52 protein-coding genes and 1 other RNA gene (1 of these 53 only partly in view) are annotated in these 57,671 nt (G+C 39.3%); 1 reads left to right on the top strand and 52 read right to left on the bottom strand.

Going from position 1 to position 57,671, the window contains the following annotated elements:
* The 44 genes from dnaG to E7A03_RS00300 form a co-directional block, all read right to left on the bottom strand.
* Positions 1-1,221 carry the 5' portion of a DNA primase gene (gene dnaG, locus E7A03_RS00515; RefSeq protein ID WP_316073555.1) on the bottom strand. The gene continues 552 nt to the left of window position 1, outside the view, so 1,221 of the gene's 1,773 nt are visible here — the first part of the coding sequence; it begins with the start codon at positions 1,219-1,221; its stop codon lies off the left edge, out of view.
* A gap of 255 nt (positions 1,222-1,476) precedes the next feature.
* Complete coding sequence (rny, locus tag E7A03_RS00510; RefSeq protein WP_004696400.1) at positions 1,477-3,078, bottom strand: ribonuclease Y; 1,602 nt, start codon at positions 3,076-3,078, stop codon at positions 1,477-1,479.
* A 118-nt stretch (positions 3,079-3,196) separates the two neighbouring features.
* Entirely contained in the window at positions 3,197-3,640 is a 444-nt protein-coding gene (locus E7A03_RS00505; RefSeq protein WP_287552294.1) for a regulatory protein RecX, read from the bottom strand.
* A gap of 2 nt (positions 3,641-3,642) precedes the next feature.
* Complete coding sequence (recA, locus tag E7A03_RS00500; RefSeq protein ID WP_004696404.1) at positions 3,643-4,683, bottom strand: recombinase RecA; 1,041 nt, start codon at positions 4,681-4,683, stop codon at positions 3,643-3,645.
* 4 nt (positions 4,684-4,687) lie between these two features.
* Positions 4,688-5,935: a competence/damage-inducible protein A gene (locus E7A03_RS00495; RefSeq protein ID WP_287552292.1), complete on the bottom strand. Its 1,248-nt coding sequence runs from the start codon at positions 5,933-5,935 to the stop codon at positions 4,688-4,690.
* A gap of 37 nt (positions 5,936-5,972) precedes the next feature.
* Entirely contained in the window at positions 5,973-7,319 is a 1,347-nt protein-coding gene (gene rimO / locus E7A03_RS00490; RefSeq protein WP_287552291.1) for a 30S ribosomal protein S12 methylthiotransferase RimO, read from the bottom strand.
* A 58-nt stretch (positions 7,320-7,377) separates the two neighbouring features.
* A complete protein-coding gene (locus tag E7A03_RS00485) occupies positions 7,378-8,415 on the bottom strand; it encodes an ABC transporter substrate-binding protein (RefSeq protein WP_101928404.1) in 1,038 nt (345 codons plus the stop codon).
* Between the two features lie 56 nt (positions 8,416-8,471).
* Positions 8,472-10,418: a YgiQ family radical SAM protein gene (locus E7A03_RS00480; protein ID WP_287552287.1), complete on the bottom strand. Its 1,947-nt coding sequence runs from the start codon at positions 10,416-10,418 to the stop codon at positions 8,472-8,474.
* 39 nt (positions 10,419-10,457) lie between these two features.
* Positions 10,458-10,910, bottom strand: a complete 453-nt coding sequence (locus E7A03_RS00475) for a helix-turn-helix domain-containing protein (RefSeq protein ID WP_004698676.1) — start codon at positions 10,908-10,910, stop codon at positions 10,458-10,460.
* Positions 10,911-10,958: 48 nt separating this feature from the next.
* Positions 10,959-13,703, bottom strand: a complete 2,745-nt coding sequence (locus E7A03_RS00470) for an FtsK/SpoIIIE family DNA translocase (protein ID WP_316073551.1) — start codon at positions 13,701-13,703, stop codon at positions 10,959-10,961.
* Between the two features lie 82 nt (positions 13,704-13,785).
* Positions 13,786-15,087 (bottom strand): replication-associated recombination protein A, encoded by a 1,302-nt coding sequence (locus tag E7A03_RS00465; protein ID WP_024061969.1) that lies wholly within the window; start codon positions 15,085-15,087, stop codon positions 13,786-13,788.
* A gap of 244 nt (positions 15,088-15,331) precedes the next feature.
* Positions 15,332-15,503, bottom strand: a non-coding RNA gene (gene ssrS, locus E7A03_RS00460) — 6S RNA.
* A gap of 80 nt (positions 15,504-15,583) precedes the next feature.
* On the bottom strand, positions 15,584-17,389 hold the full coding sequence (gene aspS / locus E7A03_RS00455; RefSeq protein ID WP_287509091.1) for an aspartate--tRNA ligase: 1,806 nt from the start codon (positions 17,387-17,389) through the stop codon (positions 15,584-15,586).
* Positions 17,390-17,397: 8 nt separating this feature from the next.
* Complete coding sequence (gene hisS / locus E7A03_RS00450) at positions 17,398-18,669, bottom strand: histidine--tRNA ligase (RefSeq protein WP_101928408.1); 1,272 nt, start codon at positions 18,667-18,669, stop codon at positions 17,398-17,400.
* Positions 18,669-20,096 carry a coproporphyrinogen dehydrogenase HemZ gene (gene hemZ / locus E7A03_RS00445; RefSeq protein WP_287509089.1) on the bottom strand — a complete coding sequence of 476 codons (1,428 nt, stop codon included), beginning with the start codon at positions 20,094-20,096 and terminating at the stop codon, positions 18,669-18,671. The genes hisS and hemZ overlap by 1 nt, the downstream gene beginning before the upstream one ends.
* Positions 20,089-20,577: a Fur family transcriptional regulator gene (locus tag E7A03_RS00440; protein ID WP_004696420.1), complete on the bottom strand. Its 489-nt coding sequence runs from the start codon at positions 20,575-20,577 to the stop codon at positions 20,089-20,091. The genes hemZ and E7A03_RS00440 overlap by 8 nt, the downstream gene beginning before the upstream one ends.
* Positions 20,578-20,618: 41 nt before the next feature.
* Positions 20,619-21,254 (bottom strand): MBL fold metallo-hydrolase, encoded by a 636-nt coding sequence (locus tag E7A03_RS00435; protein ID WP_287509087.1) that lies wholly within the window; start codon positions 21,252-21,254, stop codon positions 20,619-20,621.
* Complete coding sequence (locus E7A03_RS00430) at positions 21,254-23,494, bottom strand: RelA/SpoT family protein (protein ID WP_205112504.1); 2,241 nt, start codon at positions 23,492-23,494, stop codon at positions 21,254-21,256. Before E7A03_RS00430 ends, E7A03_RS00435 begins: the two co-directional genes overlap by 1 nt.
* An 11-nt stretch (positions 23,495-23,505) precedes the next feature.
* Positions 23,506-25,488 (bottom strand): single-stranded-DNA-specific exonuclease RecJ, encoded by a 1,983-nt coding sequence (gene recJ, locus E7A03_RS00425; protein ID WP_077708569.1) that lies wholly within the window; start codon positions 25,486-25,488, stop codon positions 23,506-23,508.
* A gap of 194 nt (positions 25,489-25,682) precedes the next feature.
* Entirely contained in the window at positions 25,683-27,101 is a 1,419-nt protein-coding gene (hydG, locus tag E7A03_RS00420; RefSeq protein WP_077708570.1) for a [FeFe] hydrogenase H-cluster radical SAM maturase HydG, read from the bottom strand.
* 310 nt (positions 27,102-27,411) lie between these two features.
* A complete protein-coding gene (locus E7A03_RS00415; RefSeq protein ID WP_024061977.1) occupies positions 27,412-28,500 on the bottom strand; it encodes an ABC transporter substrate-binding protein in 1,089 nt (362 codons plus the stop codon).
* A 1-nt stretch (position 28,501) separates the two neighbouring features.
* Positions 28,502-29,311, bottom strand: coding sequence for an ABC transporter ATP-binding protein (locus tag E7A03_RS00410; RefSeq protein ID WP_120055415.1), 810 nt, complete (start codon positions 29,309-29,311; stop codon positions 28,502-28,504).
* Between the two features lie 14 nt (positions 29,312-29,325).
* Complete coding sequence (locus tag E7A03_RS00405) at positions 29,326-30,324, bottom strand: FecCD family ABC transporter permease (RefSeq protein WP_120055417.1); 999 nt, start codon at positions 30,322-30,324, stop codon at positions 29,326-29,328.
* 1 nt (position 30,325) lies between these two features.
* Complete coding sequence (locus E7A03_RS00400) at positions 30,326-31,348, bottom strand: FecCD family ABC transporter permease (RefSeq protein WP_287509084.1); 1,023 nt, start codon at positions 31,346-31,348, stop codon at positions 30,326-30,328.
* 293 nt (positions 31,349-31,641) lie between these two features.
* Positions 31,642-32,406: an ABC transporter permease gene (locus E7A03_RS00395; protein ID WP_004698663.1), complete on the bottom strand. Its 765-nt coding sequence runs from the start codon at positions 32,404-32,406 to the stop codon at positions 31,642-31,644.
* Positions 32,403-33,059 carry an ABC transporter ATP-binding protein gene (locus E7A03_RS00390; RefSeq protein ID WP_119563216.1) on the bottom strand — a complete coding sequence of 219 codons (657 nt, stop codon included), beginning with the start codon at positions 33,057-33,059 and terminating at the stop codon, positions 32,403-32,405. Before E7A03_RS00390 ends, E7A03_RS00395 begins: the two co-directional genes overlap by 4 nt.
* A gap of 144 nt (positions 33,060-33,203) precedes the next feature.
* Positions 33,204-33,488, bottom strand: coding sequence for a 50S ribosomal protein L27 (rpmA, locus tag E7A03_RS00385; protein WP_004696430.1), 285 nt, complete (start codon positions 33,486-33,488; stop codon positions 33,204-33,206).
* A 12-nt stretch (positions 33,489-33,500) separates the two neighbouring features.
* Positions 33,501-33,815 carry a ribosomal-processing cysteine protease Prp gene (locus E7A03_RS00380; RefSeq protein ID WP_004698521.1) on the bottom strand — a complete coding sequence of 105 codons (315 nt, stop codon included), beginning with the start codon at positions 33,813-33,815 and terminating at the stop codon, positions 33,501-33,503.
* Positions 33,816-33,817: 2 nt separating this feature from the next.
* Complete coding sequence (gene rplU / locus E7A03_RS00375; RefSeq protein WP_105086659.1) at positions 33,818-34,129, bottom strand: 50S ribosomal protein L21; 312 nt, start codon at positions 34,127-34,129, stop codon at positions 33,818-33,820.
* Between the two features lie 200 nt (positions 34,130-34,329).
* Entirely contained in the window at positions 34,330-34,905 is a 576-nt protein-coding gene (locus E7A03_RS00370; RefSeq protein WP_287509082.1) for a manganese efflux pump MntP, read from the bottom strand.
* A gap of 28 nt (positions 34,906-34,933) precedes the next feature.
* The gene (locus tag E7A03_RS00365) at positions 34,934-36,361 is read right to left on the bottom strand and encodes an Rne/Rng family ribonuclease (protein ID WP_105086661.1); all 1,428 of its coding nucleotides are present in this window, start codon (positions 36,359-36,361) and stop codon (positions 34,934-34,936) included.
* A gap of 34 nt (positions 36,362-36,395) precedes the next feature.
* Positions 36,396-37,091 (bottom strand): TIGR03936 family radical SAM-associated protein, encoded by a 696-nt coding sequence (locus tag E7A03_RS00360; protein WP_120055423.1) that lies wholly within the window; start codon positions 37,089-37,091, stop codon positions 36,396-36,398.
* A complete protein-coding gene (locus E7A03_RS00355; RefSeq protein ID WP_287509080.1) occupies positions 37,063-38,946 on the bottom strand; it encodes a TIGR03960 family B12-binding radical SAM protein in 1,884 nt (627 codons plus the stop codon). Before E7A03_RS00355 ends, E7A03_RS00360 begins: the two co-directional genes overlap by 29 nt.
* A 55-nt stretch (positions 38,947-39,001) precedes the next feature.
* A complete protein-coding gene (rodA, locus tag E7A03_RS00350) occupies positions 39,002-40,105 on the bottom strand; it encodes a rod shape-determining protein RodA (RefSeq protein ID WP_083791376.1) in 1,104 nt (367 codons plus the stop codon).
* Between the two features lie 8 nt (positions 40,106-40,113).
* Entirely contained in the window at positions 40,114-41,037 is a 924-nt protein-coding gene (locus E7A03_RS00345) for an AAA family ATPase (RefSeq protein ID WP_278621991.1), read from the bottom strand.
* Position 41,038: 1 nt separating this feature from the next.
* Entirely contained in the window at positions 41,039-42,961 is a 1,923-nt protein-coding gene (gene mrdA, locus E7A03_RS00340; protein WP_278621990.1) for a penicillin-binding protein 2, read from the bottom strand.
* 19 nt (positions 42,962-42,980) lie between these two features.
* Positions 42,981-43,475 (bottom strand): rod shape-determining protein MreD, encoded by a 495-nt coding sequence (gene mreD / locus E7A03_RS00335; protein ID WP_156697636.1) that lies wholly within the window; start codon positions 43,473-43,475, stop codon positions 42,981-42,983.
* Positions 43,472-44,389 (bottom strand): rod shape-determining protein MreC, encoded by a 918-nt coding sequence (gene mreC / locus E7A03_RS00330; RefSeq protein WP_012864591.1) that lies wholly within the window; start codon positions 44,387-44,389, stop codon positions 43,472-43,474. Before mreC ends, mreD begins: the two co-directional genes overlap by 4 nt.
* 1 nt (position 44,390) lies before the next feature.
* Positions 44,391-45,428 (bottom strand): rod shape-determining protein, encoded by a 1,038-nt coding sequence (mreB, locus tag E7A03_RS00325; RefSeq protein ID WP_008601416.1) that lies wholly within the window; start codon positions 45,426-45,428, stop codon positions 44,391-44,393.
* Between the two features lie 279 nt (positions 45,429-45,707).
* Positions 45,708-46,406, bottom strand: a complete 699-nt coding sequence (gene radC / locus E7A03_RS00320; RefSeq protein ID WP_008714282.1) for a RadC family protein — start codon at positions 46,404-46,406, stop codon at positions 45,708-45,710.
* Positions 46,407-46,598: 192 nt separating this feature from the next.
* The gene (locus tag E7A03_RS00315; protein ID WP_004698546.1) at positions 46,599-47,165 is read right to left on the bottom strand and encodes a Maf family protein; all 567 of its coding nucleotides are present in this window, start codon (positions 47,163-47,165) and stop codon (positions 46,599-46,601) included.
* An 86-nt stretch (positions 47,166-47,251) separates the two neighbouring features.
* The gene (locus E7A03_RS00310; RefSeq protein ID WP_155086080.1) at positions 47,252-47,872 is read right to left on the bottom strand and encodes a hypothetical protein; all 621 of its coding nucleotides are present in this window, start codon (positions 47,870-47,872) and stop codon (positions 47,252-47,254) included.
* A gap of 152 nt (positions 47,873-48,024) precedes the next feature.
* A complete protein-coding gene (locus E7A03_RS00305; RefSeq protein WP_021148357.1) occupies positions 48,025-49,230 on the bottom strand; it encodes an acetate/propionate family kinase in 1,206 nt (401 codons plus the stop codon).
* A gap of 3 nt (positions 49,231-49,233) precedes the next feature.
* On the bottom strand, positions 49,234-49,797 hold the full coding sequence (locus E7A03_RS00300) for a hypothetical protein (protein WP_156697637.1): 564 nt from the start codon (positions 49,795-49,797) through the stop codon (positions 49,234-49,236).
* 186 nt (positions 49,798-49,983) lie between these two features.
* On the opposite strand from E7A03_RS00300, the gene E7A03_RS00295 reads away from it, so the two are divergent.
* Positions 49,984-51,291 carry a tRNA(Met) cytidine acetate ligase gene (locus E7A03_RS00295; RefSeq protein WP_278621989.1) on the top strand — a complete coding sequence of 436 codons (1,308 nt, stop codon included), beginning with the start codon at positions 49,984-49,986 and terminating at the stop codon, positions 51,289-51,291.
* Positions 51,292-51,415: 124 nt separating this feature from the next.
* On the opposite strand, the gene pyrR is transcribed toward E7A03_RS00295, so the two are convergent.
* From pyrR to mmdB, 8 genes are all read right to left on the bottom strand, one after another.
* Positions 51,416-51,937, bottom strand: a complete 522-nt coding sequence (pyrR, locus tag E7A03_RS00290; protein ID WP_004696466.1) for a bifunctional pyr operon transcriptional regulator/uracil phosphoribosyltransferase PyrR — start codon at positions 51,935-51,937, stop codon at positions 51,416-51,418.
* A gap of 93 nt (positions 51,938-52,030) precedes the next feature.
* Positions 52,031-52,954: an RluA family pseudouridine synthase gene (locus tag E7A03_RS00285; RefSeq protein ID WP_101928846.1), complete on the bottom strand. Its 924-nt coding sequence runs from the start codon at positions 52,952-52,954 to the stop codon at positions 52,031-52,033.
* Between the two features lie 86 nt (positions 52,955-53,040).
* Positions 53,041-53,481 carry a signal peptidase II gene (lspA, locus tag E7A03_RS00280; protein WP_004696470.1) on the bottom strand — a complete coding sequence of 147 codons (441 nt, stop codon included), beginning with the start codon at positions 53,479-53,481 and terminating at the stop codon, positions 53,041-53,043.
* A 108-nt stretch (positions 53,482-53,589) separates the two neighbouring features.
* Positions 53,590-53,754, bottom strand: a complete 165-nt coding sequence (locus E7A03_RS00275; protein WP_004696472.1) for a DUF362 domain-containing protein — start codon at positions 53,752-53,754, stop codon at positions 53,590-53,592.
* Positions 53,755-54,245: 491 nt separating this feature from the next.
* On the bottom strand, positions 54,246-54,509 hold the full coding sequence (locus E7A03_RS00270; RefSeq protein ID WP_004696474.1) for a SemiSWEET family transporter: 264 nt from the start codon (positions 54,507-54,509) through the stop codon (positions 54,246-54,248).
* A gap of 240 nt (positions 54,510-54,749) precedes the next feature.
* Positions 54,750-56,051 carry an SLC13 family permease gene (locus tag E7A03_RS00265; RefSeq protein ID WP_004696476.1) on the bottom strand — a complete coding sequence of 434 codons (1,302 nt, stop codon included), beginning with the start codon at positions 56,049-56,051 and terminating at the stop codon, positions 54,750-54,752.
* A gap of 38 nt (positions 56,052-56,089) precedes the next feature.
* Positions 56,090-56,347: a hypothetical protein gene (locus E7A03_RS00260; protein WP_004696478.1), complete on the bottom strand. Its 258-nt coding sequence runs from the start codon at positions 56,345-56,347 to the stop codon at positions 56,090-56,092.
* 193 nt (positions 56,348-56,540) lie between these two features.
* Positions 56,541-57,662, bottom strand: coding sequence for a methylmalonyl-CoA decarboxylase subunit beta (gene mmdB / locus E7A03_RS00255; RefSeq protein ID WP_008601435.1), 1,122 nt, complete (start codon positions 57,660-57,662; stop codon positions 56,541-56,543).
* Positions 57,663-57,671 lie beyond the last annotated feature (9 nt).

The following is a 57,671-nucleotide window of genomic DNA, read 5'->3' as shown; positions in this document are numbered from 1 at the left end:
ATCTCTCTGTGTTTGACTATCTATATTTGCAATATATGGGAAAACATCTGCCATAACAGCCTGCTTCCCTTCTGTATCATTTGTATCGTGTTTAATCAAAGACTCACTTAATAGATAATCAAGAGGTTTAACAGCTTTAGCAACTAACTCCTTAAATGCCTGTCCCCCATGATTACGCACATAATCATCTGGATCTTTGCCGTCTGGCATGGCAAGGACACGCACCTTAAAATCCGTATTTTGCAATAATTCAATAGCCCTAGCAGCCGCTTGACGACCAGCACCATCCATATCATAAGCTAACACGATTTCTTCAGCCTGCCTCATCAAGATATGCCCATGATCTCTTGTATAAGCAGTCCCCAATGATGCGACTACATTAGTAACACCATGATTATGAGCGGATATAACGTCCATATAGCCTTCTACAAGAATAGCTTGTTTTTCCTCACGAATAGATTTATAAGCCTTATCAAAGGCAAATAAGAGTTTACCTTTTTCAAAGATTGATGACTCTGGAGAGTTTAAATATTTTGGTGTACTATCATCCATAACGCGTCCACCAAAAGCAACTACTCGCCCTTTACCATCCATAATAGGGAACATAATTCTATTTCTGAAGAAGTCATAAAATTGACCCTTTTGGTTCTTTCGGACAAGATTCAACTCTAAAAGAATGGAATCATCAATGCCACGCTCATGAAAGGCACGATATAACTTATCCCAACCATCAGGAGCAAAACCAAGCTTAAATGTTTCTATGGTCTCTTGTGTGAGCCCTCGCTTTTTTAAATAATCTAATCCCACTTTACCAATAGACGTTTGAGTGAGACAGTTATGGAAAAAAGTAGCCGCTAAATCAGAAGCTTCATATAGTTTTTTGCGTCTTTCATCTCTAGCTCTTTGCTCAGGTGAAAGTTTCGCCTCTGGCAATGGAATATTAGCTCGATTAGCTAGCCGCTCTAGAGCTTCTACAAAGGTTAAATGCTCTAATTCCATAAGAAATTTAATAGCATTTCCTGATGCATGGCACCCAAAGCAATAATAAAAACCCTTTTCAGGGGCTACACTAAAGGATGGCGTTTTTTCATTATGAAATGGACAACAACCCCAATAGTTCTTGCCGCGTTTCTTTAAGGCTACATGCTCGGATACAACTGACACGATATCATTAGCATCTTTGATTTGTTCAATCAACTCATTTTCAAAATATCGGCTCATAGCCAACGCCTCCTTCCCCATATATATATTAATTCTATATACAAATAAAAAATCCTCTATTTGTAAAACATTTTAATCAATTAAATTATAAAAAAAATATAAATAACTTGATACGAATCATAGGAATCATCATCTACAATGTAATGTACATGATGATTCCTACACGCCGTATATAGCAATATGTAATTACCGAAACTTTGATAACAATAGGCTGCAATGATACCATTGCAGCCTATACTTATCGCTTATAGCATATTATTTTGCGTAATCCACAACGCGAGTTTCACGAATAATTACGACCTTAATTTGGCCTGGATATTCAAGTTCTGACTCGATGCGTTTTACGATATTCCGAACAAGTAATGTAGACTCAGCTTCATCAATCTTATCCGGTTTTACTACAACGCGAATCTCACGACCGGCTTGAATAGCAAAACATTTTTCAACGCCTTCGAAGGATTCAGCGATTTCTTCCAATTTAGATAAACGTTTTAAGTAGTTTTCTAATGTTTCTCGACGTGCTCCTGGACGGGCAGCAGAGATAGCATCAGCGGCAGCTACTAATACAGCTTCTACGGTTTGGAACTCTTCATCACCATGATGAGCACCAATACAGTTAATTACTGCTGCACTTTCACGATATTTACGAGCCACATCAACACCGATTTGAACATGAGAACCTTCAAGTTCACGGTCTAATGCTTTACCAATATCATGAATCAAACCACCTCGTTTAGCCAAAGTTACATCACAGCCTAGTTCAGCTGCCATTAAACCTGCTAAATGAGATACTTCAATGGAATGTTTCAATACGTTTTGACCATAACTAGTACGATATTTCAAACGGCCTAAAATCTTAACAATTTCAGGATGTAAGCCATGAACATCAGCTTCAAATGTCGCTTGTTCACCAGCCTCTTTAATGGTTTGGTCCACCTCTTTACGAGCTTTACCAACCATTTCTTCAATACGAGCTGGATGGATACGACCATCTACAATCAATTTTTCCAGCGCAATACGAGCCACTTCACGACGAATTGGATCGAAGCCAGAAAGAATAACTGCTTCTGGTGTGTCATCGATAATCAAATCAATACCTGTTAATGTTTCGAGTGCACGAATGTTACGGCCCTCACGACCGATAATGCGCCCCTTCATTTCATCATTAGGCAATGCCACTACGGATACGGTAGTTTCCGCTACATGGTCAGCTGCACAACGTTGGATAGCAGAGGAGATAATTTCTTTCGCTTTTTTCTCCGCTTCATCCTTAGCTTGCTGCTCCATTTCCTTAACCATAATCGCCGTTTCATGACGGATTTCTTGTTCCACATTCGTTAACAAGATATTTTTTGCTTCTTCGAACGTCATGCCAGAAATACGTTCCAATTCTGCCATTTGTTTTTCATACAAAGCTTCTACCTTTTCACGGCTTTGGGCTAAGTCAGCTTCTTTGCGATGTAAAGCTTCCTCTTTGTGCTCAATATTGTCTAATTTTTTATCCAAAGATTCTTCTTTTTGAAGAATACGACGTTCCATACGTTGAAGTTCAGAACGACGATCTTTATTTTCTCGTTCTACATCAGAACGGAGCTTATGAATTTCTTCTTTCGCTTCTAATAAAGCTTCTTTCTTTTTAGACTCAGCTGTGCGTTCACCATTTGCAATGATGCGAGCAGCCTCTTGTTCAGCTTGATTCAGTTTTCCTTCAGCAATATTTTTTCTTAAAAAATAGCCTACCCCTAGTCCAATCAGTACCATTACCACTGCAATTAGACTATACTCTAAAATTTCTTTCACCTCCTTTTTATTTCTCAAAATTGAGCTTTCATGCTCCTTTTTATGCCCTTTATGCATTAAATCATCAATTAGCCATATCATCATATAAATAAATAAGGCTATTATTAATTTTAGACTTCAAAGCCCTTTCTGTCAAGATTTTACAAGCCTACCCAGGCCTCTCAAAAAGCAGAATTTATTCATAAAAATCATTGCATACAACTTGAATTGTGCTTGTTGAGAACCCCCTGTATTTGAGAAAACTAAAAACTTTTACCCGAGGAGTCTTCTCTTCATTGAGAATAGATCCAAATTTTTTCTCTACCACCCGATAAGCAGCTTTTACCTCATCATAAGCAGAAATTTCTTGAGGAATCGCAAGTCCTCGAAGTTTCATTTTTTGCTTAATCATATAAACACCGTATTTCTGTTCTTTCATCAAATAGGCTAATACCTGCTCAGATAAACGTTCATCATTAATGTAATCATAATCTCTAAGGCGCTCAAGGACCCTCTCAATGATAGGGTCCTCGAATTGTTTACGTCTCATTTTCTGCGTCAGCTCATAAGAACTAAGGAAGCGCTGAGCTAGGAAGCGATACGCTTGATCCATAGCAGCTTGCATCGTTTCGTCACTCATGATTATACTTCTTCAGTTACTTCTTCACCGATTACATCGATTTCTTCAGTGCCAACAGCCAATGTATCACGAATAATGCGATCGATTTCATCAGCTATTTGTGGATTCTCTAACAAGTATTGTTTAGCCGCTTCCTTACCTTGCCCCATACGTTCCCCATTATAGGAGTACCAAGCACCAGATTTATTAATAATTTCCATATTTGTACCAATATCAATAAGTGTGCCAGTTTTAGAGATACCTTCGCCATACATCAAATCAAATTCAGCTGTCTTAAATGGAGGTGCCACCTTATTTTTGACAACTTTGACTTTTGTTCGAGCGCCAACATTTTCGTTGTTTGCTTTAATTAATTCCCCTTTACGAACATCAAGTCGTACGGAAGAATAGAATTTCAACGCACGACCACCAGTTGTTGTTTCAGGATTACCGAACATAACACCTACTTTTTCACGCAATTGGTTGATGAAGATAACAACTGTTTTAGATTTACTGATGATACCAGTCAATTTGCGCAAAGCTTTACTCATCAAACGTGCTTGTAAGCCTACGTGAGCATCGCCCATTTCGCCATCGATTTCCGCTTTAGGGACCAAAGCCGCTACGGAGTCAACTACAACGATATCTACTGCACCACTGCGAACAAGAGCTTCTGTAATTTCTAGAGCTTGTTCTCCATTATCTGGTTGAGAAATCAACAAATTATTGATGTCTACCCCCAAGTTGCGAGCATATACAGGATCCATCGCATGCTCCGCATCAATAAATGCCGCAATACCACCTTGTTTTTGAGCTTCTGCTACAGCGTGAAGAGCCACTGTTGTTTTACCAGAAGATTCTGGACCGTAGATTTCAATTACACGGCCACGAGGGAAACCACCTACACCAACAGCAATATCGATAGCAAGAGAACCAGAGGAAATCACCTCTACATTCATGCGATCTGCCGCTTCACCAAGACGCATAATAGCACCTTTACCAAAATCTTTTTCGATTTGTTTTAACGCGTTATCCAACGCTGCTTGTCTGCCATCTACAGCCATTATTTTATTTCTCCTTTTCTGTTATATAAGTATAAATATAGTATAGTGCTAGCTCTGCCGCACTTTGTCTAATATCTTCTCGATTGCCAATTAAATTAGCTTTATGGGCCACTGTGCCATGTGGACCAGTAACACCAAACCACACTAGTCCAACGGGCTTTTCTTGAGTTCCTCCACCAGGACCGGCTATCCCCGTTGTAGAAACAGCATATGTTGTTTGGCCAACAGTTCGTGCCCCCTCTGCCATAGCCTTAGCCACTTGTTCACTAACAGCGCCATATGTATCTAACATATCTTGTGGTACACCTAAAACACGATGTTTCACATCATTACTATACGAAATGACACCACCCATATAGTACTCACTACTGCCACTGACATTAGTCAGTAATTTACCAACCAATCCTGATGTACATGATTCAGCAGTACTAATAGTACTATGTTCCTCTAACAAGGTTCGACCTAATGTTTCCTCCATAGAAATCGTTAAGTTGCGACCTATGCGAGAGCCTAAGCGTTCTCGTATGATTGCATCCCAAGGATTAAGCAGGTCTTGGGCCGCTTCTAATGTTTCAGCCTTAGCAGTGATGCGAACCTCAATGTAGCCCTTTTTAATGAGCAAAGCTATGGTCGGATTAGATTGCTTCTTAATTAGATCCATCAAGGTGCTTTCTAAATCAATTTCACGAATATCATATACGCCATAACGATAGGATGTAACAACACCTTGAGAACCAAATCGGCCATTTAAATAAGGAACTACGCTCTCTTGGAACATGCCCTTCATTTCTCCAGGAGGACCTGGCAGAAGTATGTATGTAGTATCTCCATCTTCAACGACGACACCGGGAGCAACTCCAACAGGGTTATATAATACCTTCGCCCCTTCTGGTAATTGTGCTTCTCGCCGACTCGCATCAGGTATAGTACGGTTTACACTTTTAAAGAATCTTTCAAGCTCATTCATGGCCTCTTGATTAAGCACAATAGGTCTGCCAATTGAATCGGCAAGTACATTACGTGTAATGTCGCCCTGCGTAGGTCCTAGCCCACCAGTACTAATAACGATATCAGCCCTTGTACTAGCGAGCTGAAAAACTTCAGCCATCCGTTTCGGATTATCACCTACCACCGATTGATGGGCAATGGTATATCCTAATTTATTTAACTCTTGTGCTAGCCATGATACATTTGTATTTACTGTATCACCTAGCAATAATTCTGAACCTGTAGAAATAAGTTCTACAATCATCAGATCACCTCCACAATCGAATATATCGAACTGTGCATTATTCTACAACTGTAGCTACTACATCATAAGCAAAGCCTTGCTCTACTTGTACCTTAAGAATATCACCAGGTTGAATGTCTTCACCGCAATCTTCAATGTACATATTACCATCTACATCAGGTGCTTGAGATTTCAATCGACCTTTTGCAAGCAAGGTGTTATTCTCGCCTTCTTCGATTTCCTCTACCATCGCATAATCAATGGTACCTTCTAAATTGCGATTATTCTCTTCAGAGATAGCAGCTTGGATGGACATAAGAACGTGATAACGCTCTTCTTTGACCTCTTCTGGTATTTGGTCTTCACGAGCACCAGCTGGTGTACCATCTTCTTGAGAATACGTAAATACGCCCATATTATCGAATTTGATTTCTTTTACAAAGTCACAAAGTTCCTCAAATTGTTCATCTGTTTCACCAGGAAATCCAACGATGATAGAGGTGCGCAATGTAATATGAGTCGGTGCATTTCTAATCTTCTTAAGCAAGCGCTCAATATCATTGCGATCGTCTCGGCGATTCATTTGTTTCAAAATATCGTTATTAACATGTTGCAATGGAATATCTACATATTTACAAAGCTTTGGCTCATTAACGATAATATCTAACAATTCATCAGAGAAAAATGTCGGATATAGGTATAGCATGCGAATCCATTCTATGCCTTCTACAGTTGTTAATTCTTTTAACAATGTCGTCAATAATGGTTTACCAGCATTAAGGTCGATACCATAGCTCGTTGTATCTTGAGCGATAAGGACAACTTCCTTCACCCCGGTCGCAGCCAATCGTTCCACTTCAGCCTTAATAGACTCGATAGTACGACTACGGAATGCACCGCGTACCTTAGGAATAATACAGAATGTACACCCGTTATTACAGCCTTCTGCAATTTTTACATATGCACTATAACGAGGTGTTGTTTGAATACGAGGCATGCGCTCATCATAGATATTCGTAATATTTTCCATAATACAACTGCGATTGCCGTGCTCAATAGCATCAACGGCTACCATAACTTGATCCCATGCACCGGTACCGATTAATGCATCAATTTCAGGAATTTCTTGGAATAATTCATCCTGATATTGTTGGCTAAGACAACCTGCTACGATAAGGCCCTTACAAGCACCATCTTCCTTATATTGAGCAACCTCAAGGATGGTATTAATAGACTCAGCCTTAGCTTTTTCAATAAAAGTACAGGTATTTACAACGATAAGATCTGCTTCGCTTAAGTCTTCTGTAATCGAATAGCCATTATCTCGCAATAAGCCTAACATTACCTCTGTATCTACTAAATTTTTAGCACAACCTAGGCTAACATATCCTAATTTTTTCCCCATTCCATATCCTTTCGTCACTAGATTCTTTTTATTTATTTCTTGGATTTATACAACTGACTTAGTCCTTACGGAATCGTACCTGGCTAACCCAATGATTTAACAATAACTTTTTACCTTCTAGGGTATAACCACCATTCACAGGCCATAATACTAAATCATGTCCCATAGAATCTTTTGGCTCATCCATCTCAGGATTAGTAAATATATAGGTAAAATTCTTTTCTACCATATATTTCGCTGTTTTAGAAGATAGTAACCAATTAATAAACTCTACACTATCTGCCTTATGTTTTGAATTTTTTAAAACGGCAGCACCAGTCACATAATAAGACGTACCATCTTTAGGATAAATGACCTTAATTGGATACCCATGATGACTATATTGTGCCGCATCAGACAAGTTACCAATACCAATATTTGTCTCCCCTAGCGCAGTTAGTCGTATTGGAGTAGACAAAAATTTAGCATGTTGAACCACATGGGGCTTCAAACTATATAAGTATTCAAGAGCCTCTGGTTCCCCTTTATACTCTACCATATTATATAGCAAATTGGCCGCATTCTGAGATGCTACAAAATCGGTCATAACGATAGACCAATCACCTTGTTTTCCCAATGTATCCCATGTAGTAATATATTTACCAATGCCATTATGGAAGGTATCATTCTGAACAAATACGATGGGATCGTACCAAATACCAACCCAATAGCCATTTGGATCCTTTAGATTATCACGTACCTCGTCAATACGTTCATTGACGATGGGCATATATTTACCTGCATTGGCACCAATTACGAGATTATCTTCAGAAGTTAGCACCAAATCACCAGAAGTATCAGCCACTGTAGAAGCCGACCGTTGCGACATTTGTTCCTCTGTAAGAGGCATTACAGTGACTTTTACCTTTTGTTCCTCTTCATAACGCTCAGCAAGCATAGCTGTCAAAGTATTAGGTAAGTCCGTATAGACTATAATTTCACCACGAATAGGCTCTTTGGCCTGTTCTATTTGTTCTTGTTGGTAAAAGTTTATGCCATAGATCAACATTCCTACCACAAATAATGCTAAGATGCTCGGAGCAATCCATCGTTTCATATATGCCTCCCATAAGACATAAAGTATCTTAAAATGAGAGTAGCTAGAGCTACTCCCTACATGTAACGACCACCAAAACTTTTATTAGATGTACGAACTTTAGTCACATCTCTACTACGCCTTTTTCCAGTCTGGTATCGATTCCTAGATTCGCAACCTCGTTTGCCATTACGAGATTTACTAGATTGGCTAATACGCTTAGAATTTCCACCAATTGGTCGGGGTGGAATTAAACATTCTGGGCCAAAGCCAATTAAATCACGTCGATTGGCTTCTATGAGAGCCTCTTTAACAAGGTCATAGTTTTCAATATTTTTAAACTGCATCAATGCGCGCTGTTTTGCTTTATCTCGACCCTTTTTAGCAACATATACAGGTTTTCCATCTAGTGGATTAATGCCCGTATAATACATACAAGTAGAAAGGCTACCTGGCGTAGGAATAAAATCCTGTACTTGCTCTGGATACATATGGTGATCTCGTAAAAATTCCGCTAATTCAATAGCATCCTCTAGGGCACAACCGGGATGAGAGCTCATAAAGTACGGCACTAAGTATTGTTTTTTACCAAGCTTTTTATTTGCCTCTTCAAACCAAGACTTAAAGGTTAAGAATTCTTCTTTACCAGCTTTCCCCATCATATTGGTAACCCGTTTAGATACATGTTCTGGAGCTACCTTTAGCTGCCCACTTACGTGAAACTCGCAAAGTTCCCGTACAAAGTCTTTATTGTTATCGGCTAGTACATAGTCATAACGCAAACCAGAACGAACAAATACCTTTTTTACACCTTTTAGTTTACGTAATTTACGCAGTAAAGCAATATAGTCATCATGATTTGTATTCAAGTTTTCACAAGGCTCTGGAGCCGCACAGGTACGCCCTTTACAAGCACCATAAACAGCCTGTTTATCACAAGCTAGATGGCGGAAGTTCGCCGTAGGCCCACCTACATCGTGGATATATCCCTTGAAATTATCCATGTTGATCATCTTGTGTGCTTCGTCAATCAAAGATTCATGACTACGATTTTGGATAATACGACCTTGGTGATTCGTGATAGCACAGAAAGAACAACTGCCAAAGCAACCTCGTTGGCTCACAAGGCTAAATTGAACTTCACTTAATGCTGGCACACCACCCTTATCATCGTATTTAGGATGCCACTTTCGAGTATATGGCAAGTTATAGACACCATCCATTTCATCCTGCGTCAACGGCAATGCAGGCGTGTTTTGAATGAGATATCGATCACCATGTTTTTGGACTACAATACGACCATAGAACGGATCTTGTTCATCATATTGAATGCGAAATGCATCGGCAAAGTCCATCTTATCCGCCTTAATAGCTTCATAAGACGGGCACTCTACATAGTCAATGGTTGGAATCTCCTTTGCCATGTAGCAAATACCACGTATCGACGGCAAAGACTCTTTAAATCGGCCTTGATCTAAGGCATCGGCTAGTTCAATGATTTGAAGCTCTCCCATACCATAGACGAGTACATCGGCCTTAGAATCTACTAAGATGGATCGACGCACCGTATCTGACCAATAGTCATAATGACCAAAGCGGCGCAAGGACGCTTCTATACCGCCAATGATAAGAGGTACATCACTGTAAGCCTCCTTCATGCGGTTAGCATATACCAAGGTAGCACGATCTGGACGATGACCTGATTCACCACCTGGAGAATAATCATCTTGACGGCGAATTTTCTTTGCTGCCGTAAATTTATTGAGCATTGAATCTAGATTTCCTGCCGTAACAAGGGATGCTAGACGTGGTTTACCTAGTTTTTTGAAAGCCTCTACATCATTCCAATCTGGTTGATCTATAATGCCTACACGATAACCTTTGGATTCCAAGTATCTACCGATAACCGCAGGCGCAAAGGATGGATGGTCCACATAAGCGTCCCCACTGATGAGAACGAAATCTAATTCAGCCCAACCACGTTCCTTCATATCCGAAGGTTCTGTTACTAAAAATCTATCCATTGATTGTGTAAATGCCTTTCTATCATGCCTAATCAGATACTAGAACAGGAATAACCATAGTAAAAATAATGCCATACAAACTAAAATAATCCCTAAAATAATGCGTTCTTGTACAATAGAGCGTTGACGTTTTCGTTGACGCGTTTCTAAGGACATACGCTTTTTAGATGTTTGGTATTCAACAAACTCACTTTGTACCAAATTAGGAGTTGCTTGAGCCTTCCGTCTTGTAACAGAACGTAAAGAAAAGGTATCTATGTCCCCTACTTGGCCCTGATATACTTTTACCAAGCGATCTCCATCAAGATCTAAGTAGTTACCATAGTTTCGAATAAAACCTTTTACGTAGACTTGACCAGGAATGATATCATAGTTGCCATCTTCGATAGCCTCTAAATAGGTTGTTTTAATGTGCAGCACTTGCTCCACATCTTTAAAGGTTAGATTACGTCTTACCCGTTCACGTCGTAATTCTTCGCCTAATTCAGCCATTTTCGTTCCTTTCTAAATCTACGTAATATTCATATAGTAATTAGCTAATTATTGCTCATCATTGGAATCGGAGAAATATCTAGCCTTAGCTTGTTCAGGGCTCATTAAAATTTCTCGAGCCTTACTGCCCATGCTAGGGCCAACGATTTTAAGATCTTCCATTGTATCTACAAGACGTGCCGCACGGGTGTAACCTATACGGAAACGACGTTGCAACATCGATACGGAAGCTTGACCAGATTCCATAACGAGATTGACAGCTCGCTCTAATAATTCATCGCGGTAAACATCATTAGCATCAGAAGATTCTTTTTCAGCTTCCTTTTCCACTTCTTGAGTTACCGTATTATCATATTCTGGTTCTCGTTGAGCTTTCACAAACTCTACAAGTTTTTCTACCTCATCATCAGAAATGAAGGCCCCTTGTACACGAATAGGTTTATTAGCACCAATCGGAGCAAATAACATATCCCCTTTACCCAATAGTTTCTCTGCTCCTGCCATATCAAGAATGGTACGGGAGTCAATTTGAGAGCCTACAGCAAAGGAAATACGGCTTGGTACATTAGCCTTGATAGAACCGGTAATAACATTAACAGATGGCCGTTGTGTCGCAAGAACCATGTGAATACCTGCGGCACGAGCCATTTGTGCTAAACGACTAATAGATTCTTCAATATCATCAGGAGCTGTCATCATAAGGTCAGCTAACTCGTCGATAATCAACACGATTAGTGGCATAGCAGCCTTAGGATGAGCTTCATTGTAGCTCTTGATATCGCGTTTACCAGATGCAGCAAACGCCTTATAACGAGCCTCCATTTCACGAACGGCCCAACGCAATACAGCTGCTGCTTTTTTCATATCCGTTACAACTGGAGCCATCAAGTGAGGGATCCCATTGTAAATAGACAATTCAACCATCTTAGGGTCGATTAATAATAACTTAACCTCTTCCGGTTTGCGGCTAAAGAGAATACTAGAAATTAATGTATTTACACATACGGATTTACCAGAGCCAGTTGTACCAGCTACGAGCAAGTGAGGCATCTTCGCAAGGTCTGTAATAACAGGCTTTCCTGCAATATCCTTACCAAGGCCGACAGGAATACCTCCACGAGCATCTTTAAAGTCACTGCAATCAAGTACATCGCGTAAATGAACGGCTTCTGTCGTTTTATTAGGGACCTCAATACCGATGGCAGATTTCCCTGGAATCGGAGCCTCCATACGAATATGTTGCGCTGCCAAATTGAGGGCAATATCATCTGTTAAATTAACGATACGACTCACTTTCACGCCTGGTGCAGGTTCAATTTCATAACGTGTAACAGTTGGGCCTTGTGTAGCATTAACAACCTTTGCAGTAATACCAAAGTCACTCAATACATGTTCAAGCATCATCGCATTTTGTGCTACTTCTTCACCATTGTTTTGACTCCCCTTCCCTTTCGCCAAAATATCTAGGCTTGGGAAATGGTAAGGTCTATCATAGGACCGATGAATCTGTCCATCTTTAGATACAGCTACTTGCGCCGTATCTTCTGTAGTACTAATAATGGACGGTACTTGTAAACCCATACCTGCCATACCGGCCCCGGCACTTACAGAGCTTGCAGCTGCACCCGTTCCTGGCACAGCGGAGGCAATAGCACCGTGATTCGTTTCTAATGGGCCTATTGTTGTATTTTGATAAGAGAATTCTGGTTCTTCATCATCAGAGTTTTCTACAGTTCCAACCTCATCTGAATACTCTTCATCTGGTGTATATGAATAGTCCTCATCTGGAACATATACATAATCATCACTCGTAGATCTATGCGTATCAGAGAATTGTTCAAAATTATCAGCTTCATAAGACTTAGCATCACCAGATGCTTCAGATATATTAGCCAATTGCTCAGCCGCACGATTACGTGCTTCTATCTCAGCCAATTCCTTCCAAGATGTAGGAGTTCTTTGTGACTCCATAGTAGTAACTGTATCTTCAATAGAATCAACATCTATAGCTGTGGTAGAGTCAAAAAGGTCTCTTCCAGTAGCAATGCCTTGTTTTTCTAGTGCATCTAATGCTTGATCTGCCGCATCAGCAAAGCGTGTATCTTTTTCCCTGTTATAAGCTTTACGCTGTTCTGCCGCTTCTTTACGTTGTTCATTCCAATCTTCAAAGACTTCTTTTGCAACAGCAACCTTCTCGGCAGCTACCTCTTTTGCAACATCAAGGCCAACCTGTGTTTTGTCCGCAGCCTTCTGTAATCCACTGCGCAAAGACAAACGTGTCACCAGTAATCCAAAAGCTATGAGTAAGAATACATCAAGAATAATAGCCCCTAGGTTACCTAACAGGGTACGAAGGAATGTAGCAATTGCGCCACCTACGAAACCACCTTGATTAGCTAGTTGCGTAGTAATGAGTTCCTGCCCCTCAGGAACGCGCCACAAGGGAACAAGAGCTAACAAAAATAGAAAAAACAAGGTCATTACAACGCCTCGTTTTGTAATGGAAATAAATGTATCCTTATATAATAATCTCCAACCTAACCAGAAAACGCATAAACAAGGAATAATACCCCCCAGGCCAAAGCCATAACGGAATATACCTGTTAAAATCTGTCCCACAAGGCCGAGTTCAAAGCCGAAAAAGCCCAGAAAGGAAATCACAGCAAAGGCAATGACAATAAGGCCTTTCACTTCGCTGCGCAAAGAAAAGCTTTGAGACTTTGATTGCTGTTTTGTACTTGTTCGCTTACGGCGTGTGTTGCGTCTTTTGGTGGAAGTATTTTCTTCTGCCATAAATCTATACAAACCCCTTACTTATATAACATTACAGTAAATTAACTTATCATTATATTATAGCATATATCGTAATATTAAGTTAATTTTTACAACGTTTCTCCCAGTCGTGAAGTAACTGTTCCTCAGTCCCTCTCTTTATGCCCTTATAGTAGGTTGCATCAACTAGAGGCGTTGGTAAATACTGCTGTTTTACAAATCCATTAGGATAATTATGGGCATACTTATAAGCTTTGCCATGGCCTAATTTACTAGCCCCGCTATAGTGACTATCTTTCAAATGATCCGGTACTTGTCCACAATCCTTATGTCGCACATCAGATATCGCGGCATCAATAGCTACATAAGCAGAATTACTTTTAGGTGCGAGAGCAACATAGCACGCAGCCTCAGATAATATAATGCGCGCCTCAGGAAAACCTACCATATGAGCCGCTTGAGCCGCTGCATTGGCAAGTATAAGAGCTTGTGGGTCCGCAAGTCCTACATCCTCTGCTGCACAAATAACAATACGACGAGCAATAAAATTAGGATCTTCTCCAGCTTCAATCATACGCGCTAAATAATGTACCGTTGCTTGCACATCGGAGCCACGCATACTTTTAATAAAAGCTGAAATTGTATCGTAATGACTGTCTCCTTTTTTATCATACGTATATATGCGACGACCTACGACCTTTTCAAGAACTTCAATAGTAATCGTCCCCTCATCGGGAACCATAGCTGCGGCTTGTTCAAGAATATTAAGAGCCATACGGCCATCACCATTAACGAAAATCCCCACATCTTCCAGAACTTCATCCGTTACCTGTAGATGGCGTTTGCCTAATCCCACTTCTTCATCGGTAATGGCGCGACGTAAAATTTGACCAATAGCCTTTGGTGTAAGTGCTTCTAATGTAATAAGACGCAAACGAGATAATAGCGGTCTATTAACCTCAAAGAATGGATTCTCTGTTGTAGCACCAATAAGGATAATAGTGCCATCCTCTACACAAGGTAACAACACATCTTGTTGGCTTTTATTAAAACGATGAATTTCATCGAGGAATAGAATTGTGCGTTGCTGTAAAGAACGAACTCGTTTGCGCGCGTCTTCAATGATGGTGCGCAACTCACCAATACCGGCGTTAGTAGCATTCAGGTTTACAAAATGGCTATTACTCACCTTAGCTATAATGCCAGCTAATGTAGTCTTACCCGTTCCACAAGGACCATAAAAAAGCATAGATGGTATTGTATCCTTCTCTACCATAGCTCTCAAGAAAGTCCCCTTACCTACGGCCTTCTCTTGACCATATAAATGATCTAGTTTAGTAGGACGCATTCGTACAGGAAGCGGCTCGTATGTATTTGTAGGTGTCATATCAAACAAACTATCCATTCTATCACCTCAATTCGCACTCAGTTTAACTATCGTAATTAAGTATCTATAACTATTCAATCAAAAAACAATTACTTCCCCGTCATAAAAGCCTAATAACATCAGTAACTCGGTAACACTGATAATATTGGCAAGACATTTATAACGTTTATGACATTTAGGACTCTTAAGATTTTAAAAAATTTAAATTCTTACCAAAGATATATTTATAGTATATGATATTTCAGTCTATTTTTACACGCAAAAAAGCCCCACCATGCCGTAATGTACCGCGTTTTGATCCTGCAAGGGCAGGTGGGTGTCCTCCTCATCCTGCAGTTGTCCCGTACGGGCGTAACGTTCAGACGAGAGTTCAGACTCCCAAAGTAAATGTGTTGGCTCAAAACTGCGATATCACACGCACATGGCAGGGATATCTTATACTTAAATAGTATCAGAAAGATTAGCAATTAACAAGTCTTGACATTTCGATTTTAATCAATTCTTGCCTATGTTTTTACACTAAAGATTGCTCTTGTTCTTCTTCTACATCGGATTTAATATGCAACTCTTTTAATTGCTTTGGTTCTACTTCAGATGGAGCTTGACTCATGATATCAGAAGCAGATTGAGTTTTAGGGAATGCGATTACGTCGCGGATAGATTGACGTTTTGCCATCAACATAACAAGACGATCAAGACCAAATGCACAACCTGCATGAGGAGGTGCACCATATTGGAATGCATCAAGCATGAAGCCGAATTTAGATCTTGCTTCTTCAATGGACAAGCCAATTGCTTTGAATACTTTTTCTTGTACGTCAGCTTGGTAGATACGCAAGGAACCGCCACCGATTTCTACGCCATTCAATACCATGTCGTAAGCAATCGCTTTTACATTACCAGGATCGGATTCTAATTTATCAAGATCCGCATGGCGTGGCATTGTGAATGGATGGTGCATTGCTACATAACGTTTTTCATCTTCGTTATATTCGAACATAGGGAAATCAGTTACCCATGTGAATGCCAATTTATCTTGGTCAATCATGTTCATACGACGTGCCATTTCAAGGCGTAGTTCACCTAATGCACGTGCCACAGTTGCAGGTTTATCAGCAATCATCAATACGAGGTCGCCACCTTTAGCGCCCATTTTTTCACCGATATTGCGAATTGTATCTTCACCTAAGAACTTCATAATTTGAGACTTGATGGAACCATCTTCGTTGAAGCAAGCCCATGCAAGGCCTTTGGCGCCGTAACGATTTACATATTCAACAAGGTCGTCAAGTTCACGGCGAGGAATGCCAGCATCACCAGGTACAACAATACCTTTAACTACGCCACCATTGTCGATTACAGAGCGGAATACTTTGAATTCTGTATCTTTTACAAGATCAGTTACATCAGTAAACGCCATATCAAAACGAAGATCCGGCTTATCAGAGCCGTATTTATCCATTGCTTCGTCCCATGTAATACGAGGCATAGGCAAAGAAATTTCTTTACCTAATGCAGTTTTAAATACATGAGCAATCATCTCTTCAAGCAATGCATAAATATCTTCTTCATCAACGAAGGACATTTCTAAGTCGAGCTGAGTGAACTCAGGTTGACGGTCTGCGCGCAAATCTTCATCGCGGAAGCAACGAACGATTTGGAAATATTTTTCATAACCAGCAACCATCAAGATTTGTTTGAAAATTTGTGGAGATTGTGGCAACGCATAGAATGTACCAGCATTTACACGAGACGGCACTAGATAGTCACGAGCGCCTTCTGGTGTAGATTTAGTAAGCATTGGCGTTTCAATTTCCAAGAAATCGCGGCTATCGAAGAAGTCGCGCATTGCTTTAGTTACTTTGTGACGCAAAATCAAGTTGCGTTGCATTTCTGGACGACGTAAGTCAAGGTAACGATATTTCAAGCGAATATTTTCATCTACATCGATATCATCTTGGATATAGAAAGGAGGAGTTTTAGCGGAATTCAATACGCGCAACTCTTCACAGAACATTTCGTATGCACCTGTAGGAAGGTTTGGATTAATAGCAGCCTCATCACGTTTTGTAATCTTACCACGTACACAAAGCACATATTCATTACGAACATCCTCTGCTTTGTGGAACGATTCTATGTTATGATCTGGGGATGCCACTACTTGTACTACACCAGAACGATCGCGTAAATCCAAGAAAATCAAACCACCATGGTCACGACGGCGTTCAACCCATCCACATAATACGACCTCTTTACCTACCTCTTGTTCAGAGATGGTTCCACAACCGTGCGTACGGTGTAAGCCTTGCATTGTTTCCATTCTAATTGTCATCCTTTCACCAAAGAAGTTATACGTTCAGCCACTGTATCAAGAGATACAGTCTCTTGTTCACTAGTATCCATGAATCGAATTATGGCTTCTTTACGAGCCAATTCATCATCACCCAATATAATAACATATTTCGCATTAATTTTGTTAGCGTATTTTAATTGTGCCTTCATACTCTTGCCCTGCCCGTCCATTTCAACGGTAATATATTCATCATGTAAGGCTTGGCAAATTTTGAAAGCCTCTACCTTAGCCGCATCACCAAGAGCGACTACGAATACAGATGGTTCTACAGTTGGCTCAGGCAATAAGTTTTGTTTTTCAAGAGCTAATAGTAAACGCTCCATGCCCATAGCAAAACCGATAGCTGGAGTATGAGGTCCATCGAGCTCTTCTACGAGACCATCGTAACGGCCACCACCGGCTACAGCACTTTGAGCACCTAAAGGAGTATATTGTACCTCAAAGGCTGTCTTTGTATAGTAATCAAGGCCACGTACGAGACGAGGATTTAAAGTATATTGCACATTAGCAGCTGTTAAATAAGTCTTTAATTCTTCAAAGTGATCATGACACTCTTCACATAAATGTTCGTGAATTTCAGGAGCACCTATGGACAAGGATTTACATGTTTCATTTTTACAATCCAGTATACGCAAAGGGTTTTTGTACAAACGTTCTTGGCAGTCGCTACATAATTGTTCCTTTTTAGGTTCAAAGAAAGCGATTAATTTTTCACGATATACAGGACGACATGTCGGACAACCTACGGAATTTACCTCTACATTGAGATCTTTAAGTCCAAAATCTTTTAACAACTGCACAACCATGCAGATAACTTCGCTATCCACTACTGGAGATTGAGAGCCTAATACCTCAGCACCAAATTGGTGAAATTGACGGTAACGGCCTGCTTGCGGTTTATCATGACGGAACATAGGGCCCATATAATACCATTTGGTGAGACCTTCTTTACCATATACTTTATTTTCTAAATATGCGCGCACAGCAGACGCCGTATTTTCAGGGCGTAAGGTAAAGCTAGAACCACCGTCATCTCCGGTGGTAAAGGTGTACATCTCTTTTTGTACTACATCTGTAGTTTCACCGATACCTCGCAAAAATAATTTAGTTTCTTCAAAGGCAGGTGTGCGAATTTCATTGAACCCATATACTTTACAAATTTCGCGCATACGTTGTTCAATATAATGCCAATGTATCATCTGTTCTGGCAAAAAGTCTTGTGTACCTCTTGGTTTTCTTATAGCCATTACACAACCTCCCAAAATCTTTCACAAATTCTATGTCGTTTCTCTAAAAGTGCATCTATCGTTTCGTGATAAACATCTACGTCTTTTGGCATATGCTGTTTAAGTTGACGGTATTCAGGGGCTCGCATCCACTTAGACGAGCTGCCAGGCCCCATAGATAGAATACTCTGCCGTTCTTCCATGATCTGAATATTATATTCACACGCTTTGCCAGGCAAGGTATAGCCAATATTCTCTAACTGCCCTCTCATATATTGTTGGCGATATAAATAATATGGCACATAACCAGCCGCTTCAAGACGCTCTTTACCATATTGTACCATTTCCGCCACAAGATGTTCTTCAGGAATATCATCTTCCATATGTAAATCGTACAACGGGCTACCACGTTTTAATGCTAACGTATGAATTGTAACATTTTCCGGCAGATTTTGACATACATAATCCATATTCTCTCTCATGTTTGGCATTGTTTGGTTAGGCAAGCCTGCAATAAAATCCATATTTACAGATAGTGATGTATTGTTTTTTACATATTGTAAAAGTTCATCAACATCCTGTACGCTATGACCGCGCCCAATACGACGCAAAATATCATCTTGCATCGTTTGCGGGTTAATGCTAATACGATTCACACCTAACTCAAGCATGGAACGTAGCTTTGTAGGATTAACAGAATCAGGTCGTCCTGCCTCTACAGTAAATTCATGATCTTCTGGTACGAGTAGAGACAACTGTTTTAGAACCTGGTGAAAGTCTTCATCCTTTAGCACTGTCGGAGTACCACCGCCCATATAGAGGGTATCTACGGTTAGATTATAAGATTGGATAATGGCTTTCATATCTTCTACATCACGGGTTAAAGCCCTTAGAAATTGACTTTTACCAGCATAATCCTGATAGAGACCATATGGAAACGAGCAATATACGCAACGCGTGTCACAGAAAGGAATACCACAATAGAGGCTTACCTTTTTATCATCTGTATCAGATAGAAATGGACGTTGATACTCGCCAATGGCCCCCAAAGTAGCAAGCTTTTCTATAGACACAGAAAACTCGTCCCGAATGTGACGAGTTGCTGCGTGGACAGAGCCATATGTATCTATATATTTATGTAGTAGCTTTGTAGGGCGCACACCTACCATGGTTCCCCACGGAGCCTCAGCAGGTAAGCCTTGATATTCACGCAAATAGCGCAACAAGGCTTGTCCAATTTGGCGACGCCCCATAGAGGAAACAGGGCCTTCAAAAATCTGAACTGTATCACCAATGATAACAGTTAATGTGTACAGCCCTTCCACTTCATGCGCTTCAAGGATAACCTCTGGATGTACCTTATCAGAAAAGAGTCCCGCCGCGCCACAGTTATGAGCTACTACGGAGCCAAGTGGTAATGGACCCGTATATAGATATCCATTAACCATGATGGGACATACGCTCAAGCTTTTCTAATTCTGCTTCAGTCATATGATTTTGGCAATCACTACAGTAACCATATACTTTCAATTGATGATCAATGGTACGGAAGTTTAATTTCTTAGCAATAATAGACTCCAATGTTTCAAGCATGTCGTCTTCAAACTCGGATACTTTACCACACTTTACGCAAATCAAATGATGATGGAAATGAGCGAACTCTTCGTCATTTAATTCATAGCGATTACGGCCATCGCCAAAATCAAGACGTTTTAACAAATCAAGTTCTGTGAAGAGATCAAGAGTTCTGTAAATTGTTGCTAACCCGATATCAGGTGCCACCTCTTTTACAAGAACATATACATCTTCAGCACTCAAGTGATTTTCATCAGCATCGATGAATGCTTGCAAAATTGTTTGACGTTGAGTTGTCAATTTGTACTTTTTGTCTTTAATGCGTTCTTTTAATTTTTCTAATGTTGTGTTCATAATAAATTTCCCCTCGACTGTAAAAAATAATTCGTTTAAACCTACTGACCAACGAATGGGTTGTATTGTTTTTCATACCCTATATTTGTTTCCGGTCCATGACCAGGATAAACCATTGTATTATCAGGCAATCTATATAGCTGAGTCTTAATCGATGATATCAGGGTCTCATAAGAACCATTTGGAAAATCTGTACGGCCTACGGAATCCCTGAATAGAGTATCCCCTACAAATACAAGACCTTCCATGTAATAACACACCCCTCCTGGCGTATGACCTGGTGTTTCTAGCACCTCAAGATCGATATCACCACATGTAATGTGATCACCTTGTTTGACCTCGATGATTTCCGCTTTTACCTTAATTGGCGTTGGATTGCTATAAACACTGAGATTAAGTTCAGGATCAGATAAATACGGTACATCGCCTTTATGAATATATACAGGCACATGATAGGTGTTTACAATCTCTTGAATGCCACCAATATGATCTCCATGACCATGTGTCAGTACAACCGCCTTCGGCTTTAAGTCATGTTTTTTTAGCGCATCTAGTACTTCAGCTGTTGCAGGATCGATAATGAAAGCTTCACCTATCGCTTTATCACCGATAACATAGCAATTTGTTCCTAGTGGACCTAAAGGCATGCGCATAAGCACTAATTGTTGTTCGCTCATTAAGCCCCTCCTTTACTACGTTGAACAGTATACACTTCACGAATACGACGCAATTTAGTCATTACGAAATCTAGTTGCGAAATATCCCGAATATCAACCACCAAATTGATGCTTACATTTTTTGTATCTTCTTGAACCTTAGCATTGATGTTAGTAATGGTGATTTTCAATTCTGAAAGCACCGCCATAACCTCCATGAGAATACCAGCTCGATCATAAGCTTGAATATCAATACCTACGTGGAAAGATTCGCCAGAAGAACCGTCCCAAGAGACTTCTATCATCCGCTCTAAGTCTTCAGGAGAATGGCCCATGCTAGGGCAATCACAGCGGTGAATAGAAACACCACGACCACGGGTTATGTAACCTATAATATCATCACCAGGTACAGGATTACAGCATTTCGCCATACGCACCATCACACCAGCTTCACCTTTTACGAGAACACCAGTGCCATTTTTAGTTTTCTTTTGTCCTTGAGATTTTAATTTCTCAATAATTTGCTCTGTACTGCGCTTAGATTCCTCTACCTCTTTAGACTTTTTATAAAGTTCAATTAAACGCAAGAGAACCGTGCTTACAGGAATGCCGCCATAGCCACAGGCTGCAAACATTTCCTCTTCTGTACCGGCTTTAAGTTGTTTCGTTACATGTTGTAAACGGTTGTCTGCACATAATTCTTTCCAACTATGATTCAATCGTTTCGCTTCTTTTTCAAGAGCTTCTAAGCCTTTTTCAATATTTTCAGCTTTATTTTCGCGCTTGAACCAATTGCGAATTTTGCTCTTACTTTCAGAAGAACCTACGATATTCAACCAATCAAGGCTAGGACGACCTGTTTTAGATGTGATGATATCAACAATATCACCATTTTGCAAGGTATAATCCAACGGCACAATTTTGCCGTTTACCTTAGCACCAACACAATGATGACCTACATCGGTATGAACTCGATAGGCAAAGTCAAGCGGTACAGAGCCTATTGGCAACTTAACAACATCGCCCTTTGGCGTAAATACAAATACCTCACCAGAGAAAACGTCTAATTTCAAAGCATTAACGAGTTCCGTTGGATTACTAGTATCTTGCCATTCAAGAACCTGGCGCAGCCATGCAACCTTTTGATCAAATTCTTTATCGCCGTTTTTATTTCCTTCTTTATATCGCCAGTGAGCAGCCACACCATATTCAGATACACGGTGCATTTCCCAAGTACGGATTTGAATCTCTACCGGTTGCCCCATCGTGCCGATAACGGTTGTATGCAAGGATTGATACATATTAGACTTCGGCATGGAAATATAATCTTTGAAGCGATAAGGCAATGGCTTCCACAAGCTATGTGCAATGCCAAGTACTGCATAACAATCAGGGATGCTATCAACGATCACACGAACGGCAAGCAAATCATAAATTTGGGATAAATCACGATTGTCCTTTTTCATCTTCTTATAAATACTGTAGAAATGTTTTGGACGACCTTTGATATCCGCCTTGATATGAGCTTCACTTAAGGCCTTTGTAAGTTGCCTCATCGTATCATTAACGATGTCTTCCCTGACTTGGCGTTTTTGTTTCATTTGATCGACTAGATCATAGTATTTTTCCGGCTCTAAATAACGGAAGGATAAATCTTCCAACTCCCATTTCACATTAAAGATACCAAGACGATGTGCCAAAGGTGCAAAGATTTCTAGGGTTTCCTTAGCAATACGTTTTTGTTTGTCACTACGCATATGCTTTAAGGTGCGCATATTATGTAAGCGATCACCCAATTTAATAACTACGACACGTACGTCCTTCGCCATAGCTAAAATCATCTTTCGATAGTTTTCCATTTGGCGATCTTCTTTTGTTTCATACTGGAATTGGTTTAATTTTGTTACCCCATCAACGAGGAATGCTACTTCAGAGCCAAACATCTCCTCTAGGTCTTCCTTCGAGTAAGATGTATCTTCAACCACATCATGCATAAGAGCTGCCATGAGTGTAATATGGTCGATTTGTAAATGTGCCAAAATATCAGCTACAGCTAAAGGATGCATGATATACGGTTCACCGGAAGCTCTAAACTGACCTTCATGAGCCTTATCAGCAAGCTCAAAAGCTTTCAATACTTGGCCACACTCATCATCTGTTAAATACGTATGGATATACTCCATAAACTCGGCTAAGGCTTTACTTTTATCAAATGTACTTTGTTCCACTAAAGCTTTGCCTTCTTCATTTACAGTTGTCATGATGTCACCTCCTATACACTATAAGTAAGGAATGTTACGGATGTGACAAGATCTAATTTTCCTTCAATGGCGTTCCATCTAAGCATTAATTGACCATCATCACTTGTATATTCTTCAACAATGCCCAATTCTTTAAATACATCAATAGATGTTAGAGCACTGCGATTATTCTGATCTGCCGGCTTACGGCGCAATATATCTTGTTCTACATTATAAACCGATTGACTACGACCTCGCATGGACTGTTTTATTATGACATACATTTGTCTAAGCCCTTCTGTAGAAAGCTTAATCGGCTCTTCAGTCAATGGTTCAATAGCTTGAATCATGAGTTGCGGAGAAACCATGCCTTGCCATTCATTCTTTTGCAAAGAAAATGCCACTTTTACCACAGTTCCCACAAAGATAAATTTAAATAAGTCTGGACGATTCCAAGCTATAGCATCTAATGTACCATTCGAAGTTTCAAATATTATCTTACAATGATTTTTTAATTGGCCCATGAGCATAATATCTTGCACGGTAGCTTCCATAATAGCAAAGACTGGCGTGCTATTGGCCATTCCATAAGGTTCAAGGTCTGATACGCGGTCAATGATATCGACATCGATATCATCAACAGGTAGTTCCGCATCAATAGCAACCACAGGAATATATTCCTCATCTGTAATAACTGCTTTGCAATACTTGGTTAACCGTTCTCGTAACTCATCAATACGATTTGCATCGATGCTAAAGCCTGCTGCCGCAGCATGCCCGCCAAACTGTAGCAAGATATCCTCACAAGATTTTAATGCATCATATATGTTAAAGCCATCTATACTACGGCACGAGCCTTTACCAACGCCATCATGAATACTGATGACTAAGGTTGGCTTGTAAAACTCCTCTACTAGACGAGAAGCAACAATACCAATGACTCCTGGATGCCACTCTTCGCCGGCCACAATAGTTACATAATCAGCTTTATGTCCTTGATTAGCTACATCAACACGAGCCAACTCATGAATATTTCGTTCTAACTCTTGTCGTTCACGGTTCGTTTCATTTAGTTCCTCCGCAATTGCCTCTACTATATCCTCGTCATCGGTCACAAGTAATTCAACTGCACGCGTTGCATGCGTTACGCGACCCGCTGCATTAAGACGAGGTGCTAAGGTAAAACCAATATGTCCAGATGTAATAGTTCGTTCATGAAGCCCAGCTACATCAATAAGCTTTTTAATCCCCAAGTTAGGTTCCCTATTCATCTTCTCAAGGCCTGATTTTACAATGATACGGTTCTCACCGACCAAAGGCACTACATCTGCCACAGTGCCAAGTGCAACGATATCTAAATCATCTAAGTACCATTCTCCGTGCTTTGTAAGCCACAAGGCTTGGCATAACTTAAAAGCAACACCTACTCCAGATAAGTTTTTATCCTTATATGGACAGTCCTTTTGCTTATGATTTATAACGGCCTTGGCTCGTGGAATCATATCAGGAGCCGTATGGTGATCCGTAATAATCATATCGATGCGGTCTCGTACAGCCTCTACAATATCGTAAGAACTAATGCCGCAGTCTACAGTAATGACTAAAGCCGTTCCCCGTTCAATAAGGTGCTCTAAAGCCTCTAAATTGAGGCCATACCCTTCACTTTGACGTTCTGGTATGTAATAGGTAACATCGGCACCTAATTTCTTTAAAAATCGATAAAGTACTGATGTTGCAGTAATACCATCTACATCATAATCACCATAAATGACGATTGGTTTGTGACTTTCAATTGTTTCCAGAACTAGTGAAACAGCCACATCCATATCTTTTAATGTAAATGGATCTAACAAATCTGACAAAGTACCTTGTAAAAACTGACGACCTTCGTCTACATCAATGTGACGATTCACCATTAATTTAGCCACAATAGGGTTTACACCAAGTTCACGGATTAAGATATTCTCTTTCTCTTGATCACCTTTACAAAGGCGCCAACGTTTTTTCTTAATCATCATATCCCTCAGTAGTTTATAATCAATATTATTCTTGAATTCAACGTATTATCATTATCATTTTTATTTATTATACCTTAAAATGCAAATAAAATAAACTATTTTATATATTTTATTCTCATTTAAAGCTTGCTATTTTCTCAACAAGAAAGAGCCTCCTATTATCAATAGGAGGCTCCATATCAGTGAATTCCTTAGAACCGGAAGTCCCGTTCGCCGTCTTTCATCTGTGCAATATAAGCTTTAGCTTTATCTTTAACTAAATCATTTTTGATATTTTCTAACTGTTGTTCAATAACCTTAGAACCATGAGCCTTAGTTTCATCATTGCCGTAATCCATGATATATTCGTTCAATGTCATCAACGCATTTGGTTGACAACAGTTGTGAATTTGACCGGATTTTGCAAGAGCCATGAATCGATCCCCAGTTCTACCTGCACGATAACAAGCAGTACAGAAGCTTGGAACATACCCAAGGTCTAGCAACCAGTTAACGATTTCATCTAATGTACGCGTATCACTACGATCGAATTGTGCCGTATTATCTTCTGGCTTTTCTTCTTCTTTGTAACCACCTACACTAGTACGAGATCCACCACTAATTTGGGAGATACCTAATGCCAAGCCACGTTCACGCATGGATTGACTTTCACGAGTGGACATAATCATACCTGTATACGGTGTGGAGACGCGGATAAGAGCAACAATTTTTTCAAATACATCATCAGGTACAGCATTACTGAAATCATCTACATCGATATCATCCGCTGGACAAATACGAGGTACAGAAATAGTATGTGGACCTACCCCATACACAGCCTCTAAATGTTCTGCGTGCATCAACAAACCAACGAAATCGTATTTATAATGTTCCAAACCATAAAGAACTCCGATGCCTACATCATCAATACCACCTTGCATAGCGCGGTCCATCGCCTCTGTATGGTAGGCGTAGTCGCTCTTAGGGCCTGTAGGATGTAAAGCTTCATAGTTTTCTTTATTATATGTTTCTTGGAATAATGTATACGTGCCAATACCAGCTTCATGTAATTTTTTGTAGTCCTCAACGGAACAAGCTGCAATATTTACGTTTACACGGCGGATTTCACCATTTTTATTTTTGATACTGTAAATCGTCTTGATGGATTCCAAAATATATTCCAGTGGATTATTAAGAGGATCTTCACCAGACTCAATTACAATACGCTTATGGCCCATCGCTTCTAACGCAATAACCTCTTCTCTGATTTGGTCTTGCGTTAATTTTTTACGTTTAATATCGCGGTTTTTGGAGTGGTACGGACAATACACACATCCATTGATACAATAGTTAGACAAGTATAACGGTGCAAATAGAACAATACGATCGCCGTAGATAGCCTTCTTGATTTCCTTTGCTAAAGCAAAAAGCTTTTCCTTATATTCAGGTAACGGACATTCTAAGAGAACTGCTGCTTCTCGGTGGTTTAATCCCTTAAATGTAGCAGCTTTCGCTAAAATAGCATCTAACAACTCCCTATTTTCCTTGTTTTCCTCTGCATAGGCAAGTGTGTCAAGGATTTCCTGATGGGAAATAAATTCCTCCGCCTTTGGAGATTTTACATCATACATAGTACTTACCTCAAATCTTTCTAGTGGCAATGCCACCCCTCTTTAGGTTTATGAAAGTATATGACAACCAGTCTTCTGGTATTTCACTGATACTGTACATAGTATACCACTATTCCTACTAAAAAGCACAGGAATTTGATACATGCAAAAAGGTTGCCACCTCATAAGAGGAAGCAACCTTTATATCATGGGAGTTTCTAATCTATATCGATTATCTATATCGAACATGACTAAAATGTATGTATGTATTTTTACACGAGATAAACCCTTACATAATAGTACTAACTATATATTACAAATGTATTTAGTCCTATTCTCCCCATGTATCATACAGCTCTTTCATAGCACGTTCTTTCGCAATAATACCATGGGCCATCCACAAAGTACTATCCACTTGCAATACATGATCGGCTTTTACAGCAGGCAAATTTTTCCACAACTCATCTTTTTTAAGATTTGCCAATCGTTGGTCTGCTACACCTTGATTATTAGCACTAGAAGCACCGTAACCAGCAGAAACGATTAAATAGCCTGCATCAAGATCGGGTAATCGCTCTAAAGAAATCGCATTGTTCGTAGGGTTAAGTTCTGTTTCTAATACCATATCAGGCGGTTTAATATTAAGTAATTCAGCCATAAAGACATTCAAATCGCTTTTCATATACGGATACAATCGTATTTCTTTATTTAAAATTCTTAGAAAAGCTACGGTTTCCCCTTGCATATGTTCAGCTAAAGCTATCCGTGTTTTCTTAGCCTGTGAATAATATTCTTTCAAACGAGCTTCCCCTTTTTCAGGGACCCCAAGTGCTTTAGCAATAGTTAGTAGTGCAACTTCTTCCTTATTTACGTTGACAGAAATGGTTGGAGCAATTTTAGAAAGTGCATTATATGCCGCTTTGCCATAAGAGTCACGCATAATAATCAAATCCGGTTTTAAAGCCTGAATCTGCTCATAGTTGATAGTCTTTGTTTCATCATTAATACTAAAATTTTGAACATTACGATTACTTAATTCATTATAAAGATAGCTTTTTTCATTAAAATTTGCCCCTATAAAAGATTCATCTAATGCAATCATAGGATCTTCTGTCCGAACAACCACGATACGTTTATGTTCTTTGGGCATAACTGTTGTCCCGAGCTTATGAGTGACAATAATCTTATCTCCTTCAACAGTAACAATTTTATCTGCTGCCTTTTGGATAGCCGTTAATCGCTTCTTAAACTCTTTATCAATGTCTTTCGGATCATTTGACCGTTCAAGGGCTGTTTTTACCTTATCATCAAGATTAGCATAGATAGCTTCATGAGTCATACCATTTTCCTGTGGACCACATCCTGCAATTCCCATGAGCATACAAGCCCCCAAAAGACCAGAAATTAACAAACGCTTCATACTACACCTCACGTGCCGTATGGCCATAATTTTTCATAGAATAAGGAATACAGAACGGACGATCTGTCTTAGGGTCATTCATGATTGTAGAATCTACACCAAATACATCCTTCAACATTTCATTATGGAAGATAGTATGAGGCGTACCTTCGTATTGAATTTTTCCATCCTTCATGGCAACTAAATTATCAGCAAAACGAGCGGCTTCATTAAGTTCGTGAATAACCATAACAATCGTTTTGTTATAAGCTTTATTCAAATGCTCTACTAAATGTAATACATCCATTTGGTGAGATACATCAAGGAAGCTAGTAGGCTCGTCAAGGAATAGAATGTCTGTATTTTGAGCGATAGCCATGGCAATCCATGCGCGTTGCCGTTGCCCCCCAGACATATTTGTAATGCCACGATCTGCAAACTGAAGTAATTCAGTCTCCTTCAAAGCCCACTCTACAATTTCTTTATCCTCTTTTGTAGTACGGGCAAATAAGCTGCCTTGATGCGGTGCACGACCGTACATAACAAGTTCACGAACTGTAATTTCACCAGGTGCCGTTGGATTTTGAGGCAAAATAGCAACCTTTTTTGCTAGTTCTCTACTACCATAAGAACCGATAGATTTACCATCTAGTAAGACATCGCCATCCATTGGTCGAATAATACGACAAATAGTTTTTAGTAAAGTAGATTTACCACAACCATTAGCACCAATTAATGCTGTTACCTTGCCTTCTGGAATCGTAAGATTTAAGTTCTCTATAATTTTTGTATCACCGTAACCAGTAGTTAGGTTTTTAACTTCTAATTTCATTTATATTTCCCCTTTTACGCTTTTGTTTTTGCTAGAATATACAAGAAGTATGGTGCCCCGATTAAAGCTACAATAATCCCTAAGAGGATTTCATCAGGCGCAATAATGGATCGGCCAATCCAGTCAGCAGTGACCACTAAAATAGCTCCAATTAGACCTGTTAATGGCAAGAAATAGGCATGATCGGCACCGACTAAGCGGCGTGCAATATGCGGGGAAATAAGCCCTACAAAACCAATGCTGCCACCGATAGCTACACAGAACCCAGATAAAAGAACTGCAATAATAAGGTATACAAATCTAGAGCGATTTATATGTACACCAAGCCCAATCGCTGTTTCATCAGCTAGGCTCAATAAATTTAGCTCCATATAACGGGCATAGAGAATGAGTGATAATACAATGACAACTGGCGCAAGCACCCATACATGCTCCCATGTATTACCCGAAATAGTGCCGATGGTCCAAGTATTAACTAAATAAAATTTATTAGGGTCCAAACGCGTTACGAGTAAGACTTGCAATGCATGGAGTCCTGCACTCATAGAGATACCTGTTAAGATTAAACGATATGGAGAAATAATATCTCTACCGCGACAAGATAGAAGATAAATTAAAATCGCTGCCACAACAGCCCCAGCTACGGCAACAGTAGGTAATGTCCAAATCCCCCACGCCGTTGTAGAACCTGCAAAATATACTAAAAGAACTACACCTAAACCAGCACCAGCATTTACGCCTAACAAGCTTGGACTAGCCAATTCATTCCGAGATATAGTTTGAAAAATTGCACCAGACATAGCAAGGCCCATACCAATAAATACAGCCAAGATGGTGCGAACTAAACGGAAATCAAAAACTGTGAGTTTTTCTACATCATTACCACCGCCAAAGAGAATGCGAATAAGATCAGATGTAGACATATCACTAAAGCCTGTATGAAGATGTCCATACATGGCACCTAACAACATGAGCGTCATAACGAAAGAGTAGGCAAAAAAGCGTTTTTTCATCTTATTTTCCTCCCTTACGATTTGCTAAATAAATAAAGAATGGAACACCTACAAGAGCAGTAATGGCACCTAATGGTGTTTCGAATGGAGGATTTACGATACGAGCTACAACGTCAGCAATCATAACAAGTACTGCACCAAAGAGTGCAGAGAATGGAATTACAAGACGATAATCGATGCCTACCAGTTTACGTGTTATATGTGGAATAACGAGACCTACAAAGCCGATCGGACCGGCTAGAGCAACAGCAGAACCGCTAAGAATAAGTACAGTCAAACCAGATAATACACGTACACGATTTAAATTACTGCCAAGACCAATAGCTACCTCTTCGCCAAAGCTTAAGAGCGTAACAGATTTAGATACGTACATGACAATAAGAATACCAATGAGTGTCCAAGGTAATACGAGTAATACTTGTTCCATACGAATACCACTAATACCGCCTGCAGTCCAAAAGCTTAACTCTTGTGCCACTTGGAAGTACACAACAAGCATATGTGTAACAGCCACAAATACTGCACTAATAGCCGTACCTGCAAGTGCAAGATATACAGGAGTAGCTTTACCACCTACGCGTTTAGCAAGAGCTAAAATGAACAGTGTTGCCAATGCGGCCCCACCGAAGGAAAACAAAATACTTCCATTTAAGGTTAAATAAGGAAATAAAATCATCCCAACAGCTAAACCAAAACTGGCACCTGCGTTAATCCCCAAAATAGAAGGACTTGCCATAGGATTGTTGGTAACACCTTGCATCAGTGCACCTGATACGGCAAAGCTGATACCTACAACGATACCTGCTATCATACGTGGCAAGCGCAATGTTTGAACGATCATCTGACCTATACTATTAGGATCATAGTTAGTAAAGGATAAAATAATATCATCTAGGCTGATATAGCGTATCCCAATGAAGAGTGAACCAAGAGATGTGGCAATTAAAATAGCTAAAGCCAGTATACCTAGTAGCGTAGTTTTAGCTGCGCGCCCTCCCCTTGTTTCTACGTCATAATTGCTCATAAGAACTCCTTACAATACGAAATACTATAGAATTTACTGATACATTATATCAACAATGCTCTATCTATTTCAATAATAAATCTCAGTATCATTTATAGCAATAATGCAATGTTAAAAACAAAATAAGTAAATCTTTATAACTATACAGAATTATATCCAACAATTTTTATTCCTATAATCATATATAAACATTATTTCTATAAAAAAAGAGCAGTAACCTTAAGGCTACTACTCTAAGTTATGAGTAAATATTCTGATTTGATGTACAATAAAATATATTTAAAGTACTAAATTTACCTATTTAATTGATTCCTATTATTAAAAAATGCTCTATACGCTAATTGACAAGTAATAAAGCAAGCAATCGATATAGTAGATAAACTCATAAATGTCACGATCATTTGATATTTTACAGCTTCAAGTGGAGGCATTCCCGCTAAGATTAGACCTGTCATCATTCCTGGTAAAGCCACGATTCCTAAAGTCTTAGCGCTATCTACAGTAGGTTGCAATCCAGTCTTTATAACATCTCGCACGATGGCTTTTGACGCTTGCTTAGGCGTACTTCCTAACGCTAGTTTAATTTCCACCTCTTGTTGGCGTAACTCAAAATTTGATAGCATTTGTCGATAACAAAGGCCAATTGCCACCATAGCTCCACTAATAACCATCCCTCCAACAGGAATCACCTGATAAGCAGTAAAGTTAAGCACACCTGTTAGAAGCAAAATCGATAATGTAATGCTTGCACCTACGGTTATGGCAAACCAAGAAATCCACAATGCATATGGTATTCCCTTACCGCGTTTAGAAGAATTATAGGCTGCATTAATAGCCATAAAACCTAATAATCCGATTATGAATATAGGACTTTCAGTACTAAAAATATAAGCTAAAATAAAGCCTATGGCAAATAACTGTATGGTAGCTCGTAAAGCACTTATAAAAATATCTTTCTCTAACTTCAACTCCTGCCGATAGGACATAAACATACTTATAATAACTAATATAGATGCAAGACATAATGACATGGCTGAAATAGCATGAAATTGACTCACCGTAATACCTCCTCTTTAGCTAATGATCCATCTACAATTGTAATGCGGCGATTAGCCTTACGTAAGCTTTGTTCCTCACTATGTGTTATTGCTATGATGGTCATCCCATTATTATGAAGTTCATCGATTACCTGTTCCACGATAGCCGTGTTAACAGCATCTAATGCAGAGGTAACCTCATCTAAAAGCAATACTTTAGGTTCAAAGATAAGGCTTCGAATGAGACAAATCCGTTGCATTTCTCCACCAGATAGTTCATCATTATGGCGCTCAAGATATTCAATAGGCATATGAAGTAAATCGAAAAGATATTTGATACGAATCATATCAGGTTCCATACCTCGAATATCATAAGGGAACAAAATATTACGACGCACCGTTTTTGCAAACAAGTAAGGTCTTTGAAAGCAATAACCTACCTCTTTTCGATAACTTTCTGGATCTATAGTGGTTAAATCACGTCCATTATAAGTAATAATCCCTGAGGTAGGACTAATCAAATCACTGCATAATTTTAAAAGTGTACTTTTACCACTACCAGAAGGGCCTACAACAGTGAGATACTCTCCTTCATGTACAGATAGAGACACATCACGGATAATAGACTTTTCGTTTACAACATAGGATATATTAGATAACTCTAATAGTGCCATAATGCCTCCGATCATATTTCAAGACTCTATGATATATTTAATAATCACTTTAAATTATATTATATTATACCAATACAACTTACACCATAATAAACAATAAAAAATCCCTAGTGGAAACCACTAGGGATTAATAGTCTTGTAAAATTAAGCTTCTACAGGGTATACGCTAACTTTACGGTTATAACGACCAGCACGTTCAAATGCTACTTTACCAGGCACAAGTGCGAATAAAGTGTCATCTTTACCGATACCTACATTAGTACCAGGGTGGAAGTGAGTACCACGTTGACGAACGATGATGTTACCGCTCTTTACGATGGAACCATCATGGCATTTAACACCAAGACGTTTAGATTCACTATCACGACCATTACGAGTACTGGACACACCTTTTTTATGTGCGAACAATTGCAAATCAAAAGTAAACATTAAGTTCACCTCCTATATTTCGTGAATTTGGACAAACTCTGGATATTGACGGCTAATTTCCTCTAAACCGAGAAGCATAGTCCCCAGAATATCCTGTCCACTCTGATTAATCGTACCAGAGAGAACTATATCACATTGACCTTCGCTATTCGTATACTCACCTTCTTGTTGAGCAATTTGGGTGAGGCCTAACATCGCCGTTGCCGATAAGGCAGACACTGCAGCACATACGATATCGAAGCCATGTTCATCATATCCTGCATGACCGGACATATGACAACCAATAACTTGACCATCACTATTCCGCTGGATTCCAATGGAAACCATAATTAAGCTTGGATAGATTCAATACGAACTTTTGTGAACGGTTGACGATGGCCTTGACGACGACGGTAGTTGGATTTAGCTTTGTATTTGAATACTAAAATCTTTTTACCTTTACCATGCTCAAGAACTGTACCTGTAACTTTTGCACCGTTTACAAGAGGAGCGCCAACTTTAACGTCGCCGTCATTCACTACAGTCAAAACTTCTTCGAATGTAACGGAATCGTTAGCAGCTGCTTCCAATTTTTCGATAGTAATTACATCGCCTTCAGCAACGCGATATTGTTTACCACCAGTTTTAATAATTGCGTACATGAGAACACCTCCTTGTTATCGAACTCGCTGAATTCGGTATCCCGACCCGAACTTCGGTCGGGCGTTTAAACCTGCTTCACGCGGATTGCAAAGTTCAGAAAACCGAACTAATACTGATATAGTATATACTATTTACACTATCATGTCAAACCAAAAACTACAGAATTCGCCTAGTTTTTAACACTTATATATACAGAGCTTTAAAATTCTCCGATAATTCCAAGGTACTGTAAGAGTATCTTTGTACCGATGAGAATTAATACACCTCCACCAACTATATCTGCATATTTTCCAACAAATTGGCCCATAAATTTACCTAAGTACACACCAATTAAAGAAATGCCAAAGGTAATAATACCAATCATGGTAGAAGCTTCCCATACATTAATAGGTAAGAACGCAAAGGTCAACCCTACAGCCATCGCATCGAGACTGGTTGCTACGGAGAGCATCACCATCTCCCAGACACCTAAAAATTGCTTATCATCGTCCTCTTCATCATCATCGCTAAGCCCTTCTCGAATCATAGCGATACCTAAATAGCCAAGAAGACCAAAGATAATCCAGTGATCCCAATCAGATATGACATCGATAAATTGACGTCCTATGAGCCAACCGATGAGGGGCATTAGGAACTGAAACAAGCCAAAGAGAAAGGCCAAAGTGACCTTCCGACTATTCTCACCTACAGGCATTGTCAGCCCCTTACCAATAGATACGCCAAAAGCATCCATGGCAAGACCAATACTAATTAATACAATTTCAAATATAGACACTATACTCACCTATAAACAAACTACTTACTTATTCGGCTATAGCCATCAAGGAATATCCTTCTCGACTAATTTGTGGATTTACTACAATAGAAATCTTGCGACCTATAGACCCACCTAAATCCTCGACAATAGCTTTTGTTAAATACTGAGCCACCTCCGGATGAACTTCGATTTCTAGATTCGTTTTAATACGTCCTGATTTAAATAACTCGCGGATGCGACGCACAATCTGCATATATACAGTACGACCCGACAACATATAGCCCGTACCACCGCATTGAGGGCATGTATCAAACATCAAGGTTTGCAAGCCTTGGCGAGCTCGTTTTCGCGTCATCTCTACGAGGCCAAGCGAACTAATGCCGCATACAACGGTTTTCATTTTATCTAACTTAGCTTGTGCCCCCAACAATTTTAATAACTCTTGTTGATGTTCTTTATCTTTCATATCAATAAAATCGATGACGATAATACCACCGATATCACGCAAGCGCAATTGACGACAGATCTCTTTTGCCGCCTCTTTATTGACTGTAAAAGCTAAATCTTCTAGTTTATTAGATTTACCAGTATAATGAGCAGAATTTACATCAAATACGGTGAGAGCCTCCGTATGATCAATACGGATTGACCCTCCAGAAGGAAGATTAATATCGCGAGAGATAAGATCTTCTAATTGCGGTTCAATATGGTTTGCTTTAAAGATAGGTGTGCTATCGCGATGACGTGTTACTTTAATTTGTTGCGATGTAGGGCCATGACCTAAGAGATCCATCAATCGATCTTCACCCATATCGGAATCGACGATGATTTCTTCTACATTGCGATGAGCATAGTCCCGCACAAGACGGAACCAGAAATCTGCGTCACTATATAAATCTGTACCGCTCTTAGCCACCTTAAAGCGCTTCAACACATGTTGCCATGTACGCCACAAGTAATCCATGTCACGGCCTATTTCATCAGCACTAGCCTTAGCTGCCGCAGTACGAATAATAAAACCGCAACCTTCTTGTACATAAGGTGCTGCTAATTCTTGCAACTTTGCACGCAAGGCTTCGTCAGTAATCTTTTTAGAAATATGCATGCCTTCAGAATACGGTAAAAGCACCATAAAGCGGCCCGCCAAACTGACATCAGCAGTTACGCGAGCACCTTTACCAAGCATTTCTTCTTTCACTACTTGAACGAGAATTTGTTGCCCCACAGATAAGCGTGGCAAAATTTTCTGTTCCTTCCCTTGTTGTAAGTTCAAGTACGCATTTTGAGAGCCCCCAATATCAACAAAGGCCGCTTGCATACCATTCAATACATTCTTTACTGTGCCTTTGTACATATGATTTGCCATATGAGACTCATCGGTACGCTCCAAGACAAAGTCCACTAGCTGACCTTCTTCGTCTATAACAGCCATCCGAATTTCTTCGCGCATAACATTGACCAAAATTTTATGCATCCTATCCCTCCCTTCTTTGTCATCTAAATTATAATTAGTAATTAATCTCTAAAGGCGTATAACGGCCTTCTTCATTTTCTACCATAATTGCTTTACGGTGAACTTCGTAGCTAGTTGTAATAGGCCAATTATATTGGTCCTTACCTAGATTCCACACTTCGCTAGGTTTAATAGTACCTTGCGGATAAATGCCGATACCCATTGTAAGGGTCACCATACCGTCCTTAACGGAGGCTACGATGGGTTCTTTTACAAACTCTTTTACATCAATGGTACGAGTTTTCTTAGGTGTTACCTTTTCATAAGAAATTTCCGTTGCTTCATTAAAAGGTTTGAGTAACGCATCCCAATCAGCATTTTCATCTGTCACAGGACCTGTTACCTCATAGATAGCAAAATTACAGATGGCCATCATCTTTTTCACCTTTTCAGGCATTTCTTTACCGTCTAGTACTTCAAGTCCTGGAGGTGCTACGCGATTTAAACGGTCCATAATGGACTCTAAACTATCCTCTTCAAGCACATCCATATCGATATATTCAGCCGCTGCCGTTACGCCTAAAGCAAGAGCAGAGGAAAAGCTAATTTTCATATGAGGGTTAAAGCCTTCAGAATATGCCATTTTAATTTCTGCTCGACGTATCATCCGCTCTACAGCTTGAGCATAATCAAGGTGTGACAGGAATCGTAATTCTTCGCCCTTATTTAAGGCCAAACGTAACTTTTTCAACTCTGCCACCCTCCTTATAGTCAATAATAGCTGTATTGAGCTCTGGACATACATTACAGCCCTTACATGGAGCTCGACGACAATCGCCTGTAAGATTAGCTGCTACCGCTTGCTCCCACTCACGCTTTAAGAAAGCTTTACTTACAGTACAATCTAAATGATCCCAAGGCAATGGCTCATCGAAATCTCGTGTACGACGTGCAAAATACGCAGGATCCAATCCGCAGTCAGCGAATGCTTTCAACCAAGCTTCATAGTTAAAGAACTCAGTCCAACCATCAAATTTACAACCAGCTTTCCAAGCCTCTACGAGAACTTTAGATAGTCTACGATCTCCGCGAGCAAAAGCGGCTTCCATGTAGCCAGTATAACCATCATGATAGTGATAAGAAATGTTACGATTATTGATGAGAGACTTCAAGTAACGTTGTTTACGATGAATCTCCTCCACATCTTCTTGACCATACCATTGATATGGAGAATGTGTTTTTGGTACGAAGAAGGATACGCTCACCGTTACAGAACCATTACGTTTGCCTGTAATATCACGGTGCAAGTCAAGCACCTTGTACGCAAGATCTGCAATACCAGCCAAATCTTCGTCTGTTTCTGTAGGAAGCCCCATCATAAAATACAATTTAACCGTGTTCCATCCTGATTTGAAGGCATTAGTACATGCGGCCAACAAATCTTCTTCACTAACGCCCTTATTGATAACGTCACGCATCCGTTGCGTACCTGCTTCAGGCGCAAAGGTAAGACCACTCTTGCGCACTTGCTGTACCTTTTTCGCAATATCGATAGAGAAGCTATCAATACGCAATGACGGTAAGCTAACGCTAACTTGTTTATCTTTAAACTCTTCCATGAGCATATCTACGAGTTCAGGCAATTTAGAATAGTCCGCAGAGCTCAAACTCATCAAGGATATTTCATTGTACCCCGTATTGGCAATTGTATCTTTAGCAATCTGTAACAAACGTTCTGGCGTCTTTTCACGAACCGGACGATAGAGCATACCGGCCTGACAGAAACGACAACCACGCGTACAGCCACGGAATAACTCCAATACAGCACGGTCATGCACTATATCAAGGAACGGTACAACAGGCTTTGTTGGATAGAATACATTCTCTACATCCTCTATAATACGTTTCTCAACGGTTGCAGGTACGTCTTCGAAACGCGGCGTAATCGATTTAAAATCGCCTTGTTCGGTGTATTCTACATCGTATAAAGCCGGACAATATGTGCCAGGAATTTGGGCTACTTTACGCAAAAAGCCTTCTTTGCCACCTGGGAAGCCTTTGGCTTTTTCTGCTTTAAATAAGTCGATGAATTCATCGCCCCACTCTTCGGATTCACCGAGGGATACGATATCAAAGAAATCAGCAATAGGCTCTACATTATACGCACAAGGGCCACCGCATACAAGCAGTGGAAAATCTAAATCACGCTCCTTAGCATACATAGGAATGCCTGCTAAATCGAGCATATTTAAAATGTTAGTAAAACTCATTTCATATTGAAGCGTAAATGCTAACACATCAAAGTCTTTAATAGGCGTACGTGTTTCTAAGGAAAATAATGGAATATTACGCTTGCGCATTTCCTCTTCCATATCGTGCCACGGTGCAAATACGCGCTCGGCTACCGCATCTTCACGACGGTTTACGAGACCATACAAAATCTTGATGCCCAAATGACTCATGGCCACTTCGTACACATCGGGAAAACCTAAAGCCATAGTTACATCAACAGTACTGTGATCTTTCACGATACTATTGTATTCGCCGCCCGTGTAACGAGCGGGCTTTTGGACATGTTGTAACCATGACGCATCTAATTGAATCATACATCCTCCGTCTTTAATGAAAGACTTCTTTCACAATCAATCCTATGAAAGGATATTAAAATATATATTTTGTCCGCTGTCTAGCAATATTTAATAAAATGCCAATGCTCAGCATATTAGTTGTTAGCGCACTAACACCATAGCTAAGGAATGGCAACGGAATCCCCGTTACAGGCATGATACCAATCGTCATGCCTACGTTTACGAGCACTTCAAAGGCAAACATCGTACCAATACCCGTTGCTAATAACATACCGAAATTATCATTGCAGGTATATGCTACTTGAATGCTGCGATAAATAAGCATAAACAATAATAGCAATACTACAATGCATCCTACAAAGCCAAATTCTTCGCCGATTACAGAAAAGATAAAGTCCGTATGATTTTCTGGTAAAAAGTTCAACTGACTTTGAGTACCATTAAAGATACCTTTACCAAAAATCATACCCGACCCGATGGCAATCTTAGATTGAATAATATGATAGCCAGAACCAAAGGGATCGATATCTGGATTTAAAAATACTAGAATACGTTGCTTTTGGTATTCTTTCAGTACAAACCAGCCCAAAGGCATCAAGAGTAAAGCCACACTCGCAATAATTTTTATAAGCTTAGTTTTGATACCAGATATAAAGAGCATCCCTACAAATATAGCAATATATACGAGGGATGTCCCCAAGTCAGGTTGTAAGAATACGAGAAGGATAGGAATCCCTACATATAACACTGGCATCAATAGGGATTTAAAAGTATCTAACTTGCCAATGCGCGGTTCTAACATTTTAGCCATACAGATAATCATCAATAGTTTAGAAAACTCTGAAGGCTGAATAGTAATTGGCCCCAGTTGAATCCAACGCTGTGCACCTAGTGCGGAGGTACCAACTACCATAACTGCAATTAACATAAGCATGGTAATCACATAAATCATATTCCCCCACCCTTTAAGGCGATGGTAATCTAGAAATTGCATGCCTATAACGACAGCTATATTTGCTAAAAAGAATACGAGTTGTTTTACCACTAAACTACCAAAACCGATAGCCTCATGATTCACATGGGTAGCACTACCAATAGCTGTAAGACCAATTCCGACAAGTAATATAGTACATATGATGATAGTCCAATCGCTATCTGTCCATATTTTACGCCACATCATATCACCTATTTCAACTTGCTACGGCGCCACAAGCTTTGTTTCCCTTGCACCAATAAGCGTTGCGTGGTCCAACCGCCACGATTAATGTAATGAACATTGTTAGAATCCTCAAAAATAGACTCACCTACTGTTGCAAGACTTGGTGTGCTAACTTGCCCCTTCGATGCTTTTTTCTTAGTTACATAAGCATCAAAGTGCTTTTGTATATCGTAGTCTTCCCAACAGTCACCGGTCGTTACATAATCTACAAGAGGTGCTAACACAGCTTTTAGTTCACTAGAAACAAATTCTAACAAACGACCATCTTGTGTATAGGTCAAAACATCCTCATCATAAGGGATTATAGCCCCTACATATTCAGCGCGAAGGACTTCTAACATATCATATAAATGGATATCCTCTCCATCGATAGGTACCGCATTAAAAGCAATAGAATAATCACGAATATTATGTTCTTGACATACTTGAATCATCCGCGCCCCATTACGTAAAGACACCCATAAAGGATGTGTCACTACGATACAGCGATTTACTAATTCTAAAATAGCCTCTATGCCCTTGCCGATACCAGCAGGAGCATCGATTAAAATATAATCATATTCCTCACAGAGACGACGGACTAATTTTTTATATTTCTTACGACCTATATCTTCCCAACGAGCACTTTGGCTAGCTGGTAGAAAATCTAAGTTTTCAGCAATTGATACGACGGCATCATCCATATAGTCTTTATCTTCGCTCGCATCTAGTGCGTCGTAAATAATTTCATTTGCCACTCCTAACACAAGATCTAAGTCGCGCAATCCAAAATCTCCATCACAAAGCAATACGCGATGCCCTGCATAGCTTAAGGCTGAACCCAAGCAAGCAGTAATCGTAGTCTTACCTACGCCACCCTTACCAGATACAATGCCGATTATCTCGCCCATACTAATCCTTTCTTGGTTGCCCACTAGTTACCGCATTCTGAGGTTTTTGCCCATTATTAGAGCTTGTTCCCGCAGCGGTTTCTTTATTACCTTTACTATTTGTATCATTAGATTTCTTATTCACTGGTACATTGAAGTACGCAGCCAATATATCTCGTACGATAGGCCCTGCCGACCCAGCACCAAAGCTACCTTGCTCAACAAGTGCAACCACTACAATTTGTGGCTTATCATATGGTGCATAGGCGACAAACCAGCCGTGATCTCTGCCATGTGCATTCTCTGAAGTACCCGTTTTACCAGCTACATCAATAGGGAATCCTTTAAACAACTCCCCTGCTGTACCACCTTCATTAGTAACGTCACGCAAGCCTTCGCGAACAAGATCCATAATATTTTTTGGTACAGGTAAAATACCGAGTTTGTCTGGGCCAAAGATTTCTTTTGGCGTACCATCCTTATTATCAATACGGCTCACCACATATGGGCGGTATTTAATTCCACCATTTGCTACTTCACTGAGCATAACAGCCATTTGTAATGGCGTCACCAAGGTAAAAGACTGACCTATGGCCGCATCAAAGGTTTCACCTAAATACCAATCTTCATCATACACTTTGCGTTTATAAGCAGGACTTGCCATATTACCAGAGGCCTCACCAACAAGATTGATGCCGGTCTTTTCACCAATACCAAAGTAGCCAGCATATTTTACAAGTCCTTCTATGCCAACGCGATTGCCCATTTCATAGAAGTAAACATTATCTGATTTTGCAAGAGCTTTATTAAAGTTGAGCCACCCCAATGCTTCGCCTTCTGCATTTCGTTTATCGATAAGCCAATGTTTACCACTATCAAAAATCATTTCTTCAGGGGTAACCTTTTTAAGATCTAAAGCCGCCGTACCAGTGATAATCTTGAACGGCGAACCTGGTGGATATTCACCAGAAATAACCTTATTATCAAACGGATGGTTCTTATCATTATTCAATTGATTCCACTGCGCAGTTGTAATCCCTTTCGCGAACCAGTTAGGATTAAATTCAGGCGCACTGACCATAGCCAAAATGGCACCCGTATTTGGATCCATTGCTACTACAGCAGCTCCTTGAGCTGGAATACCTTGGGCACGCAACTGCTCTAATTGGTTCTTAACAGCTTCTTCAGCAGCCTTTTGTAAATTTGCATCTATTGTCAAATGGATATTAGCTCCAGGCACTGTATGCTTTCTATCTACCTCCGCAACCGGTCGGCCTGTAGCATCAACCTCTACCTGTTTACCACCATCAGTGCCACGCAAGATGGAATCATATAATTTCTCAAGGCCAGAACGGCCTAAAATAGTACCACCACTAATAAGGGTATTTGGATCTTGCTGTTTTAGCTCTTCTAATTCTTCTTCGCTCACTTCACCCACATAACCAAAGAGCTGAGAAGCCATCGTTTCATATGGATAATAACGAAGTGGTTCTACATCTATGGTAACACCTGGTAATTCATGACGATGCTCTTCTATGGTTGTAACTACATCCATAGAAATATCACTAGCAATACGAATTGGCTCATAACCATATTTATGATCATTTACCTTTTTTGTAATATCTTCTGACTTCATTTTTAGCAAGGCTGCCAACTTAGCAACTTCACCTTCGTCTAAAGCCTTACCCGTAGGCAAAATGGAGATGGTGTATGCCGGTCTAGAGCCTACTAAGATTTGACCGTTTCGATCGTACATAATACCACGAGCAGCTGTCATAGATACCATGCGCAAACGATTACCTTCTGCCTTAGCTTGGTAATAACCACCGGACAAGATTTGCAATGTCATCAGACGTAATGCCAAGACTATAAATATACCGGCTACAATGTAAAAGAGTACATCAAAGCGATTCGTTTTTTTTCGTTTATAGAGGCTTTCAAGCACTCTTTCACCCCCTTAATTCTTACCAAATATAACCTTCTTGTTCATCATCCTTGCGCCATAACAAACCGTGTACAATAGCGCCTAACAAGCCATTCCAGAACATCACAGGTAATACCATATGCCACAAGTATAGGCCAAAGTGCAAATCGCCACCACTAGCTAATATCATAAAGCTACGAATAACGCCATCTAGCAATGTACAAATAGCTACTATACCGCTAGACCAATACCAGCGTTCTTCATAGATACGATGCTTTACGGCAGATAATAGGTATACCACAATTACGTAGGGGAATAGATGGAGCCCAAAAAAGTTAGATATCAATACATCGTGTACGATACCTCCAATAACAGCAGATATCAACCCCATACGACGACCTTTAAATAAAGTAATCATAACAATTATCGTCAAAATTAAGTTTGGTAACCAATTTGTATGGAAAATAGTAGGCAATAATTGCGCTTGTATAAAATATATTAAAAATCCACAGAGAGCTAAAGCTAGACGCATCATTGTTTAACGGCCCCCTTTGCCCCCTCTACTTGATCTCGTTGTGTTTGAGGTACAAGTTTAGGTTCAAGTTCTGGTTTTTGTGGTGCACTTAGAGAAGACGAGGTAAGCACAAAAACTTCTTCTAAACGATAAAAGTCTACACTCGGTGTGACTACCGCATTTTTAACAAATCCTTCCGAATCATTTTCGATAGATTGCACGTTGCCAACAGGTAAACCTTTTGGATAGATACCACCATAACCGGAGGTAATCAACTTATCCCCTACCAATACGTCCCCATCGCGAGCAATATTTACCATAGAAGGTGTACGAGGTGTATTTCCATTACCTTTTACAACGCCAGACAAACGAGATTCAGGTCGTTGTACAAGAATACCTATTGCGCTACGAGGATCAAGAATGGTTTGAACGCGAGCAGAATGCGGATATACATCTGTAATAAAACCAACGACACCACTAGGTACCACAACAGCCATGTTAACTGCCATACCTTCATCACTCCCTTTATCAATGGTGAAAGTATTTGTCCAAGTACCGTAATCCTTTGTAATGATACCCGCTAAGGTCATGGAGAATTCTGGATGGCTACTTTTATAGTTTAAAAGCTGACGAAGACGAATATTCTCTGCCACTACTTCATCGTAGTTAACTACCTTTTGTTCCAATGTAGCTTTACGAGATGCTTCCTCTTCACTTTCAATATTAGAGAAAATAGCATTATTAAGTACTGTAAAGCTAGTTTGAACACCCTCTAATAAACGGGCTGACCCATAAGCGAAAGGCGTTGTAATTCCTTCAAGGGTAACCGTAACAAAGGGAATACTAGTCCGTTGCTTCCACGCAAAGCCGAGCAATGCCATTAGGATACAACCAATGACAACGATGATAATTAACTTTTTATCTGACTGTATCATGCTAATCTCGGCCCTTTCTATTCTTAGAATTTACAATAAAACGCGATAAGCTCACTAAATCAGATGAGGCCCCATTAAGGCCTACCACAACTTTTGTTTCAGGTGCTTCAGGAACGTGAACAGGTACCCCTAATTCAGTACCAATCCGATCCGCTAAACCAGATAGTCTTGCTGTACCGCCAGTAAGCCATATGCCATGTTGCATAATATCAGCCACGATTTCTGGTGCAGTAGCACGAATCATTTGCTTAACCTCATCCAAGAGACCAATCAAACATTCATTTATAACTTGGTACACTTCAGACTGGTGAATCACACAACGTCTACCTAAGCCGTTCATCATATCGCGCCCTTGAAAGGCATACTCTGCATCCTCTAAAGGAGCGACAGCTGTTCCTAATGTATGCTTAATATCTATTATAGTTTCATCAGATACAATAATGCCAAAACACTCACGCACATAGCGCAATAAGGCATTATTAATATCAGAACCACCAAAACGAATTGTTTTGCTATCCACGATACCACCTAAAGAAACAATCCCCATATCAATAGTGCCACCGCCGATATCAATGACCATAGATCCTTGCGCTTCAAAGATAGGCACACCACAACCAATAGCAGCCGCCACAGGTCGTTCGATAAGAAATACCTCTCTAGCACCAGCTTGAATAACAGCATCCATCATGGCTCGTTGCTCAACATCGGTCATCCCACAAGGAACCCCTACGACAACGCGAGCTCGACGCAATGCATTAGAAACCTTATTAAGAAAGTAGCTAAGCATAGTATGCATAACGCGATAGTCAACTATAAATCCATCCTTTAAAGGCGTTAACGGACGCCACATATCGGGCATGCGCAATACGAGGCGCGCCGCTTCATCACCAACGGCTACTACTTTTTCTTGTTTTGTATCAGTTGCTATAATCGATGGTTCGCTTATAACAGTCCCTCGCGTCCCCCCCATGAGGCGCGTTTGTATGGAACCAATATCTATACTTACATCTTTTCCTAGAGTAGGTAAAATGGAACTCATAGTAATTTCTCCTTCATTACATCATCATTCCATTTTACCATATATAACGCGACTTTTTCCATTGATATCAGTACCTTTCATTTTGTTAAAAGCACTGATAATGCATAATTCCTGTACTCATAAGTCATACATAAAAATTACATAACTTCATACATAAAATCTCATATACAATAAGGAAAAGCACTCATTTATAGGAACTTACCCATGCATCAAAATTAGGTATAGTTCAAAATGAGTGCTTTTAATAATCTTATTTGGCTTTGTTCAGTTTATTTAGGCTCAGCTCAATTTACCAATTTCGCTGAGGCTCGTAAATTCATTATCCCCTATAACGATATGATCGAGTACAGGAATCCCCATAAATTGACCAGCACTAACAAACATTTTCGTTAGCCGTATATCTTCATCACTTGGTCTACTATCGCCTGACGGGTGGTTATGGATTAGAATAATAGCCGCCGCATTACATGCTATAGCTTTTTTAAATACTGCTCTTTGCTCTACAAGACTTGATACTAATCCACCATTAGAGATATGTTCCAACTGAATAAGCTTATTTCGAGATGTTAGCATGGCAGCCCACACATGTTCCACATCTTCGTGACGCAGTCGCTCCATCACATATTGAGCTATTACAAAAGGTTGCGAAAAATCTTCATAAGTCTCTTTAATCTTTAACTCCCCTAATCGCCTACCCATTTCAAGTGCTGCACATAGCGTCACTGCTTTATCTCTACCAATACCCTTGATTTTGATCAGATTATCTACGGTCATTCGGTTAAGACCATAAACACCATCATCAAAGGATTGTACAATATCACTTGCCAAAGAAATCGCAGATTGCCCCTTTACCCCTGTACGTAATAAAATAGCCAACAACTCCTCCATCGCCATATGTGATGGACCTAAGGCGAGAAATTTTTCTCGAGGTCGCTGGAATGGTAACATATCTTTTACACTTACTGTTGGTACTTCCATAGAATCTCTCCATTCAAATAGATAACACCATTTGTAAATCAAACAATAAACACATCTACTCTCTTAAAAATTATTCAGCACAGCACAGCACAGCACAGCACAGCACAGCACAGCACAGCACAGCACAGCACAGCACAGCACAGCACAGCACAGCACAGCCAATTATATCACTATCTGTCTAATACGCTAGTACTATTTTGCCCCTAACGCCTTGCACAGTTCCTCGTATACATGTTCAACTGGTAACCCTACCACATTAGTATAAGAGCCCTCTATTTTATCTACCCATAATGCACCTTTTCCTTGGATGCCATAAGCTCCAGCCTTATCCATCGGTTCCCCACTAGCAATATAAGACTCAATTTCAAAGGGTGCTAATTGTTTAAAATATACTTTTGTTTCATTGTGAAAAACTATCTCCTCCCCTTTGATGAGTAACGCGACTCCAGTGATTACAGAATGTGCTCTACCCGATAAATGCTCCAACATATGGCGTGCATCGGATTCATCATGTGGCTTTCCTAATACTTTATTATCAAGGACAACAATAGTATCTGCGCCTAACACAATACTTCCGTCTGGAACACCTACAGCACAACGAGCCTTACCTAATGCTTGGGCTTTCACCATTTCAATAGGATTGTCGTAACCCTCATTAGATTCCTCATAAGTACTGGATACAACAGTATGATCAATCCCAACCTGTGTTAATAATTCAGTTCTACGTGGTGATTGACTCGCCAAATATAATCCAGCCATATACGCTCCTTCGTATTAAAAAACTTGTACATAAAATTCTTGGTATAACTAAACTATCCTGCCTATCCCCCAGAACTTACCATCCCTTACATAGTTGTTCCTTTATCTTCTTTTGAAGAAATTAATCTTTCATAATATTCTTGTACATCTTCCCCATGTTTTACCGCATCAGCTCGCACCGCTGCATAAAATACAATATCCGCTTGAGGCACACGAATACGGCCAGGCACATGCTCTTCTAATATTTCAAAGAATCTATCGTCGGCTTTCAACAGCAAACGACCATTTTTAACTTTATTTCCATCTACAATAGAATACACAAGAGACCAAATCGGGCGCGGGTCAGAGGTAGAACATTTTCTATATTTATAGCGGTATTTAATATTTGTCAACAACTCACGTTCAAACTTGAACACCCCATCAATCATGTTATAATCTACTTCAAAATGACGATTTCTAAAGATAGAGTTCTCTTCAATCACAAGCTTTGTATCTGTCAAAATATATGTATATCTACTAACAGCCTGTTTAACCATAACAATGATGGCCATGATTTCAATAAAATACTCAGCTAATAAAACCGTATGTAATTGAATACTGCGATACGTTGTATAAGCTGCTGCACACAACAATAAAATCACAAAAAATACTACCAATAACTCTGCACTTCTGGTGCGCTGAGATTTTTCTTCATATAATACTGTCATGCTTTACCCCTTTTAAAGAAATCACTAATTAATAACTATACATCCTATTATAAGATATTCTATGCATAAAAACTACAAAAACCCCGTCTATATCCAAGATATAGACGGGGTTTTATGACTCTATTAGTCACTCAGTTCAGATGCGAACTATATTATTTTTTCAACGCTGCTGTAATACGTTGAGTATCACGAGCAATCATGATTTCTTCGTTTGTAGGAATTACGAAGATTTTAACCTTAGAGCCTTCAACACTAATTTCTTGTTCTTTACCACGAACATTATTGCGTTCAGAATCAATACGAGTACCTAAATATTCCAAACCGTTACAGATTGCATCACGGTTACCAATACCGTTTTCACCAATACCAGCAGTAAAGATGATAGCATCTACACCGCCCATAACAGCAGCAAAGGCACCTATTACACGGCGAACTTTGTAATGGAACATATTCAATGCCAATTGTGCGCGTTTATTGCCATTAGCAGCAGCTTCTTCAATCACACGGAAGTCATTGGATACACCAGAAATCCCTAAAACACCGGATTCTTTATTCATAACTCTATCAATTTCTTCATAGGTCATACCTGTTTTTTCCATCAAGAATGGAACGATAGCAGGGTCAATATCACCTGTACGAGTACCCATAATCAAGCCGGACAATGGAGTGAAGCCCATTGTAGTATCGATGGAGCGACCACCTTTAATAGCAGCCACAGAGGAACCATTACCCAAGTGGCATGTGATAATACGAAGATCAGTCATATGTTTACCCATTAATTCTGCACAACGTTGCGCTACATATTTATGGGATGTACCATGGAAGCCGTAACGACGAATACCATAATCTTCATAATAAGAGTAAGGAAGCGCATACATATATGCTTCTTTTGGCATAGTTTGATGGAATGCAGTATCAAATACAGCAACCTGAGGTACATTCGGCATAATAGCTTCACAAGCTTCAATACCTTGAATGTTTGGTGGGTTATGCAATGGTGCAAGAGAAGCACATTCTTCCAATGCTTCCATAACTGCTGGAGTAATCAATACAGAATCAGCAAATTTTTCACCGCCGTGTACTACACGGTGACCTACAGCATCGATTTCATCCATAGAAGAAATAACACCAAATTCAGCATCAACTAAAATATCTAGCAAAATGCGAAGCGCTTCTTTATGGTTCAAAATTGGTTCAACCCGTTCTAATTTATCTGCATTAGGACGTTTGTGAGTGAAGATAGCATCTTGATCACCAATCTTTTCAAAAAGGCCTTTTGCCAATTCTGTTTCAGTTGTCATATCAAGTAATTGATATTTCAAAGAAGAACTACCGCAGTTAACTACTAATACGTTCATCGATTAACCCTCTTTCTGTTGTGTAACTTGAATCTTGTTTTGAATTTCTTTGCTGATATCAGCACCTACCTGATCCTTTTCAGGATATTGGTAGATTATATTCCACAATACGCCATGATCTAAGAATACGTATTGAGAAATTCTAAATATTTGTCCTTGCGATGTAACAGTAACATCAAGCTTTTTAGCAGATGCACCTTCTAATGCTACGGACTCTTCTTTGATGGTCGCGCCTACTTTAGCAAATTCAGACTTACTGTGATTAATATACTCATCTACCGTAGGTAACGGTTTATTTTCACCAGGCCGTAAAGCCTCAACCTCAATTACCATATGTTCTGTAACAGATCCATAAATATCGATTGGATACCCCTTATCAGACATATTTTTTGTACTTTTACCCATTTCATAAGGCAAAGCAATGGTAATTTCAGATTGACCAGCACGGATAACTTGATGGCCAAAACTATATGTATCCATTACATTTGTAGAGCCACATCCCGCCATTGCTAGCAGCACAGCACCGAGCAGAGCCCCTTGTAATGTACGTTTCCAATTTTGTTTCATCATATACCTCACATCAATTCAGCATTTACAGTTAATTATAGCCTATAGTGTCAAGAAAATCTATACTAAACTTAATATTTGCACATAACATCATTTCTATAACCAGACCTTTTATATGGATATCATGAAATGTTATTTACAGCATTTCTTCGCTTTGTTACACTAACAATAATGAAAGGAGTCACTATGAAAACAATCGGTATCATCTGTGAATATAATCCATTTCACAATGGACATGCGCATCAATTACATACCTTAGCACAAGAGCATCCTGAAGCGCTGCGCATTTGTATCATGAGTGGTTCCTTTGTACAACGAGGAGAACCTGCTATTTTTTCTAAATTTGACCGTGCTCGTTGGGCTACTCTCGGTGGTGCAGACATCGTTATCGAGCTACCTACACTCTATTCTTTGGGTAGTGCACAACTGTTTGGAACAGGTGCTATTCGCATGGTAAAAGCTTTACATATCGATGCACTCTCCTTTGGTTCTGAAACGGCTGATCTAGATACACTCGTTGATATAACTAAACGTATGGATTGTGAAAGTACTCAAACAGTATTACGGACCTATATTAACGAAGGTATGTCCTATGGCTCTGCCTTCCGTAAAGCCCTTAATACAGAGATGCTCAACACCCCTAATGCACTGTTAGGACTTGAATATATTCGGGCAGGACTTACCTATTATCCTTCCTTAAAATATATACCAATCTTACGCACATCAGATCATCACGACGCGAATATTACAAAAGATTTTCCTTCTGGTACAGCATTGCGTAAACTTATAACAAATATGGCTACAGGTAGTAACAATTGTAATAAAAATAGTATCTACACTTCTACAGATATAGATACAACGACAAGTACAAATTCAACTGCAACTGCAACTACATTAACAAAATTAAATGCACTAAATAGTAAAATAAAATTACAACTTCAGTCAATCGTTCCTAAAACTATTGCAGACGATATGACTAATATAATTTCTAATGGTGCTTATGTAAACTATAACCGCTACTATGATATGGTCCATACCTTAAGTCGTCGTACTTCAACTAAGGAGCTAGAAAGCTTTGGAGAGTTCAGTGAAGGCATTGAACACTTATGGTCCAAAGCGGCCCAACAACCTACGTGGGACCTGGTTATGAAGCAAATAAAATCAAAGCGCTATACCTATGCCCGTTTACAACGAATGGGAGCCTATCTCACCTTAGGAATACAAAAAGATTTACTACAAAGTGCTATACAGGAATCGCCACAATATGCTCGTTTACTGGCCTTCAACGATAGAGGTCGTCAATGGCTTCGAAATGATTTTGAAATACCACTTATTCAAAAATGGGCCAAAGCACCTAATGAATTAAATACGTTGGGACAAACGATGCATCAAATTGATACATTAGCTACAGATATACAAGCCTTATGCTTACATAATGAAGTTAAACGAATGGGTCATATGGACTACACCTATACGCCACAATACATAAAATAAGCAGAACTACAATCTGGTAGAAACATTCTGCACATAAATATAAGAGTCAAATAATTTAATTTTATTAAGTTAATCATCTTATTATATAGTAATACTCAAAAAGAAGAAGGGGTTACAATACAGATTATTCCTGTATTGTAACCCCTTCTTCACCATCCAGATCAGCGACGGCAACGCGTACACTTTCAAGATGTGATGTAGGAATATTTTTACCTACATAGTCCGCTCGTATAGGCAATTCACGATGACCACGATCGACGAGGACGGCCAATTGAATAGATCTTGGTCTGCCAGCCGTCATTAATGCATTTAAAGCAGCACGAATAGTACGGCCCGTATACAAAACATCATCTACAAGGATAATTGTCTTTTCCGTTGTATCAATCGTACACGGTTCCCCCTCTTTAGGACGAGCATCACGATCATCACGATACACTGCAACATTCAAAGACTCACAATCAATATGAATACCTTCTATACGCTCAATTTCCGCTTGTAAACGTTTTGCCAAAATGACACCACGCCGTTCAATACCTACAATTAACGCATTAGATAAACCTTTATTGCGTTCTAAAATTTCATGACTAATACGACGAATCGCACGCATTATAGCGTCTTGATCCATTAATAAGCGTTTCTTTTCCATATATACGCCCTTACAGCATAGGATTGTTCTATGCCCCTATATCCAAATAAGTAGTAAAAATAAGTACTTAAACAATCAATGTAAACATTTAGACTATTTTCGTTTATCTTCACGGTAGGTCTTAGCAAATTCTAAGCACGCCTCAAAATCAGCTGGTACCGGTGCTTCAAAGTGCATTTCTTCACCTGTAATAGGGTGTTTAACATCTAACGATTTAGAATGTAATGCTTGCCCTTCTATAGGAAAATCCATACGTCTATATCCATAAAACGGGTCATTAACAACAGGATGTCCAATATGAGCAAAGTGAACACGAATTTGATGGGTTCGACCTGTTTCTAAATTACACTCTACCAAGGTTTGATGACCATAACGCTCCAATACTTTAAAATGTGTTACTGCATCTTTACTGTTTTCAAAGACAACAGCCATTTTCATACGGTCTTTTGGATGGCGCCCAATAGGCGCCTTAATAGTCCCCTTTTCTTCTACAATATTACCCTGTACTAGCGCCCAGTACGTACGTCTTGCAGAATGTGTCTTTACTTGTTCTGCTAGACCAATGTGCGCTGCATCATTTTTTGCAACCATCATAACACCAGACGTATCTTTATCTAAGCGATGCACAATACCCGGTCTAATTTCACCATTAATACCTGATAGGTCCTTACAATGGAATAATAGAGCATTTACAAGTGTACCAGAATAATTTCCTACTGCAGGATGCACCACCATGCCACGAGGTTTATTAACAATAACAATATCGTGATCTTCATATAAATAATCTAAAGGAATATCCTCGGGTTTAACCTCAATCGATTCAGGCTCTGGGATCTCTACACGAATTATAGTATCAGGTGTAAGCCGAAGATTAGCTTTCCCTACTTTACCACCTACTGTAACATGACCACCTTTAATTAAACTTTGAATATAGCTACGAGATCCTTCCATCTGTTCAGTTAAAAATACATCTAGTCTCATGCCTTCTTGCTCAGCACTTACAATATATTCATTCATCCTCTATTCCTCTTTGAGTCAAGTATAAGATATATATTTATTGACGAATCAAGTCAATGATTTATAAAGAGCCCTAATAATGAAAGCTATTCATGGTCCTCTTTCAATGAAAACAAATAAAATACAACAAAAGCTACACCTATACAAATACCAATATCTGCCACATTAAAAATAGGCCATACACGAAAATCAAAAAAGTCCACTACCCCATGAATCATGTATCGGTCAATGCCATTACCAATTGCACCTGCGACTAATAAGGCGGATCCGATTTGCAAAGTCCAATGGCCCTTAGCTAATCGCTTCCAATAAAAAGCACAAACAGCTAATAGAACAAAAGCTACTAGTAAGAAAAACCATCGTTGATTCGCTAACATGCCAAAGGCTGCACCGCGATTAATAATATAGGTAAGATGAAATACATTAGGAATAACAGGTAAAGATTCACCTAACAAAAAATGATTCATTACATAATATTTAGTTAATTGGTCCAATAATAACCAAATGATAAGTACTGTATAAAACAAGATTAACTCCCTTACTATAATATAAGTCTTAATAGTCCTATTATACTAAGTTACGCAAATTTAGGCAAAATAAAAAGCCCCTCAATGAGGGGCGTGTTTTATTTGTGATTACTCAGCGGAAATTACAGAAACTGGGCAAACGGATTCGCAAGAACCGCAATCGATGCAAGCATCGCCAATTTCGTATTTAGTTTCGCCTTCAGTAATGCAGGAAACTGGGCAAACAGATGCGCAAGAACCACATTTAATGCAACCATCAGCAATAACTCTCATAATTAGGACCTCCATCAAAATATAGATCAAAACTTTTTATTATCATTTAGAAAGGCACTTGCCTCAACTTATGTTCTCATTATCACACAGTTCAAATTGAAAGTCAAACGAAAATGATAAAAAATTATATAATATTTTGCATAATAATTGTTCCTTTTTATCATAAAAAGCCTATATTTATATGTATTTTGATATTTCTTTTCATTTATGTAATTGAGTTTAATAATCAATAATTGAGAATGCACTAATTATCATTTCAATTAAAATACGTACTATTATACTAGGAATTCAATTATCAATATTTATTATCATAAAAACTATTTTTTTATTACAACAGATTTAACGCTTATCTATATTTTAATCTAACATATAAACTTCACTCTAAAAAAGGCCGAATCATACGATTCGACCTCATTTATATTTATAAAGTAAAGTAATATCTTTACTATTATTCACTATATAACAATAATACTATTTTTTTCTTATAGCACTTAGAAAGATGTTAAGAATGTTAGTGTACCTAAAATAACGCCTGCAAGGTTTGGTACGATTAAAATATAATCACGTTTAGGTGATTTTGTCCAACCATATAATACCCAGATCAAACAGGATACTGCTGCAAATAATGGTTGCCATGGTTGACTAGGTTGACCATGAAGATTAGCAATTATTTGTGGGATATAGGCTAAAAATACAAATACACCAATAAATGCACCAATAGAACCAACTAACATGTTAAATCTTTCTTTTGTCATAGATGACCTCCTTATTCAACATTACATTATTATATCTTACACAATATACTATATCATATTTTTTTCGATGTAGTCAATTGTGTAAAATTAATCATGCAAATTAGTTTAATTCATATTGCTTTTGATTACACTTATATGTAATCTATATTAAAATCATATAGACTAAAATCATAAAAAACGAGGCCGAATCTTACGATTCGACCTCGTGTGTGCTTGTATAGTAGAGTAACCTATTCCCTATTATTTACCAGGGAAGAATGGCCATACCATTGGAATGATAATTAAGCTTACTACGAAGCAAACTAAAATCAATGGAACGCCAGCTTTTACATAGTCAGTAAATTTGTATTGACCAGGACCAAGTACTAATGTATTTGGAGGTGTACCTACAGGTGTACCGAATGCGCAGGATGCGGCAACGCCGATAGCCATCAATACAGCATGAGGATCAGCCCCCATACCTTGAGCAATGGAGATACCGATAGGAGCCAATAATGCACAAGATGCAGTATTAGACATAAATTGCGTCATAACACAAGACAAAATAAACAATACGCCTGTTGCAAAGTAAGGACTAGGATCGGAACCCATAACACCAATTACTGCATCAGCAATCATTTTACCTGCACCAGATTGATCAAGTGCGGTTGCCACTGGCATCATACCAGCAAACAAGAAAATTGTTACCCAATCAATAGATGTGTAAGCTTGTTTTTCATTCAAACAACCAGTTAATACGCAAAGCATTGCACCAATAACAGCAACCATGCTCAACGGTAAGTTAATACCAAAGTGTTCTTTCAATGGTTCGCCTAAAATCATGGCAAGGATTACACCTAAAAGAATAAGACCAGAGAACAATTGTTTCTTAGGATCGTTAGAAATATCTTCAGCAGCTACTTCTTGTTCTACATCACCGGCATCAGTAATTTCATGTTTAGGTAATAAATGTTTACCAATGAGCATCATGAATACGATAGTAGCGATAGTCAAAGGAATGCCAATCCAAGCAAACTCAAAGAAACCAAATGGTTCAATGCCAAATTTAGTCAATGTACCACTTACAATGATATTAGGTGGTGTACCTACCATTGTAATGATACCACCGATACCTGCAGCGAATGCTAAAGGCATCAATTGACGAGATGCAGGTATCTTAGCAACAGCACAGATACCAACAACTACAGGAAGTAAAGCAGCTGTTGTACCAGTGTTAGATAAAAATGCGGACATGGTAGCTGTTACAAGCATAATCGCAAGCATCAAGCCATTTTCGCTAGTCCCTGCATGAGATACTACGGTTTCCCCAATTTTTTGAGCCAAACCAGTATAGAATAATGCAGCACCAACAACGAACATGCCTGCAAACAACACAACTGTACTATCAGATAAACCAGAGAATACAACCTTAGGAGTAATAATACCCATAAGGCCTAATGTAATTGCGCCGCCTAAAGAAGTAATAGCTAGAGGAATAATTTCCGTAACGAATAAAACAGCCATAACTGCAAGGACGATTAAGGTTTGTTCTGCAGTACCCATACATCATCATCTCCCTTCAGAGAAATGCACTGACATAATTATAAGAGATATAAAATATAACCTACGATACCAATGGCAGAGGCCATTATAAAAGTAATCCCATATCCCTCTCTTGTTTTAGGATACCCAAATAATAAAGTTTCACCAAGAAAACCTCGGCGGTTAAACCAAGAATATTTAGTTCTCTGCTGAAACCATTTAGCTTTACCTTCAGCACCGATAATCAGCGCAGTAATAAAAAAAACAATAAATGCCCAAACAAAACAAATCAGTATTTTTAATTCAATTGATAACAAGTGACCACCTCTACTATATTTAAAGCACTAGAAGGTTATTCTGTGAAATCTTGCTAATCACCTAATGACCGATCTGAAAAGCATTTATTGCAAATATTCCCTTTTATGTATGATTACATAATGACCAAGGGCTTTTTGATTCACCAATAGGTGTACCAATTTAGGTACACCTGGGTGAATAATTATTAAATTATTAGTGGTTAGACAACATAGCAAGCATTGTACCTGCAGCTACTGCTGTACCAATAACGCCAGCTACGTTAGGACCCATAGCATGCATGAGCAAGAAGTTAGCTGGGTTAGCTTTCGCACCTACTACTTGAGATACGCGAGCCGCCATTGGAACCGCGGATACACCGGCAGAACCAATAAGTGGATTTGTTTTACCACCATCTACTAAGCTCATCAATTTACCAAATAATACGCCACCAGCAGTACCACCGATAAATGCAACTAAGCCTAAGCAGATAATAAGAATTGTTTGTACGCTTAAGAAATGTTCCGCACTCATTGTTAAACCAGTACCAGTTGCCAAGAAGATTGTAACAGTATTGATTAACGCATTTTGAGAAGTATCGGACAAACGTTCAGTTACGCCAGATTCACGGAACAAGTTACCTAACATCAACATACCTAAAAGGGATGTAATGGAAGGAAGCAATAAGGAAATGAAGATCGTTGCAACAATTGGGAACACGATTTTTTCAAAACGTGTAACTTCACGCAATTGCTCCATAACAATTTCGCGTTCTTTTTGCGTAGTGAAGAGTTTCATTACAGGCGGTTGAATCAACGGTACCAAGGACATATAGGAATATGCGGCAACCGCGATAGCACCTAATAAATGAGGAGCTAGTTTAGTAGCTAAGTAAATGGATGTAGGGCCGTCAGCACCACCGATGATACCGATAGCAGCTGCTTCTTGAGCTGTGAAGCCAAGCATCATTGCGCCACCTAAAGCAACGAATACGCCGATTTGAGCGGCAGCGCCTAAAAGCAATGTTTTAGGATTAGCAATGAGTGGACCAAAGTCAGTCATTGCACCTACACCTAGGAAAATTAAAGGTGGGAAGATTTCTTGGGAGATACCTGCGCTAATAAGTGCCATAACGCCTTCTTCGAAACCATTACGAGGAATATTGGCAAGTATACAACCAAACGCAATCGGACCCAACAATAAAGGTTCAAACTCTTTAGCAAATGCCAAATACAATAGGATCAAACCTACAAGAATCATAATAGCATTGCCTGTTGTAAATGCGAGGAACCCGCTATCTGTAATAACGGATTGAATCGCAACAGCAAAAGCCTCCATATGCGTTCC

It is taken from the genome of Veillonella parvula, from assembly GCF_032472435.1.
In the GTDB taxonomy this organism is placed as follows: Bacteria; Bacillota; Negativicutes; order Veillonellales; family Veillonellaceae; genus Veillonella; species Veillonella parvula_N.
The sequence above is the reverse complement of the archived record's forward strand: the minus strand, read 5'-3'. Positions and strand labels throughout refer to the sequence as shown.

What these genes read in the sequence shown, in the direction of transcription:
- rny (WP_004696400.1), bottom strand. Translation starts at nt 3,078, where the DNA reads ATGCATAAAGGGCATAAAAAGGAGCATGAAAGCTCAATTTTGAGAAAT.
- E7A03_RS00505 (WP_287552294.1), bottom strand. Translation starts at nt 3,640, where the DNA reads ATGAGTGACGAAACGATGCAAGCTGCTATGGATCAAGCGTATCGCTTC.
- recA (WP_004696404.1), bottom strand. Translation starts at nt 4,683, where the DNA reads ATGGCTGTAGATGGCAGACAAGCAGCGTTGGATAACGCGTTAAAACAA.
- E7A03_RS00495 (WP_287552292.1), bottom strand. Translation starts at nt 5,935, where the DNA reads ATGATTGTAGAACTTATTTCTACAGGTTCAGAATTATTGCTAGGTGAT.
- rimO (WP_287552291.1), bottom strand. Translation starts at nt 7,319, where the DNA reads ATGGGGAAAAAATTAGGATATGTTAGCCTAGGTTGTGCTAAAAATTTA.
- E7A03_RS00485 (WP_101928404.1), bottom strand. Translation starts at nt 8,415, where the DNA reads ATGAAACGATGGATTGCTCCGAGCATCTTAGCATTATTTGTGGTAGGA.
- E7A03_RS00480 (WP_287552287.1), bottom strand. Translation starts at nt 10,418, where the DNA reads ATGGATAGATTTTTAGTAACAGAACCTTCGGATATGAAGGAACGTGGT.
- E7A03_RS00475 (WP_004698676.1), bottom strand. Translation starts at nt 10,910, where the DNA reads ATGGCTGAATTAGGCGAAGAATTACGACGTGAACGGGTAAGACGTAAT.
- E7A03_RS00470 (WP_316073551.1), bottom strand. Translation starts at nt 13,703, where the DNA reads ATGGCAGAAGAAAATACTTCCACCAAAAGACGCAACACACGCCGTAAG.
- E7A03_RS00465 (WP_024061969.1), bottom strand. Translation starts at nt 15,087, where the DNA reads ATGGATAGTTTGTTTGATATGACACCTACAAATACATACGAGCCGCTT.
- aspS (WP_287509091.1), bottom strand. Translation starts at nt 17,389, where the DNA reads ATGGAAACAATGCAAGGCTTACACCGTACGCACGGTTGTGGAACCATC.
- hisS (WP_101928408.1), bottom strand. Translation starts at nt 18,669, where the DNA reads ATGGCTATAAGAAAACCAAGAGGTACACAAGACTTTTTGCCAGAACAG.
- hemZ (WP_287509089.1), bottom strand. Translation starts at nt 20,096, where the DNA reads ATGGTTAATGGATATCTATATACGGGTCCATTACCACTTGGCTCCGTA.
- E7A03_RS00440 (WP_004696420.1), bottom strand. Translation starts at nt 20,577, where the DNA reads ATGAACACAACATTAGAAAAATTAAAAGAACGCATTAAAGACAAAAAG.
- E7A03_RS00435 (WP_287509087.1), bottom strand. Translation starts at nt 21,254, where the DNA reads ATGAGCGAACAACAATTAGTGCTTATGCGCATGCCTTTAGGTCCACTA.
- E7A03_RS00430 (WP_205112504.1), bottom strand. Translation starts at nt 23,494, where the DNA reads ATGACAACTGTAAATGAAGAAGGCAAAGCTTTAGTGGAACAAAGTACA.
- recJ (WP_077708569.1), bottom strand. Translation starts at nt 25,488, where the DNA reads ATGATTAAGAAAAAACGTTGGCGCCTTTGTAAAGGTGATCAAGAGAAA.
- hydG (WP_077708570.1), bottom strand. Translation starts at nt 27,101, where the DNA reads ATGTATGATGTAAAATCTCCAAAGGCGGAGGAATTTATTTCCCATCAG.
- E7A03_RS00415 (WP_024061977.1), bottom strand. Translation starts at nt 28,500, where the DNA reads ATGAAGCGTTTGTTAATTTCTGGTCTTTTGGGGGCTTGTATGCTCATG.
- E7A03_RS00410 (WP_120055415.1), bottom strand. Translation starts at nt 29,311, where the DNA reads ATGAAATTAGAAGTTAAAAACCTAACTACTGGTTACGGTGATACAAAA.
- E7A03_RS00405 (WP_120055417.1), bottom strand. Translation starts at nt 30,324, where the DNA reads ATGAAAAAACGCTTTTTTGCCTACTCTTTCGTTATGACGCTCATGTTG.
- E7A03_RS00400 (WP_287509084.1), bottom strand. Translation starts at nt 31,348, where the DNA reads ATGAGCAATTATGACGTAGAAACAAGGGGAGGGCGCGCAGCTAAAACT.
- E7A03_RS00390 (WP_119563216.1), bottom strand. Translation starts at nt 33,059, where the DNA reads ATGGCACTATTAGAGTTATCTAATATATCCTATGTTGTAAACGAAAAG.
- rpmA (WP_004696430.1), bottom strand. Translation starts at nt 33,488, where the DNA reads ATGTTTACTTTTGATTTGCAATTGTTCGCACATAAAAAAGGTGTGTCC.
- E7A03_RS00380 (WP_004698521.1), bottom strand. Translation starts at nt 33,815, where the DNA reads ATGGTTTCCATTGGAATCCAGCGGAATAGTGATGGTCAAGTTATTGGT.
- rplU (WP_105086659.1), bottom strand. Translation starts at nt 34,129, where the DNA reads ATGTACGCAATTATTAAAACTGGTGGTAAACAATATCGCGTTGCTGAA.
- E7A03_RS00365 (WP_105086661.1), bottom strand. Translation starts at nt 36,361, where the DNA reads ATGCATAAAATTTTGGTCAATGTTATGCGCGAAGAAATTCGGATGGCT.
- E7A03_RS00355 (WP_287509080.1), bottom strand. Translation starts at nt 38,946, where the DNA reads ATGATTCAATTAGATGCGTCATGGTTACAACATGTCCAAAAGCCCGCT.
- rodA (WP_083791376.1), bottom strand. Translation starts at nt 40,105, where the DNA reads ATGTGGCGTAAAATATGGACAGATAGCGATTGGACTATCATCATATGT.
- E7A03_RS00345 (WP_278621991.1), bottom strand. Translation starts at nt 41,037, where the DNA reads ATGGGCGAGATAATCGGCATTGTATCTGGTAAGGGTGGCGTAGGTAAG.
- mreD (WP_156697636.1), bottom strand. Translation starts at nt 43,475, where the DNA reads ATGATGCGTCTAGCTTTAGCTCTCTGTGGATTTTTAATATATTTTATA.
- mreC (WP_012864591.1), bottom strand. Translation starts at nt 44,389, where the DNA reads ATGATACAGTCAGATAAAAAGTTAATTATCATCGTTGTCATTGGTTGT.
- mreB (WP_008601416.1), bottom strand. Translation starts at nt 45,428, where the DNA reads ATGAGTTCCATTTTACCTACTCTAGGAAAAGATGTAAGTATAGATATT.
- radC (WP_008714282.1), bottom strand. Translation starts at nt 46,406, where the DNA reads ATGGAAGTACCAACAGTAAGTGTAAAAGATATGTTACCATTCCAGCGA.
- E7A03_RS00315 (WP_004698546.1), bottom strand. Translation starts at nt 47,165, where the DNA reads ATGGCTGGATTATATTTGGCGAGTCAATCACCACGTAGAACTGAATTA.
- E7A03_RS00310 (WP_155086080.1), bottom strand. Translation starts at nt 47,872, where the DNA reads ATGACAGTATTATATGAAGAAAAATCTCAGCGCACCAGAAGTGCAGAG.
- E7A03_RS00305 (WP_021148357.1), bottom strand. Translation starts at nt 49,230, where the DNA reads ATGAACGTATTAGTAGTTAACTGCGGTAGTTCTTCTTTGAAATATCAA.
- E7A03_RS00300 (WP_156697637.1), bottom strand. Translation starts at nt 49,797, where the DNA reads ATGAAACAAAATTGGAAACGTACATTACAAGGGGCTCTGCTCGGTGCT.
- E7A03_RS00295 (WP_278621989.1), top strand. Translation starts at nt 49,984, where the DNA reads ATGAAAACAATCGGTATCATCTGTGAATATAATCCATTTCACAATGGA.
- pyrR (WP_004696466.1), bottom strand. Translation starts at nt 51,937, where the DNA reads ATGGAAAAGAAACGCTTATTAATGGATCAAGACGCTATAATGCGTGCG.
- E7A03_RS00285 (WP_101928846.1), bottom strand. Translation starts at nt 52,954, where the DNA reads ATGAATGAATATATTGTAAGTGCTGAGCAAGAAGGCATGAGACTAGAT.
- E7A03_RS00275 (WP_004696472.1), bottom strand. Translation starts at nt 53,754, where the DNA reads ATGAGAGTTATTGCTGATGGTTGCATTAAATGTGGTTCTTGCGCATCT.
- E7A03_RS00270 (WP_004696474.1), bottom strand. Translation starts at nt 54,509, where the DNA reads ATGACAAAAGAAAGATTTAACATGTTAGTTGGTTCTATTGGTGCATTT.
- E7A03_RS00265 (WP_004696476.1), bottom strand. Translation starts at nt 56,051, where the DNA reads ATGGGTACTGCAGAACAAACCTTAATCGTCCTTGCAGTTATGGCTGTT.
- mmdB (WP_008601435.1), bottom strand. Translation starts at nt 57,662, where the DNA reads ATGGAGGCTTTTGCTGTTGCGATTCAATCCGTTATTACAGATAGCGGG.